Origin of the sequence: Thioalkalivibrio sp. ALgr3, from assembly GCF_000377325.1 — a bacterium.
GTDB lineage: Bacteria > Pseudomonadota > Gammaproteobacteria > Ectothiorhodospirales > Ectothiorhodospiraceae > Thioalkalivibrio.
Genome location: NZ_KB897983.1, coordinates 40,001 through 84,951 on the forward strand (window position 1 = coordinate 40,001; position 44,951 = coordinate 84,951).

Genomic DNA, 44,951 nt, shown 5'->3' on the forward strand with positions numbered 1-44,951 from the left:
CGCGGTGACCGCGGGCACCCTGGATGCGCGGGTCGGCGAGCAGTTCGCGCGCGCGGCCACGGAGCTGCTCCGGGCGGAGGGCCTGACCCCGGGCGATGTCCGCGGGATCGGCAGCCATGGCCAGACGCTCCATCACGCCCCCGATGCAGAACCGGCGTTTTCGTGGCAGATCGGCGACCCGTTCCGGATCGCCGAGCGAACCGGCGTGGATACGGTGGCTATGTTCCGTCAGCGGGACATCGCCGCCGGCGGAGAAGGCGCACCGCTGGCCTGCGGGTTCCACGCGGCCCGCTTCGCGCAGCCGGGTCATGACCGGGCGGTGGTGAACATCGGTGGCATCAGCAACGTGACCCGGCTGCCACCTGACGGCGAGGTCAGCGGCCACGACTGCGGCCCCGGCAACACCCTGCTGGATCACTGGGTGCGGCACCACCGGGGCTGCCAATATGACGCGGACGGGGCATGGGCGCGCACCGGGCAGGTGCACCCGGAACTGCTGCAGGCCCTGCTGGCGGACCCCTACTTCCAGCGTCCGCCGCCCAAGAGCACCGGGCCCGAACATTTTTCGCCCGCGTGGCTCGTGGCTCGAGGCGGGCAAACGCTGTCCACCGCGAAGCCGGCGGACGTGCAGGCAACCCTGGCCGAGCTGACGGCACACGCGATCGCCCGGGAACTCGTGCGACCGGGCAACGCACCGGAAGACGTACTGATCTGCGGAGGGGGCGCGCGTAACGGCTTTCTGCTGGAACGGCTCGCGGCCGCCCTGCCGCAGACCCGGATCGAACTCACCGATGCCTGCGGCATTCCGGCGGAACAGGTCGAAGGCGCCGCTTTTGCATGGCTGGCGTTCCGGACCCTGCATCATCAGAGCGGAAACCTGCCGGCGGTCACCGGGGCCCGCGGCCCCCGCATCCTCGGGTGCGTGATCCCCGGGGGATAAATGGCATGAAAAAGGCCCGGTCCGTTGCCGGACCGGGCCTGTAGTGCGCGGATCTGGCCGCCGGGTCAGACCGAGAAGCTGGAACCGCAGCCGCAGGTGGTGGTCGCGTTCGGGTTGCGGATCACGAACTGGGCGCCTTCGAGGCCTTCGGTGTAGTCAATCTCGGCGCCGGCCAGGTACTGGAAGCTCATCGGATCGATCAGCAGGGTCACCCCGCCGTTCTCGACCACGGTGTCGCCATCGCCGACGGTCTCGTCAAAGGTGAAGCCGTACTGGAAACCGGAGCAGCCGCCACCGCTGACGAAGACGCGGAGCTTGAGGTTGTCGTTGTTCTCCTCCTCGATCAGCCCCTTCACCTTGCTTGCGGCGGCATCGGTAAACACCAGCGGGCTGGGGATGTCCATGTCATCCGTCTCGGCCTGCGCGTTGGACGTCATCGTTTCGGACATGCGGTGTCTCCTGTGATCATTTCGTTGCCAAGCTATGAAGTCTGACCGCCGGAGTCAAGAATCGTTACGCGTCGTAAGCGTGTCATCGGCCAGGGCAGTCAATGGTGCCTCGCCTTCCAGCGCGGCGTCCGCATCCCGGCGCCGCAGCTGTCCGTCCACCGAGGCGCCTTCCGCCATCTGCAGCACGCTGTAATAGAGATTCCCCTCCAGCCGCGCCTTCTCGCCCAGCTCCACGTGCTCTCCGGCATGGACATCGCCGCGCACGCTGCCGTTCAATACCAGATGCGGCACCGCGACCTGCCCTTCGATCTGCCCCTTCTCGTCGACCACCAGCACCGCGGAGCCGTCGGTCGAAGCCCGCACGTCTCCGACGATCCGGCCTTCAAGATGCAGCCCGCCGCTGAATTCCAGGTCGCCGTGGATCGCGGTGTTCTCGCCGATCAGGGTGTCGACCCGGCGGGCCCGTTGCCTGCGCTTGCGTCCCATCATTCACTCGCCCTCCGGGCCGCGGCCCATCCTCTTGTCTCTTCGATCCGGTCCGGCCCGTCCTCTTCGGGATCCACTCTAATGGACAGCCGTTGCGGGCCGAAACCCTCCGGCAGCACCAGGCGCACCCTGACCGTGCGCAGGAATCGCAGATCAAAGCTGCGCCCGGACTGCAGGTCCGGCCCCAGGTCATCGGTCCCCTGACTCACGCGCTCCCCGTCGCGTTCGCCTTCCAGCTCCAGGTCCCAGCTCACCGGGACCTCTCCGCGCAGACCGGCGCGGTGCACCTGGAAAATCAGTTCGTATTCACCCTCGATGCCGGTCTCGTGCACCGCGATATTGCGCAGCCCGATGCGGTCGCCTCCGGCATCGTCCGCCAGCCGCTGGTAGAACGCCAGCTCTTCGCGCAGCACCAGCAGTTCGGCTTCGCGGGCTTCGGCATCGCGCCGGCAGGCCGCGAGTTCCGCCTCGGCCACCTCACGGTGCCGCTCGCTGCACAGCCGCTCGCGCACGGCCGCATCACGCTCCTGCGCAAGTTCCTGCAAGGCCGATTGCAGTTCGACCAGACGCGCGTCCCGCTCACGGGTCACCTCCGTCGACTGCGGATCTCCGGCGTTCAACCACCACCATACGCCCGCCGCACCCACCATCATCAGCGCGAGAACGGGTACCACCGCACGGCGCAGGGGGTGCCCCCGCAACCGTCGCGGAGCGGGAACCCGCGGACGCCGTCGCCATCGCATGGATCAGGGGAAGGCCGGAACCAGTTCCAGCCCCTCCGTTTCCGGGCGTCCCAGCATCAGATTCATGTTCTGCACGGCCTGCCCTGCCGCGCCCTTGACCAGGTTGTCGATGGCCGAAATCACCATGCGGCGGCCACTGTGCGGCGGCGCGGCCAGGGCCAGACGACACTGGTTGGTCCCCCGCACCGACGCAGTCTCCGGATGCGACCCCGACGGCATGACATCAACGAAAGGTTCGCCGGCGTAGCGTTCCCGGAACAGCGCCTCCCAGTCGCCGTCATCCAGCGGACGCAGATAGAGGGTGGCCAGGATCCCGCGCGTCATCGGCACCAGATGCGGCTGGAAGATCAGCCCAACATCCGTGCCGGCCACTTCCGCCAGCGTCTGATGGATCTCCGGCCAGTGCCGGTGTCCACCGCTGGCGTAGGCGCGGAAGTTCTCCTGCACCTCGGCGAACAGCCCGCCGATACGCGCCTGCCGGCCCGCTCCGCTGACCCCGCTCTTGGCATCCGCGATGATGTCCGACACATCCACCCGCTTGTTCTCGAGCAAGGGCAGAAGGGCCAGCGTCACCGCGGTGGGGTAGCAACCCGGCACGGCGATCAGACGCGCCTCGGAGATGCGTCCGCGGTGCAGTTCGGGCAGGCCGTACACCGCCTCGCCCAGGTATTCCGGCGCCCCGTGCGGCTGGCCGTACCACCGGCTCCACAGCTCGGGATCGCGGATGCGGAAATCCGCCGACAGGTCGATCACGCGCACGCCGCGCGCGAGCAGATCGCCGGCCATCGCATGGGCCACGCCGTGCGGCGTGGCGAAGAACACCACATCGCACTCCGCCAGCAGCTCCGGCTCCGGGGCCCGGAAGACCGCATCCAGAACCCCGCGCAGACTGGGGAACAGATCGGCGACCGCAGTGCCGTCCTCGCTGCGCGAGGTCACCGCGTGAAGCTCCACCGCCGAATGTCCGGCGAGGATGCGCAACAGTTCGACGCCGGCGTAGCCGGTGGCCCCGACCACCCCGACCCGGGTGGGCTTGTTGTTGGTTACGGAAGTCATGCTGCGGCATGATACCGGCTCGCGCCCCGCGGCGGAACGCGGTACGCATTTCGAGGTCAGTAACAACGCCTCCTTGACGAGTCACGGGAACCGGAAACATGAGCAAGCTCAAACTGGACCGCAAGGCCGCGATCGGCGGCGTCTTCATCATCCTTGTGCTGATCGCGGTCGGCGCGGCATGGATCACCACCGGCGATGGCGTGCGCGAAGCCCCCGGCTTCGCCGCCACCAACTTGGAAGGCGAGGCGGTGTCACTCGACGACTATGACGGCCGCCCGGTCCTGATCTCCTTCTGGGCCACCGACTGCCCGGAATGCATCCGCGAAATCCCCACCCTCAATGAACTGCACGCCGATTTCCGTGACCGCGGATTCGATATCGTGGCCATCGCCATGGCGCACGACCGCGAAAGCCGGGTACGCTCGATGAGCGAGGATCGCGAGATCGCCTACACCGTCATCCACGACGAGGCCGGCGACCTGGCGAGCACCTGGGGCGGGGTTCGCCTGACACCGACCACGTTCCTGGTGTCGCCCCGCGGACGGATCGTTTACCAGAAGCTCGGCGAACCCGATTTCGACCAGATCCGCGACCACCTGGAGCGCTGGCTCTCCTGAGCCGGCGCCCGCGTCGGACACCCGGCCCGTAACGCCGCTGCGGGCGCAACAAGGACGCCACCATGCACGACGCCTACTCCTGGTTCCTCAGCCTTCATCTGATCTTCATGGTCACCTGGTTCGCGGGGCTGTTCTATCTGCCGCGGCTTTTCGTGTACCACGCAATGACCGAGGACGCGCCCGGCAACGAGCGCTTCAAGGTCATGGAACGCAAGCTGTTCTACGGGATCATGACACCGGGGGGGATCATCACGGTGATCTTCGGCGGCATCATGCTGGCTCTGGTGCCGGTGCACCTGGAACAGCCCTGGATGCACTTCAAGCTCACCCTGATCGCCCTGCTGATCGCCTATCACCTGTGGTGCGGCAAGCTGGTGGCGGATTTCGCCGCGGACCGCAACACCCGCGGCCACACCTGGTATCGCTGGTTCAATGAACTGCCGGTCCCGGCACTGGTGGGCATCGTGATCCTGGCCGTCAACCGCTCGATCACCGATGCCCTGATCGGCATCGGCGCCATCCTGCTGCTGTTCGTGATCTCGGCCGCGGTGGCCGCCTGGCGCCGCGCGCGGAACTGACGCAGCCGCGTCGGCGGGTCAGGTCTTGCCGGCGCGCACCAGCCCGCCCAGCCCGGCCTGCACCAGCGCATTGTTGAGCAGGGAGCGGATCTGTTCCGGGTTTTCCAGCAGCCGGCACTGCGCCAGCAGGGCCTCGGCACGATCGGTGGAGAACGAACGGATCACCCACTTCACCCGCGGGATCGCCGAGACGCTCACGCTCAGGCTGTCGATCCCCATCCCCACCAGCAGGATCACCGCCGCCGGATCCGCCGCCATCTCGCCGCACACCGACACCGGCTTGCCCGCGCGGTGCGCCCCCTCGGCGACCGCTTCCAGCGCGCGGATGCAGGCCGGATGCAGGGTGTCGTAGAGGTTGGCGACGCGGGCGTTGTTGCGGTCCACCGCCAGCAGGTACTGCACCAGGTCATTGGTGCCCACCGACAGGAAGTCCACCCGCCGCGCGAGGGTCTCCGCCAGGTACACCGCCGCGGGGACCTCCACCATCACCCCGACCTTCGGCATCGGGATGCGGTAGCCCTCGTCCAGCAGTTCCTCGCGTGCCCGGTTGAGCAGGGCCATCGCCCCCTTGAGCTCGTCCAGCGCCGAGATCATCGGGAACAGGATCTGCAGGTTGTCGTGCTCGCGGCTCGCCCGCAGCATCGCCCGCAGCTGGGTCAGGAAGATCTCCGGGTGGTCCAGCGAGATACGGATGCCGCGCCAGCCGAGGAAGGGGTTGTCTTCCTGCACCGGGAAGTACGGCAGCGCCTTGTCCCCGCCGATGTCCAGGGTCCGCAGGGTCACCGGCATCGGGTCGAAGGAGGCGACGATCTGTTCGTACAGCCGGACCTGCTCCTCCTCGCCGGGAAAACGGTCGCGGATCATGAACGGGACCTCGGTGCGGTACAGCCCGACGCCCTCGGCACCCGATTCCAGTGAAGGCTTGATGTCCGCCAGCAAGCCGGAGTTGGCCAGCACCGGCACCGGGTGGCCGTCACGGGTCGCCGCGGGATCCCTGGCCAGCGCGCGCAGATCCTCGGCCAGCTCGCGCTCCTCGCGCACCAGGCGTTCGAACTCCGCGCGCAGCTCGGCATTCGGGTTCACGAACAGCCGGCCGCGATAGCCGTCCACCAGGATCTCGCGATCCTCCAGCCGCCCCACCGGCAGATCCGACACCCCCATCACCGCGGGCACGTTCAGCGCCCGCGCCAGGATGGCGATGTGCGAGGAGCCGGTGCCCTGCGCGGACACGATCGCGCCCAGACGCTCGATCGGCACCTCGGCCAGATGCGATGCGGTCAGGTCATCCCCCACCAGGATCCCGCCGTCGGGGAACTCGTCCTGGCTGCGATCCGCCGGCAGCAGATGCGACAGCACGCGGCGTCCGAGGTCACGCACATCCGCCGCGCGTTCGCGCAGGTAGGGGTCCTCCATGTCCTCGAACACGCGCACGCTCTCGCGCACCGTGTCCCGCAGCGCCGCCGGGGCCCACTGGCCCGCGGAGATCCGGCCCTCGGTCTTGTGCACCAGGGAATCCGAGCCCAGCAGCATCAGGTAGGCGTCGAACAGCACCTGCTCGTCCGGCCCCAGAGCCTCGCCCATGCGCTGCTTGAGGTCCTGGATCTCGTCGCGGGTATCGCTGACCGCCTGGCGGAAGCGTTCCAGCTCGGCCTCCGGGCCGGCCCCCTCGCGATCGGGGATGGAATCCAGGTCCGCCAGCCGATAGGCCACCACGGCATGCCCGATGGCCACGCCCGGCGACCCCGGGATCCCCGTGGCCTCCACGTTCTGGTGACCGATCAGCGGGGTCTCGCTGGAGATCTCGTCGTTGAATTCGGCATAGGCGATCGCCCCGGCCAGCTGCGCGGCCAGGGTGATGAGGAAGGACACGTGCTCGTCGTCGAACCGGCGGGCCTCGCGCTGCTGCACCACCAGCACCCCCAGCATGCTGCGCTGGTGGATGATCGGCACGCCCAGGAAGGCGAGAAAGCGCTCTTCGCCGGTCTCCGGGAAATAGCGAAACCGCGGATGGTCCTGGGCGCTGTCGAGGTTGACCGGCTCCGCGCGTGACGCGACCAGCCCGACCAGACCCTCCGACGGGTCCATCTCCACCTGCCCCACCGATTCGGCATGCAGGCCTTCCGAGGCCATCAGCACCAGGCGCCCGGAGCTCGGCGACTTCAGGTAGATCGAGCAGACATCGATATCCAGCGCCGCCTTCACCCGGGTCACGATGATGTGCAGGGCCTCGAAGAAATCGGCCGCACCATTGACCTCCTGCACCACGCGGCGCAGGACCTGCAGCATGGAGGGCGGGTTCACGGGGGCGTTCAACGCGGCACCGCGGGCGGATTGCAGGATGGCGGTGCCGCATCGCCGTCGCGCTGCAGCTCGGGGAACATCAGTGGCACCAGTTCGCACAGCGCCCGGCGGTAGACATTGCGCTTGAAGTGCACCACTTCGCGCGCCGGCCGCCAGTAGTCAATCCAGCACCATGAATCGAACTCCGGCGTATCCATCGCATCCAGCATTACATTGCTCTCCTCGCCCGTCATGCGCAGCAGGAACCAGCGCTGTTTCTGCCCCACGCACACCGGGTTGCGATGCCGCCGGATCATGCGTTCCGGCAGCCTGTAGCGCAGCCACCGTCGGGTGCTGCCCAGCAGTTCCACATGCTCCGGCAGCAGCCCGGTCTCCTCGCGCAGTTCACGGAACAGGGCCTCTTCCGGCGTCTCGTCGGTGCGGATGCCGCCCTGCGGAAACTGCCAGGCGTCCTGACCCGCGCGCTTGCCCCAGAACAACTGCCGCTCCCGGTTGCACAGGATGATGCCTACATTGGGACGAAATCCATCGCAATCAATCACTTGCCGCAACCAGACGCTTCTCGTTTACCCGCATTGTTCCACACCCCCTGCAATGCGGCAAAGACCCGCGGAAGGCATGCGGGTGCACATTGTTTTAGACTCGCGGCATGAGGCTGCTCCTGCTGATCATTGCCATCGTTGCCATCTTTCTCGCCGTACGCACCCTCGTGCGCTCCAGCGGCGAGCGCCGCCGCGTGCGCCGCGACGAACCTCCGGAAAGCCTGCGCGAAAGTGGCGCCATGGTCCGCTGTGCCCACTGCGGGGTACACGTGCCAGAGGACCAGGCGGTTTGCGACGGCGACCTCTGCTACTGCTCGCGGCAACATGCCGACGCCGGACCTTCCGGCCGCAGCTGACCACCGTCACGGGGAACCCCTGATCGATGGTCATCGACAGCGACACCCAGCGCTCCAGTCGTCTGTACGCCCTGTACCGGGTGTTCGTCGCGCTGGTTCTGCTCCTGATGGGCCTGTTCCCGGGCCTGCCGGTGGGCGTGGCCCCCGCGGTCCCCGAAGTCTATCCGGCACTGGCCGGTGGCTACCTGGTGTTCTCGGTGTTCATGGCGACGTTTGCCGAACACTGCAACCGCGAACCCGAGCGCGTCGTACAGTTCCGCCGCATGATCCTGCTGGGCGGCACCGGGGATGCCGCGGGCCTGCTCGCCCTGATGGTGGTTGCCGGGGGCGTCCACACCGGCATCGGCCTGCTGCTGATCCCCGCGGTGATGGCCACCGCCCTGCTGTCGGCGGGTCGCCTGGGGCTCCCGCTGGCCGCTGGCGTGACCGCCGGCCTGCTGGGTGCGGAAGGCCTCGCCATCCTGATCACGCTGGGCGACCTCGACAGCCTGACCCAGGCCGGGCTGCTGGGGGCCGCGCTGCTGGCCGGGACCCTGCTGGCCCACCATTTCAGCCGGCGGGCCGACGAAAGCCGCGCCCAGGTCGAACAGCAGGAGGTCGATCTCGCCAGCCTGGCGGAACTCAACGCCCAGATCATCGCGCGCATGAGCGCCGGGGTGGTGGCGATCGATCCCCGAGGCTACATCCGCTCCATCAACGAGGCGGCGCGCCAGCTCCTCCCGCCCCGCCCGGGGCGCCACCTGTCGTCCATCTCGCCGCGCCTGGCCCGGGCCGTGCGCGAATGGCAGGAAGAAACCGGGCCGGCCAGCCGCACCCGCCACCTGCCCGGCGACCAGGAACAGCCGGCCCTGCAGGTCCGCCTGGCCCCGCTGGGCAACCAGGGCGATCAGGGTACTCTGCTGATCCTGGAAGACGCCGCCGAACTGCGCCGCCAGGCCCAGGCAAGCAAGCTGCAGGCCCTCGGCCGCCTGACCGCCAGTATCGCGCACGAGATCCGCAACCCGCTGGGCGCGATCTCCCACAGCGCCCAGCTGCTGCGCGAATCGCCCGACCTTTCGGCACCCGACCAGCGCCTGCTGGCGATCATCGACAAGCAGAGCGACCGCGTGAACAGTCTGATCGCCAACGTCCTCAGCCTCTCGCGTCGCGAATCGGGCGAACGCCAGCGGCTCAACCTGCGCGACGAGCTCGAACGCTTCGCCGAGGAATTCTGCAGTGCGCTGCAGATACCGCGGGAATCACTGCACGTGAACGTGGAACCCGCCGACTCCATGGTGCTGTTCGACCCGTCGCAGCTCAACCAGGTGCTGTGGAACCTGTGCGGCAATGCCCGGGTGCACGGCGGGCACGACCGGCCCGACAGCCCGCCCATCATCCTGCGTGGTGGTTCCGGCCAGGTGGCCCGCGTGGTCAGCCTCGACGTGCTGGACGCCGGCCCCGGCATCGATCCGGAAACCGAGAAGGAGCTGTTCGAGCCCTTCGTCTCCGGCCATTCCGGCGGCTCCGGCCTGGGCCTGTACATCTCGCGCATGCTGTGCGAAAACAACGGGGCCTCGCTGGAATACGCGCATGCACCCTCCGGGGGCTGCTTCCGCATCCTGTTTGCCCCCGACGAACAACACCAGGGATCGGCGTCATGAGCATCAAGCACGTGCTGGTTGTCGACGATGAACCCGACATCTGCGAACTGCTGGAGATCACCCTCGCGCGCATGGGCCTGGAGGCCGAAACGGCCGGCGCGCTGGACCCGGCACGGCAGCTGCTGGCGCAGCGGGACTTCGACCTCTGCCTGACCGACATGCGCCTGCCGGACGGGGACGGGCTGGACCTGGTGCGTCACATCCAGACCACCCGCCCGGAGCTGCCGGTGGCGGTCATCACCGCGCACGGCAGTGTCGATACGGCGGTGCAGGCCCTCAAGCTGGGCGCCTTCGACTTCGTCAGCAAGCCGGTCGACCTCAAGCAGCTGCGCGAACTGATCGACAGCGCCCTGCGCATGGAATCCGCGCCGGCCACGGAGGCGGCGTGCGGCTCGACGCCGACCCGCTGCAGCGCGACCGAAGACCCCGACAGCCCGCTGCTGGGCGACTCCGAACCCATGCAGAAACTGCGCGCCACCATCCGCAAGCTGGCGCGCTCCCAGGCGCCGGTGTTCATCGCCGGAGAATCCGGTTCCGGCAAGGAACTGGTGGCGCGCGAGATCCATCGGCTGGGGCCGCGCGCCGACCGCCCCTTCGTGCCGGTGAACTGCGGCGCGATCCCGGCGGAACTGATGGAGAGCGAGTTCTTCGGCCACCGCAAGGGCGCCTTCACCGGCGCCACCCAGGACCACCCCGGGCTGTTCCAGGCGGCCGAGGGCGGCACCCTGTTCCTGGACGAGGTCGCCGACCTGCCGCTGGCGATGCAGGTCAAGCTGCTGCGCGCGATCCAGGAGCGCGCGATCAAGCCGGTCGGCGGCTCGCGGGAGATCCCGGTGGACGTGCGTATCCTGTCGGCGACCCATCACGACCTCGAGCGCGCCGTGCGCGAAGGCCGTTTCCGCCAGGACCTCTATTACCGTCTCAACGTGATCGAACTGCGGGTCCCGCCGCTGCGCGAACGCAACGGCGACATCCCCGGCCTGGCCACCGTGATGCTGCAGCGAATCGCCGAACAATGGGGCCTGGAGGCCCGCGAACTCGCGCCGGACGCGCAGGAGCTGCTGGAGCGCCACCCCTTCCCGGGCAACGTGCGGGAGCTGGAGAACATCCTGGAGCGCGCCGCCACCCTCGCGGAGGGCGCGGCGATTCACGCCGACAACATCGATCTCCCGGCCACCGCCCCGACCCCGGGGGACAACGGCGAGGACCGCCGCGCCGGCCCCGGCGCAAACAACCCGGGCACCCCGCCTCCCGGGGTGCAGGAGCGCCGCACCCCGCCGTCGATCCGCTACGAGGATGTGGGCCTGGACGATCACCTCGCCGACCAGGAGCGCCAGGCGATCGAGACCGCCCTGCACCAGACCGGCGGCAACCGCACCGCGGCCGCGCGGCTGCTGGGGCTCAGTTTCCGCCAGCTGCGCTACCGGCTGAAGAAACTCGGAATCGAATAGTCAGGCTCGGGCGGGCGGGTCCTCCAGGTCATTCAGCCACTGCTCCAGCTCGAACAGGGGCAGGCCGATCACGTTGCTGCAGGAACCGTCGATGCGTTCGACAAAGGCCGCGCCCCGCCCCTGCAGGGCATACCCCCCCGCCTTGTCGCGCGGCTCGCCACTGGCCCAGTAGGCCGCGATGTCGCGGGTGTCCAGCGGGCGCATCCATACCCGCGTCTCGCCGCGCCCGGTGCGCACCGGGCCGTCATCGCGCAGCAGTGCCATGCCGGTGATCACCCGGTGTTCGCGGCCGGACAGCCGCTGCAGCATGGCGGCGGCCGAAGCCTCGTCCGCGGGCTTGCCCAGCGCCTCCCCGTCGATCGTCACGACCGTATCGGCCGCCAGCACCCACTGCCCCCGGCGGGCGTGGCCACGCGCGGCTTCCGCCTTGACCGCCGCGAGGCGCTCGACCAGTGCCCCGGGCTCCTCGTCGGGCGCGGCGGTCTCGTCCACGTCCATGGCCGCCACCTCGTGCACCACGCCGATCTGCGTCAGCAGTTCACGCCGGCGGGGAGACGCCGAGGCCAGCAGCAGGGGCAGGGCGTCGGGGCGGTTTCCGGGAGCGGCAAAGGACATGGCGGACGCCGCGCGACTCAGGCGCGGTGATAGGGATGATTGTTGAGCAACGACCAGGCGCGGTAGAGCTGCTCCGCCACCAGCACCCGCACCAGCATGTGCGGGAAGGTCAGCGGCGACAGCGACCAGGCCCACTCGGCCCGCTCGCGCACGGTGGTATCCAGGCCGTCGGCGCCGCCGATCAGCAGCGCGACGTCGCGCCCGTCGTCCTGCCAGCCTGCCAGACGCTGCGCCAGTCCGCGGGTGTCCACCTCACGGCCGCGTTCATCCAGGGTGATGATCCGGGCACCCTCGGGCACCGCCTTGAGCAGGGCCTCGCCCTCGCGCCGCAGGCGGGTCGTGGCGTCCATGGATTTCGAACCCGCCGGGGTCGCCAGTGCGTGCAGCTGGAAACCCCATTCGCGGGGCAGCCGGTCCCGGTATTCGGCAAAGCCGGAGGCGACCCAGTCGGGCATGCGGCGGCCGATGGCGATCAGATGCAGACGCATCGCCGGCGCTCCGCTTCAGCCGCGCAGCCGGCGGACCCGCTGCAGGCCGGGATCATCCTCCATGCCGCCATCGGCCCCGTCCCCCTCCGCGGCCTCTTCCTCGGCCAGCCACAGCTTTTCCAGGTTGTAGAAATCGCGGGTCTCGGGGAGCATCACGTGGACGATCACGTCGTTGAGATCGACCAGGACCCATTCCTGGCCCTCCTGGCCCTCCACGCCCAGCGGCTGGATGCCACGGTGCTTGGCCTCGGTCGCCACGTTCTCGGCGGTGGACTGCACGTGGCGCCCGGAGGTCCCCGAGGCGATCACGATGAAATCGGCCAGGGTGGTCTTGCCGCGCACGTCGATGCTGCGGATGTTGCGGGCCTTCATGTCCTCGAGCGCCTCGATGGTCAGCTCCAGCAACTGTTCGCTGTTCATGGTCTCGGATGTCATATCGATGCGTTTCCTGCGGCGGACCGGTAAAGCCCGCGCTCCTGTATGTAGCGTTCGACCGCCCCGGGCAGCAGGAAGCGGGGGCTGGTCCCCTCGCGCAGCTGGGCCCGGATGGCGGTAGCGGAGATATCCAGCTGGGTCACCGGCTGGAAGTACACCCGGCCGGCCGGACTCGCCCGCAACACGGCGGGATCGTCAGTGACCGCGCCTCCCGGGCCGTCGCCCAGGTCCTGCGAGGCGGGGCTTCCGGGGCGATGCGACACCGCCACGTGCGCCAGCTCGAACAGGGTCTCCCAGCGGTGCCAGGACGACAGGCCGGCGAAGGCATCCATGCCCATGATCAGCACCAGCGGCACATCGTCACCCAGCTCCCGGCGGAAGGTCAGCAGGGTGTCCACGGTGTAGGACGGCCCGGTGCGGTCCAGCTCGCGCCGGTCGGCGACGAACCCCTCCACACCGGCCACCGCGCGCTCCACCATGGCCAGACGGTCCTCGCCCGAAGTCCCGGGGCTGGCCCGATGAGGCGGCACGTGGCAGGGCACGAAGTGCACCCGTTCCAGCCCCAGGTGCTGCTGCACCTCCAGCGCCGGGCGCAGATGACCGAAATGGATCGGGTCGAAGGTCCCGCCGAGGATCCCGATCAAGCCGCCACCTTCCCGCCGCGCTCAGTCACGCACATGGCCGTCGCCAAACACGATGTATTTCAGGGTGGTCAGGCCGTGCAGCCCCACCGGCCCGCGCGCGTGCAGCTTGTCGGTGGAGATCCCGATCTCCGCGCCCAGCCCGTACTCGAAGCCGTCGGCGAAGCGGGTGGAAGCATTCACCATCACCGAACTGGAATCCACCGCGCGCAGGAAGCGCCGCGCATGCCCCCAGTTTTCGGTCACGATGCTGTCGGTGTGGTGCGATCCCCAGGTGTTGATGTGCTGGATCGCCGCGTCCAGATCATCGACCACGCGGATCGCCAGGATCGGCCCCAGGTATTCGGCCGCCCAGTCCTCCTCGCCAGCCTCGGCGACCTCCGGCCCGCCGTCGGCCAGCACCGCGCAGGTGCGGGCGCAGCCGCGCAGGCTGACCCCCAGCCCGTCCAGTTCGGCCGCCACCGCCGGCAGGAAACCCTCGGCACGGTCGGCGTGCACCAGCAGGGTCTCCATGGTGTTGCAGGTCCCGTAGCGCTGGGTCTTGGCGTTCACCGCCACCGCCTGCGCCTTGTCCGGGTCCGCCGCGGCGTCCACGTACACGTGGCACACCCCGTCGAGGTGCTTGATCACCGGGATCCGCGACTCCTGGCTGATACGTTCGATCAGGCCCTTGCCGCCGCGTGGCACGATCACATCCACGTACTCGGGCATGCGCAGCAGCGCGCCCACCGCGGCACGGTCGGTGGTGTCGACGATCTGCACCGCCTCGCGCGGCAGCCCCGCCGCCGCCAGCCCGGACTGGATAATGCCGGCCAGCGCGCGATTGGAATGCGCCGCCTCGGAGCCACCGCGCAGGATGGCCGCATTGCCCGACTTCAGGCACAGCGCCGCCGCGTCGATGGTCACATTGGGACGTGATTCATAGATGATGCCGATCACCCCCAGCGGCACCCGCATCTGACCCACCTGGATCCCGCTGGGCTGATAGGCCATGTCGGTGATCGTACCCACCGGGTCCGGCAGACCCGCGACCTGGCGGCAGCCCTCGATCATGGTGTCGATGCGCGCATCGGTCAGCGCCAGACGGTCCAGCATCGCCGCGTCCAGCCCGCGGGCACGCCCCGCCTCCAGGTCGCGCTCGTTGGCCTCGGCCAGCTCCGCGCGACGTTCGGCGATCCCCTCGGCGATGGCCTGCAGCGCCGCGTTCTTGGCACCCGGTTCGGCCTCGGCCATGTGGCGCGAGGCGGCGCGGGCGGCGCGGCCCAGGGCCTGCATGCGCTCGAACAGGTCGGCGTCGATGGCGTTGTCTTCGTCGGTCACGGCATTCATGGTTCAGACGGTCTCGAGTTCGGGCACGGAAAGGGTGAGCGGTTGCCCGGCGATCCGGGCCACCAAGTCTAGCAACAGCCGCCGCGGGCTGCCGGATTCCTGCCCCTTGATCACCCGGTCCACGCGGGCGGCCAGGCACAGGATGTCACGCGCCCGCGCCACGTCCAGGCGTCCCGCCGCCAGGCGCAGGGCCTTTTGCTGGTCGCCGAAGCTGCCCTGGAAGGCGTCGCGGTCGTTCGCCCCGGCGGCCCGGCGTTCCAGGGCCTGCACCAGCAGCCGTGCATCGCGCGCCAGCGCCCACAGGATCAGCGGCTCGGGCTGACCTTCGTCCAGCAGACCCTCCAGCATGCGCAGGGCGCGGCCGGTCTCGCCGCGCAGGGCGGCCGCCGACAGGCCGAACAGATCGAAACGCGCGGCATCCGCGGTGGCCTCGGTCAGGATCTCCAGATCGATCTCCCGCACGCCCGCCAGCGACAGCTTTTCGATCTCCTGGCGCGCGGCCAGCAGATTCCCCTCCACCCGGGCGGCCAGCAGCTGCAGGGCCTCGTCGGTAATCCGCAACCCGTGGCGGGCCAGACGTTCGCGGATCCAGCCGCCCAGGCGATCCGGCGGTACCGGCCGTGCATGCACCACCACCGCGGCCGACTCCATGGCCTTGAACCAGGCGGCCCGGCGCATGTCGCGATCCGGGCGCGGCAGCTGCAGCAGCAGCACGATGTCGGGTTCCAGCGCCGCCGCGTACGCCTTCAGCCGTTCGCCGCCCTCACGCCCGGGCTTGCCGGTGGGCAGGCGCAGGTCGACCAGCGAGCGGCTGGCGAACAGCGAGCGGTCGCGCACCGCCGCGTCCAGCGCCGACCAGTCCGACTGCGCGGACAGATCCAGCACCGTGCGCTCGTCGAAGCCCTGCTCGCGCGCGGCGGCGCGGATCGCATCGGCGGCCTCGATGGTCTGCAGCGGTTCCTCGCCCAGCAGCATGTACAGCGGGGCCACGCCCTTCTGCAGCAGCGGGCCGAGGCGGGCCGGATCCACGGCAGCCATCTCAGTCACCGTCCTCGCGGGTCAGCGCCCGCACCCGACGCTGCAGCAGGGCGACCAGATCGCGGTTCATGGTGGCCCGCAGGTCCTCCTCGCGCTCCGAGCGGCTGAGCACGGCGGTCTCGTCATAGACGTAAGTGCGGGACGCACGCAGCGGTTCGAGATCCATCGCTTCACCATCGGCCGGGCGCAGGCGCACGCGCAGGCTGCGGGTCAGTTCGTACTCGCTGACCCGCGCCTGATCGGACACCGACAGCGCGCGCCGCGAATCATCCACCGAGCGGATCTCCAGGGTCGCGCCCCGCTCTTCCGGGCGCTCGTCCACGATCTCGATCCCGGAGGCACGCAGGCCCCGGGCCAGTTCCTGGTACAGGGAGTCGCGCGGCTGCAGGCCGCGGATCTCCACCGGGTCCAGTTCCGCCGGCCAGCCCCCGGTACCGCGCAGCTGGAACCCGCAGGCGGCCAGCGAGGCCGTCAGCACGAGCACCGCCAGCAGACGCGGCAGGAACCGGGTCATTGCGGCTTGACCACGAAATTCACCAGGCGTCCGGGGACCACGATCACCTTCACGATGCCCTGCCCCTCGAGATGGCGCTGGACGTTTTCGTCCTCCCGCGCGATGCGCTCCACGCTCTCGCGGTCCGCGCCGGCCGGTACCGCGATCTCCGCGCGGCGCTTGCCGTTGACCTGCACCGCCAGGGTCTCGCGGGCGGCCTGACGGGCGGCTTCGTCGACCTGCGGCCAGCGGGTATCGGCCACCAGCCCGTCATGGCCCAGCGCCTCCCACAGCACCTGGGTCACGTGCGGAATGATCGGGGCCAGCATGCGCACGATGCCTTCGAGCACCTCCTGGCGGACCGCGATGGCCCCCTCGGCATCCTCCGGCAGGCGTCCGAGTTCGTTCAGCAGCTCCATGTTCGCCGCCACCGCGGTATTGAAGGTCTGGCGCCGACCGATGTCGTCGGTGACCTTGGCGATGGTGTCGTGCAGCTTGCGCCGCAGCTCGGCCGCCGGTTCGGACAGGTTTTCGGGATCCAGCGGCGACGCCGCCGGGCCCCCGACATGTTCGCGCACCGCGCGCCACAGGCGGCGGATGAAGCGCTGCGCGCCCTCCACGCCCGAGTCCGACCATTCCAGCGACAGGTCCGGCGGGGCGGCGAACATGGTGAACAGCCGCGCGGTGTCGGCCCCGAAGCGCTCGATCAGCGCCTGCGGGTCCACGCCGTTGTTCTTCGACTTGGACATCTTCTCCATGCCGCCGATCGCCACCGGCTGCCCGTCTTCGCGATGGCGTGCGGCCTTCACCGAACCATCCTCGGCGCGCTCCAGTTCCACGTCGGCGGGGTTGATCCAGTCCTTCCCGCCATCGCCGCGCTCGCGGTAGAAGGTGGGCGCCACCACCATGCCCTGAGTCAGCAGCCGGGTGAACGGCTCGTCCGAGGCCACCAGCCCCTCGTCGCGCAGCAGCTTGTGGAAGAAGCGCGCATACAGCAGGTGCAGCACCGCATGCTCGATGCCGCCGACGTACTGATCCACCGGCAGCCAGTGGTCGGCGCGCTCGTCCAGCATCGCCGTGTCGTTGTCGGCGCAGGCATAGCGTGCGAAGTACCAGCTGGATTCGAAGAAGGTGTCGAAGGTGTCGGTCTCGCGCCGCGCCGGCTTGCCGCATTCCGGGCAGGTCGCCTCGAAGAACTCCGGCATGCGCGCCAGCGGCGAGCCCGCACCGTCCGGGATCACGTCCTCCGGCAGGCGCACCGGCAGGTCGGCTTCCGGCACCGGCACCGCCCCGCAGTCGTCGCAGTGGATCACCGGGATCGGGCAGCCCCAGTAGCGCTGGCGAGAGATGCCCCAGTCGCGCAGGCGGTAGTTGCGCCGGCGCCGGCCGAGCCCGGCCTGCTCCAGATGATCGGCGATCGCGGCCTTCGCGGCCTCCGAGTCCTGCCCGGTGAAATCGCCCGAGTTCACCAGCACGCCGGGCTCGGTGAAGGCCGCGGCCTGCACGTCGTACTCTGCGCCGTCGGCCGGGGCGATCACCTGGCGGATCGGCAGGCCGTATTTTGTGGCGAACTCGTGGTCGCGCTCGTCGTGTGCCGGCACCGCCATCACCGCGCCGGTGCCGTATTCCATCAGCACGAAGTTGGCGACCCACACCGGTATGTCTTCGCCGGTCAGCGGGTGGCGGGCGGTGAAGCCCAGCGGGCGGCCCTTCTTCTCCATCGTGGCCAGGTCCGCCTCGGCCACCCCGCCCTGGCCGCACTCGTCCACGAACCCAGCCAGTTCCGGATCGTTCTGCGCCAGCGCCTGCACCGTGGGATGCTCCGGCGCGAGCGCCATGTAGCTGACGCCGAACAGGGTGTCCGGGCGCGTGGTGAACACGTTCAGCGGCTCGCCGCCTTCCACCGCGAACTCCAGCTCCACGCCCTCGGAACGCCCGATCCAGTTCCGCTGCATGGTGCGCACCTGGTCCGGCCAGCCGTCGAGGTCGTCCAGCGCCTCCAGCAGCTCGTCGGCGTAGTCGGTGATGCGCAGGAACCACTGCGGCATCTCGCGACGCTCCACCGGCGCGCCGGAGCGCCAGCCGCGCCCCTCGATCACCTGCTCGTTGGCAAGCACGGTCTGATCCACCGGGTCCCAGTTCACGGTCGCCTTCTTGCGATAGACCAGTCCCTTTTTCAGCAGACGGACGAACAGCCACTGCTCCCAGCGGTAATAATCGGCATCGCAGGTCGCGAACTCGCGCGACCAGTCATAGGCAAAGCCCAGGCGCTGGAGCTGGGTGCGCATCTGCTCGATGTTCTGGCGCGTCCATGTCGCCGGCGGCACATTGTTCTGCATCGCCGCGTTCTCCGCCGGCAGGCCGAAGGCGTCCCAGCCCATCGGCTGCAGCACGCTCCTGCCCTGCATGCGCTGGAACCGCGCGATCACGTCGCCGATGGTGTAGTTGCGCACATGCCCCATGTGCAGCTTGCCCGACGGGTACGGGAACATCGACAGGCAGTAGAAGGGTTCTCCCGCGGCATCTTCCCGCGCCCGGAAACAGCCGGTCTCGTCCCAGCGACGCTGGACCTCGGTCTCCACCTGTTCCGGGGAATAATGCTCCTGCATGGGCCTCACCTGTGCTGTTTGCCGCCGCGAACGAAGAACCGCGCAGAATACCAGTCACCCCGCCCCCCTTCCAGACAGTCCCGGATCTGCCGAATGGTTCCGTCGCGCGCAACCGCAACGCCGCGCACGGCCATCTAGACTTCAGGATACATACCCTTGACGCATCGACCGATGCGAAGGAGGTGCAGCATGATCTCCCTGATCCAGCGCCGTTATCCGGACGACCTTTCCGAAATCCGCCCCCGCCACGGGTACGAGGAGGCGACGCCCGGCGTACGCCGGATCGAGGCCGGCCGCCCGCTGCGCTGGCTGAGTGCCGGCTGGAACGACCTGCGGCATGCCCCGGCCGGACTGCTGCACGGCCTGATGGTGACCGCGATCGGAGCCGTCATCATGGGTGTGCTCTGGTCCTGGCCGTGGGCCGGGGTCGCCGCCCTCACGGGCTTCCTTCTGGTCGGACCTGTCCTCGCCACCGGCCTCAACGGCCTGGCCCGGAGCATCGAACGGGGCGAGACCGTCGGCCTGCGCTCGGGCTTCGGCGCGCTGGAGGCAACCGGCGGTGCCATCTGGGCCTTCGCCGCCCTGCTGGCCTCGATCTTCCTGGCCTGGACCGCCTTCGTGTGGCTGTGGATGGGGGTCCTCAACGTCGGCCACGCCGGACTCCTGGGCCCGCTGCACGAGGCCCTTCCGGTCCTGCTGGGCAGCACCAGCGGACTGATCTCGCTGGCCGGCCTGGTCGTCGCCGGTGCCGCTCTCGCGGTCGTGGTTCTGGCGCTCTCGGTGGTCACGATCCCGACCCTGCTGGACCGCCGGACCGGACTCATGACGGCGATGGGCACCAGCCTGAAGGCCCTGCGCACCAGCCCGGCCGCCACCCTGATCTGGGCCGCGCTGATCACCGTTCTGTTCGCAGTCTCGGTGGCCACCGCTCTGCTGGCCCTGATCGTCGTGTTCCCCTGGCTGGGCTACGCCATGTGGCACGCCTACCGCGACCTGGTCGAACCCCCGGAGGAGGCGGCTCCGACGACCTGACGCAGGCCCCGTTACCGGCGCTCGCGGAGGCGTCGGCGGGTAACGGGGTATCACTCCACGGGGCGCACGCCCGGGCGGGGGCTGCGCCCCGTTCTGCATACGGGCGACAGGAAGACCCGGCCGCGCGCCCGTTTCGGGGCATGCTCGTGCTAACGTACCTCCGAGCACCGATCAATCCGGAGTGATGCCGATGAGCGACAAGAACAGGAATCCCGAGGGCGGGCAGGAAGAGGACCAGCATGAACGCGAATCGCGCCTGAGCGATGCCTACCACCGCATGCTGCACGAGGTCACCGAAGACCTCGAGAAACTGGAGGAACGCACCGGCAAGGCCATCAGCCAGGCGCTCGAGGGCGCACGCGACCGGGTACATAATGCCACCGACCTGACGCGCGAAGAGGCCCACGAGGTGATGGAGTACCTGCAGCGCGACCTGCAGGACCTGGGTGCCTACATCGATGCGCGCAGCGAGGACTGGCGCAGCTGGCTGCGCATCGACATCGGCCTGATCGAGGCCAGCATCAAGAACGCCCTCGAGCGCATCGCCGATCGCACCCGGGTGGAGATCACCGAGCTGACGGCCCGCGCGCAGGTGATGGGCGAGTGGCACACCGGCGAGATCACCGGCCCGGGCGAACTGGTCTGCAAGCACTGCGGCCACCCGCTGCACATGGAAAGGGTCGGCCGCATTCCGCCCTGCGCGCAGTGTCACCACACGGCGTTTCGCCGCGGACCGCCGCCGGAGGCCGACGCCGGCTGAGATCCGCGGTGCCGGGGCAGCCCGGGTCGAGTGAACCCGAGTCGAGCAGACCCGGGGCGGCGGTCAGTCCCGGTCTTCGGCGCCGGCCCGCCGCCGACCGACCGCCGCGCCCAGCACCACCAGCACCAGTGCGGCCAGCACCGCGGGTCCCTCGCCCATCGCCGCCGCCGGGGTGATGCCGCTGCGTGGCCGGATCTCGCCGTGCACGGTAGCCGGTTCGAACAGGGGCGAAGCGTCGATCAGCCGGCCGTCGAAGTCGATCAGCGCGGACACCCCGGTATTGGTCGCGCGCAGCATCGGACGTCCGGTCTCCACCGCCCGCACCCGCGCGATCTGCAGATGCTGGGCCGGGGCCAGGCTGTCGCCGAACCACGCATCGTTGGACACGTTGACCAGGAAGCCCGCCTCGGGCAGGGCAGCGCGGATGTGCCGGGCATAGGCCGACTCGTAGCAGATGCTCGCCCCGGCGGTGCGCCCCGCCAGCGTGATCCGACCGTCATCCTCCCCCCGGGCCAGATCGGACATCGGGATCATCAGCAGCCGGTCGAGCCAGGCCAGCTGCTCGCGCAGCGGGATGTACTCGCCGAACGGCACCAGCTGACGCTTGTGATAGGCCTCGCCGCCGGGATAGGTCAGGATCGCGTTATGGATATCCCCGTCGCGGTGACCGTCGAACAGCCCGGTCACCAGCTGCGCGTCCTCGCCCGGCAGCTCCGCGGCCACCTGTTCCAGCGCCCCGGCCACCTCGCCAGTCAGCGCGGGGATCGCGGTTTCCGGCCACACCACCAGATCCGCCGGCTCGGCCTGCGCGGTCAGCTCGCGGTACACCTCCAGCGAGTGCCGGATGCCGTCCGGGGCCCATTTGCGCTCCTGCTCGATGTTGCCCTGCACCAGCGTCGCGCTGACCGGCTCGCCGTCGGGCTCGGTCCACTGCAACGGCAGCAGGGCCGCGGAGACCACCACCACGCCCGCCACCAGACCCACGCCGATGCCGCGCGAACGCCGCCCGGCCGCCAGCACCAGTCCGGCGGCGATCAGTGCCACCATCAGGCTGGCCGCCAGCTCGCCACCCAGCGGCAGCCAGGACGCCAGCGGCGTCTCCAGCGTGGCATGGCCGAACAGCAGCCAGGGGAATCCGGAGAACAGCCAGGAACGTGCCAGTTCCAGCAGCACCAGCCCGCCGGCCACGGCCAGCAGGCCCTCCATTCGGTGCAGCGGCAGAAAGCGCGCGGCCAGCGCACTCAACAATGCCGGGTACAGCGCCATCACCAGCACGAAGGCCACCGTGATCACGCTGGCGACCACCAGCGGGGCCTGGCCGAACACCAGCAGACTGTTGAAGATCCAGGACGTGCCGGCGCCGAAGAATCCCAGGCCGAACAGCCAGCCGAACCACGCGGCACGCCGTGGCCGCCCCTGCACCCGCACCAGCAGCCCGAACCACACCGCCAGCGCCAGCGGCGCGGCGGTGAACAGCCCCACCGGCGCGAACGCCAGCACCGCGAACGCGCCGGCCAGCAAGGCCAACAGGCCACCGACCCGGCGGCCGGTCAGGTCGGGCAGTGGCAGGCCGCGCATCACGGGACCTCCGTGCCGGATTCGCCGGGGCCGGACGACGCCGCCGGCCCTGCGGCGGGCTCGGCCAGACGCATCTCCACCAGGTGCAGCCGGCGATTGTCCGCACGCAGCACGCGAAACTGCATGCCATCCAGCTGCAGGGTCTCGCCGCGGTGCGGCACATGGGCAAAATGCGACAGCAGCAGCCCGCCCACGGTGTCGAAGGCATCCTCGTCGTAGGCCGTCTGGAAATAGGCGTTGAATTCGTCCAGCGGGGTCAGCGCCTTGATGGTGTAGCGACCGCCGGGGTGCTGCATGATCTGGGTCAGATAGTCCTCGACATCGTGCTCGTCCTCGATCTCGCCGACGATCTGCTCCAGCACGTCCTCGATGGTCACCAGCCCGGCCACCCCGCCGTACTCATCGACCACGATGGCCATGTGATTGCGGCTCAGGCGGAATTCCTTCAGCAGTACGTTCAGGCGCTTGCTCTCGGGCACGAACACCGCCGGGCGCAGGATCTCCTGCATGTCGAAGGCCGCGTCGTCCGGATCCCCGAAGAACCGCAGCAGGTCCTTGGCCAGCAGGATCCCGACCACCTCGTCGCGATGGTCGCCAACCACCGGCAGGCGCGAATGGGCCGACGCCACCACGTCGGGCAGGAATTCCGACAGCGGGGCATCGCGCCGCACTACTTCCATCTGCGCACGCGGGATCATGATGTCGCGCACCTGCATGTCGGCGACATTGAGCACGCCCTCCAGCATGGTCAGCGCCTCGGGATCCAGCAGCTCGCGTTCCTGCGCCCCGCGCAGGGTCTCGACCAGCTCCCGCCGGCTGCGCGGTTCGCGCCGCAGACGGCGCAGCAGCGGCTCCAGCAGGCGCCGCCACAGCGACAACCCGCCAGTGGCGGCCCCGGGCTCAGGCGCCATGAACACTCCGTGCGCCGGCCGCGCACCGGGTCTCCGGCACGCGGTACGGGTCCGCAAGTCCGAGGCCGGCCAGGATCGCGGTTTCCAGGGCCTCCATCTCGGCCGCCTCGTCAGCGTCCTGATGATCGAAGCCCTGCAGATGCAGCATCCCGTGCACCACCATGTGGGTGTAATGGTCGGCCACCGGCTTGCCCTGCTCGCGCGCTTCGCGCTGCAGCACCGGATCGCACAGCACGATATCGCCGAGACCGCCCGGGCCGGCCTCCGGCGGGAGCGGCATGTCCTCCGGCACCGGGAACGACAGCACGTTGGTGGCCCGGTCACGACCACGAAAGGCCCGGTTCAGCTCGCGCCCCTCGTCGGCATCCACGATCCGCAGGGTCACGCCGGTCGCGGCCTCGCCGCGCCAGGCCGCGCGGGCGGCGGCATGCAGACGCCGCGCCGCGGGCACTCCGGCCCGCGGGACGGCATACTGCACCGCGACCTCAAGCGTCATCGCCACGCTCCTCTTCGTGGGCATCGTAGGCCTGCACGATGCGCTGCACCAGCGGATGGCGGACCACGTCCTCGCCGCGGAAGTGGTGGATGCCGACGCCCTCCACGCCCTCGAGGATGCGGATCGCATGCCACAACCCGGATTTCTGCCCGCGCGGCAGGTCCACCTGGGTCACATCGCCGTTGACCACGGCGGTCGAGCCGAAGCCAATGCGGGTCAGGAACATCTTCATCTGCTCGACGGTGGTGTTCTGCGCCTCGTCGAGGATGATGAAGGCCTCGTTCAGGGTGCGTCCGCGCATGTAGGCCAGCGGCGCGACCTCGATCACCTGGCGTTCCATCAGACGCGCGGTCTGGTCGAATCCCATCAGCTCGTACAGGGCGTCGTACATCGGCCGCAGGTAGGGATCGATCTTCTGCGCCAGGTCGCCGGGCAGGAATCCCAGGCGCTCGCCGGCCTCCACCGCGGGGCGCACCAGTACCAGGCGCTGGACGCGGTCCTGCTCCAGCGCGGCCACCGCCGCGGCCACCGCGAGGAAGGTCTTGCCAGTGCCTGCCGGGCCGATGCCGAAGGTCAGGTCGTTGCGACCGATCCCGGCGATATACCGCGACTGGCGCGGACCGCGCCCGCGGATCGCGGCACGTTTCAGCCGCAGCACCGGATCGGGTGTGTCGGATGAGCTGTCGGCCAGGGCCTCGACATTGGCTTCCTGCAGGGCGGTGTGGACCTGCTCCAGGGAGACCGGCTCCTCCTGCGCCATGCGATGCAGATCGTGGATCAGCGCACCGGCGGCATCCACCGCGGCGCTGGGCCCGGTGAGGTTGAAGCGCGGCCCCCGGTTGTGGACGGCGACGCCCAGGCGGTTCTCGATCAGACGCAGGTGGGCATCCAGCGGACCGGACAGGCGTGCCAGGGTCTCCTGGTCGCCCGGTTCCAGGGTGAAATCCAGTCGGTTTGCCATGCCGGGTTCAGGCGGTCGCGGCGGCGGCAACGGGTTCGACCACCCGGCGCCCGCGCAGGGAGTGGGCAAGGGCCTCGGTGATCTCCACCGGCACCATCTGCCCGATCAGGGACGGGTCGGCGGGGAAATTCACGATGCGGTTGTTGGCGGTGCGCCCGGCCAGCTCGTCCGGATTGCGCTTCGCCGGGCCCTCCACCAGTACCGGCTCGATCCCCCCCACCATGGACTCGTTGCGCTCGCGGCCGTGGCGTTCGATGACGGCCTGCAGCTCCGCCAGCCGTGCCTTCTTCACCGCCATGGGGACGTCGTCGGGCAGCGAAGCCGCCGGCGTGCCCGGACGCGCACTGTAGATAAAGCTGAAGGAAAAATCGAAGTGCAGTTCCTCGATCAGGTCCATGGTCGCCCGGTGATCGGCGTCGGTCTCGCCGGGGAAACCGACGATGAAATCCGACGACAGATCCAGGTCCGGGCGCGCCTCGCGCAGGCGACGGATCTTCGCCTTGTACTCGAGGATGGTGTGCCCGCGCTTCATCTGCGCCAGGATCCGGTCGGAGCCGCTCTGCACCGGCAGATGCAGGTGGCTGACCAGCTTGGGTTCGTCGGCGAAGGCCTGGATCAGAGAGTCGGAGAACTCTACCGGATGCGAGGTGGTGAAGCGGATGCGCTCGATCCCGTCCACCGCCGCCACGTAGTGGATCAGCAGCGCAAGATCGGCCGTGTCGCCGTCCTCCATCGGACCGCGATAGGCATTGACGTTCTGCCCCAGCAGGTTGATCTCCTTCACCCCCTGCTCGGCCAGCGCCACCACCTCGGCGATCACGTCGTCGAAGGGGCGCGAGATCTCGTCACCGCGGGTATAGGGCACCACGCAGAACGAACAGTACTTGGAACAGCCCTCCATCACCGAGACGAAGGCCGTGGGGCCCTCGGCCTGCGGTTCGGGCAGGCGGTCGAACTTCTCGATCTCGGGGAACGAGATGTCCACCACCGGGGCCCGCGCCCGCTGCGCCTCGCGGATCATCTCCGGCAGGCGGTGCAGGGTCTGCGGCCCGAACACCAGATCCACGTACGGCGCGCGCTGACGCAGGGCCTCGCCCTCCTGACTCGCCACACAGCCGCCGACCCCGATCACCATCCCCGGCCGGCGCTCCTTGATCGCGCGCCAGCGGCCCAGCAGCGAGAAGACCTTCTCCTGGGCCTTCTCGCGGATCGAACAGGTGTTCAGCAGCAGGACATCGGCCTGTTCGGGATCCTCGGTACGCTCCGCGCCGCCGTCCGCCTTCAGGGCGTCCAGCATGCGGTCGGAGTCGTACTCGTTCATCTGACAGCCGTGGGTCTGGATGTAGATCTTGCGGGTCATTGCGTGTCGGCCACCTCAGCTGATGTGCCTTTTAGAACGGGACGTCATCGTCATCGAAGGAGCCGCCCGGACCGGACGACGGGGAGGACGAACCGCCCCCGAAGCCGTCGCCACCGCCACCGGGGCCCGGGTCGTAACCGCCGCCGTAGCCACCACCGGCAGCAGCGGCACCGCCGGCGCCACCGCCTCCGCCGCGTCCACCGACCAGCTGCATGTCACTGGCGACGATCTCGGTGGTATAGCGATCCTGACCGTCCTGCCCCTGCCACTTGCGGGTCTGGATCCGGCCCTCGATGTACACCTGGGAGCCCTTGGACAGATACTGCGCGGCGATGTCGGCCAGACGGCCGAACATCACGACCCGGTGCCATTCGGTGTTTTCGCGCCGCTCCCCGCTCTGCTTGTCGGTCCACTGCTCCGTGGTGGCCACGCGGAAGTTGGTGACGGTCGCCCCGCCGGGCGTTTCGCGCTTTTCGGGGTCGGCACCGAGGTTGCCGAGAATGATCGCCTTGTTGACTCCGCGGGCCATGGGAACTCCTTGTGTCGGGCACGGGTTAATCGAGTCGATAGTGTAGCAGGCGCTGACGGGCGCAACAGAACCCGCCCGCGTGACGCGGGTCGCCGCGCGGCGCGAGCGCGGGCTTCACCCGGCCGGACCGCGCTCCAGGCGTTCCCGCAGCGATCCGTCCGCCTGCACATCGGGATGCAGACGCACATAAACCGAGCCTGCATCCGGCGACAGCGCGACCTCGGCCACGCCGGGACAGCCGCGCAGTTCACTCAGCAGCCTCCCCGGCTGCCCCTCCCAGACCGTCGGCACCGCGAGCGTCCGGGTCACGTAATGCTCCGGGCTGCCCCCGCGAGCCAGCAAGAGCCAGATCACCAGCGCCGGCACACTGGCCAGCAGGACCGTCACGGGCCCGCCCAGACCCAGCAGCACCCCGCCCAGCGCGCCACCGGCAAAGATCCCGAGGAACTGGGCGGTCGCGAACCCGCCCATCGCGGTGCCCTTGTGGGCCAGCGGGGCCGCGCGCGACACCATCGCGGGCAACCCCGCCTCCAGCAGGTTGAAGGCCGCGAAAAAGCCGACCATCAACAGCGCCAGCCACCAAACGCCGCCGTCAAGATGGAAAGCCAGGGCCAGGCCGGTCTGCACGAGCACCAGCAGGGCAATCGCCAGCAGCAGCACGCCGTGCATGCGCCTGCGCCGCTCGCCGAGGATGACCCCCGGCAGCATCAACGCAAAGCCGGCCAGCAACACCGGCAGGTAGAAGGCCCAGTGTTCGGCCGCCGGCAGGCCGGCCCCCGCCACCAGGTACGTCGGCAGCACCAGAAAATTGGCCGCCAGCACCAGATGCAGGATGAAGATCCCGGCATTGAGCCGCGCGAGCTCCGGGTCCGCCAGCACCCGCGGCAGCATGCCCCATTGCGGGACCATGTCCGGATGCTGGCGCGTTCGACCCGGCGACGGGACCCACAACAGGAGGATCAGCAGTGCCAGCACCCCCAGCCCCGCCGCAACCAGGAAAATGCCGGAAAGACCGACGCCGCGATCGAGCAGCGGCCCCAGTGCCATCGAGACGGTGAACGTGAGCCCGATGGTCAGGCCGATCACCGCCAGCGCCCGGGTCCGGCGTTCCTCGGCGATCAGGTCGGCGGTCAGCGCCAGCACCACCGCGGCAACCGCACCCGCTCCCTGCAGGGCCCGGCCAAGGATGATCCCGTGGATGTCCTCCGCCAGTCCCGCCACCAGGCTGCCGAGCACGAACAGGCCCAGGCCGGCCGCGATGAGCGGCTTGCGGCCGAGGCGATCGGAGAGCAGACCGAACGGAATCTGCAGGGCCGCCTGGGTCAGGCCGTAGATCCCCAGCGCCAGCCCGGCGAGCAGCGGCGTGGCACCCGGGATATCGTCGGCGTGCAGCATGAACACCGGCAGGATCAGGAACAGGCCGGCCATGCGCACGCCGTAGATGGCCGCCAGTCCGGAGGTGGCTCGCAACTCGCGGGCATTCATGTGGTCAGGACTCCTGAATGGCACGCCGGTGAACGAACGCGGACGGGAGTCTACCAGAGCCCCGGGCCTCCGGCGGGCCGTGACCGGGTGTTACCATGGCCGGCTGGCAGCCGCCGGCTGCCCTTCCCAACGACTCCGGAGTATCCGTCGTCCCATGATGCAGAACATCCAGATCCGCGGCGCCCGCACCCACAACCTCAAGGACCTGCATATCGAACTGCCGCGCGAGCGGCTGATCGTGATCACCGGGGTCTCGGGGTCGGGCAAGTCGTCGCTGGCCTTCGACACCCTGTTCGCCGAAGGCCAGCGACGCTACGTCGAGAGCCTGTCGACCTACGCGCGGCAGTTCCTGTCGATGATGGAAAAACCCGATGTCGACCAGATCGACGGTCTGTCCCCGGCGATCTCGATCGAGCAGAAAAGCACCTCCCACAACCCCCGCTCGACCGTCGGCACCATCACCGAGATCTATGACTACCTGCGCCTGCTGTTCGCCCGCGCCGGCGAGCCGCGCTGTCCGGATCACGGCGAGACCCTGGCCGCACAGACCATCTCGCAGATGGTCGACCAGGTACTGGAGATGCCCGAAGGCGAAAAGCTGATGCTGCTGGCGCCGGTGGTGCGCGACCGCAAGGGCGAACACCACAAGCTGCTGGAATCCATGCGTGCCCACGGGTATCTGCGTGCGCGCATCAACGGCGAGATCCACGAACTGGACGCCCTGCCCGAGCTGGACCCCAAACGCAAGCACAACATCGAGATCGTCATCGACCGCTTCAAGGTCCGCGAGGACCTGCGGCAGCGCCTGGCCGAATCCTTCGAGACCGCGACCGAGCTAGCCGACGGCCTGGCGCTGGTCGCCTGGATGGACGAGCCGGAACGCGAACCGATGACCTTCTCGGCCCGCTTCGCCTGCCCGGTGTGCGGCTATGCGCTGCGCGAACTGGAACCGCGCCTGTTCTCCTTCAACAATCCCGCCGGTGCCTGCCCCACCTGTGACGGCCTGGGCGTGCATCAGTACTTCGACCCCGAGCGTGTGGTCGCCCAGCCCGAGGTCAGCCTGGCCGGTGGCGCGGTTCGCGGCTGGGATCGCCGCAACGCCTGGTACTTCAGCCTCCTGAACAGCCTGGCCCGCCACTACGGCTTCGATGTGGAGACGCCGTGGAAGGACCTGCCGGCGGAGGTCCGGGCCGTGATCCTGCACGGCTCCGGTGCCGAGGAGATCCCCCTGAGCACCCCGGCCGCGAACGGGCGCCTGCGCACCGACCACCGGGTCTTCGAGGGCATCATCCCCAACCTCGAACGGCGTTATCGCGAGACCGATTCGGCGGCCGTGCGCGAGGAACTGGGGCGCTATCTCAACGAGCAGCCCTGCCCCTCGTGCCATGGCACGCGTCTCAATGCCGCCGCTCGCAACGTGTTCGTCAAGGGCCACACCCTGCCGGAGATCACGCACATGAGCGTCGCCGGCGCCCAGGCCTTCTTCGACGACCTCGAGCTGCCGGGGCGTTTCGCACGCATCGCGGAAAAAATCGTCCGCGAGATCGCCGCCCGGCTCGGTTTCCTGGTGGATGTCGGTCTGGACTACCTGACGCTGGATCGTTCCGCCGAAACCCTCTCCGGTGGCGAGGCCCAGCGCATCCGCCTGGCGTCGCAGATCGGCTCGGCACTGGTCGGCGTGATGTACATCCTCGACGAACCCTCCATCGGCCTGCACCAGCGGGACAACGCGCGCCTGCTCAACACCCTGGCCAGCCTGCGCGACCTCGGCAACACGGTCATCGTGGTGGAGCATGACGAGGACGCCATCCGCGAAGCCGATCATGTCCTCGACATCGGGCCCGGGGCCGGCCGCCATGGCGGCGAAGTCGTGGCCGCGGGCACGCCGGCCGAGATCGCCGCCAGCGAAGATTCCCTGACCGGCGCCTACCTCTCCGGGCGGCGCAGTATCGCGATCCCCGAACAGCGCCACGCCGCCGACCCGGACCATACGCTTCGGGTTCGCGGCGCGCGCGGCAACAATCTGCGCGGCGGCGACTTTGAATTCCCGCTGGGGCTGTTCACCTGCGTGACCGGGGTCTCCGGCTCCGGAAAGTCCACCCTTGTCAATGCCACCCTGTATCCCGCCGCCGCCAACACCCTGCACAACGCGCGGCATCCGGTCGCCGAACACGACCGCATCGAAGGGCTCGAACGGATCGACAAGGTGGTCGACATCGACCAGAGCCCGATCGGCCGCACGCCACGATCCAACCCCGCGACCTACACCGGCCTGTTCACCCCCATCCGGGAGCTGTTCGCCGCCACCGCCGAGGCCCGTTCACGCGGTTACAAGCCCGGCCGGTTTTCCTTCAACGTGCGCGGGGGCCGCTGCGAGGCCTGCCAGGGTGATGGCGTCATCAAGGTCGAGATGCATTTCCTCCCCGACGTCTACGTGCCCTGCGACGTATGCCGCGGCCAGCGCTACAACCGCGAGACCCTCGAGGTTCGTTACAAGGGGAAGAACATCCACGAAGTCCTGGAGATGACCGTCGAAGAAGCGCTGGACTTCTTCCAGCCGGTCCCCGTCATCCATCGCAAGCTCGAAATGCTGATGGAGGTCGGGCTTTCCTACATCCAGCTCGGGCAGAACGCCACCACCCTCTCCGGCGGCGAAGCCCAGCGCATCAAGCTCGCCCGCGAACTGTCCAAACGCGACACCGGCAAGACGCTCTACATCCTCGACGAACCCACCACGGGTCTCCACTTCGAGGATATCGCCCAGCTGCTTCGCGTCCTGCATCGCCTGCGTGACCACGGCAACACCATCGTGGTCATCGAACACAACCTGGACGTCATCAAGACGGCCGACTGGCTGGTCGACATCGGACCCGAGGGCGGCAGCGGGGGCGGGCAGCTGATCGTCGCCGGAACACCCGAAACCGTCGCGGCCACGCCCGCCAGCCATACCGGCCACTTCCTCGGCCCGATGCTCGCCCCGTGGCCCGCTACCGAGGATGCCCCTGCCTGACGCGGACGGCGCAGACTCGAGCCGCGGACCAGACTACCCCCGGAAACGAAAAAGGCCGCCCCGAAGGGCGGCCTCTTCTCACAGCGACGGCCGACGTGGCGTCAGGCTGCCTCTTCCTCGTCCGGCATCGGACGGTCCACCAGCTCCACGTAGGCCATCGGCGCATTGTCTCCTGCGCGGAAGCCGCACTTGAGTATACGCAGATACCCCCCCGGACGTTCCTGGTACCGCGGGCCCAGCTGGGTAAACAGCTTGCCCACGGTTTCCTTGTCCCGCAGGCGGGAGAAGGCCTCGCGCCGCGCATGCACGCTGTCATTCTTCGACAGGGTGATCAACGGCTCGGCTACCCGGCGAAGCTCCTTCGCCTTGGGCAGCGTGGTCTTGATCAGTTCGTGCCGAAACAGCGCATTCGTCAGCGCCTGCATGGTGGCCTTGCGGTGCGAACTGTTGCGGCCGAGCTGCCGGCCGGAATGACGATGACGCATTGGACTATCCTCTGAATGCTATTGGCGTGTGACGCCCACTGATTACTCGTTCTCGTCCCGCAGACCCGGCGGCGGCCAGTTTTCCAGCCGCATGCCCAGGGACAGCCCGTGGGTCGCCAGCGTATCCTTGATCTCGGTCAGCGACTTCTTGCCGAGATTCGGGGCACGCAGCAGTTCCACTTCCGTACGCTGGACCAGATCACCGATGTAGTACAGGTTCTCGGCCTTCAGGCAGTTCGCCGAGCGCACCGTCAGCTCCAGCTCGTCCACCGGGCGCAGCAGCACCGGATCCACCGCGCTGGCACCACCGGTCGCGGTTTCGGCGGCCTCTTCCTGCAGATCGACGAACGGCGCAAGTTGCCCCTGAAGGATCGTCGCTGCCTGCCGAACGGCATCGTCCGGAGCGATGGCCCCGTTCGTTTCCAGCTCCAGCACCAGCCGATCCATGTCCGTACGCTGGGCCAGGCGGGCGCTTTCCACCCGATACGCCACACGCCGAATCGGACTGAACGTCGCGTCCAGCTGCAGACGACCAATCCCGGTCTCGTCCGTCTCCCCGCCACTCTGGCGCGCGGTGACCGGCTCGTAGCCTTCCCCCGTCCGCGCCGTCAGCGTCATGTCCAGCTCAACGTCCTTGTTGATGGTGGCGATTACGTGCTCCGGATTGACCACTTCCACGTCATGGTCCACCTGGATGTCCGCGGCGGTCACGGTACACGGCCCTTTTTTCTTCAGCGTGAGCGTCGACTCATCCCGCGCATGCATGCGCAGCGCCACACCCTTCAGGTTAAGCAGGATGTCCACGACGTCTTCCTGCACACCCTCAATGGTCGTGTACTCGTGCAGCACGCCCTCGATGCGGGCTTCGACGATCGCCGCACCCGGGATCGAAGACAGCAGCACCCGCCGCAGCGCATTGCCGAGCGTGTGCCCGAATCCCCGCTCCAGCGGCTCGAGCGCCACGCGCGACTGATTCCGCGCCTCGGACTCGACCTCGATCTGCTGCTTGTTGACCAGTTCGTTGGCTTGCATTGATGCTCCCGGCGAAATGCCCGCTGGCGGTTACTTCGAATAAAGCTCGACGACGAGCGACTCGTTGATGTCGGCCGGCAGATCCGCACGATCCGGCACCGCCTTGAAGGTGCCCTCGAACTTGCTGCTGTCGACCTCCACCCACTCGGGCAGACCGCTTTGCTCGGCCAGGGTCATCGAATCCTGGATCCGAACCTGCTTGCGGGCCTTCTCGCGAACACTGACGACATCCGCCGGCTGAACCTGATAGGCCGCCACGTTCACAACCCGGCCATTGACCAGAATCGCGCGATGCGCCACCAGCTGGCGCGCTTCGGAGCGCGTCGAGCCGAAGCCCATGCGATAGACCACGTTATCCAGACGGCCTTCGAGGAGCTTCAGGAGATTCTCGCCGGTCGAACCCTTTCGTTGCGCAGCCTTGTGGTAGTAGTTACGAAACTGCTTTTCCTGCACACCGTACGTCCGGCGCAGCTTCTGCTTCTCCCGCAGCTGGACCGCATAATCCGAAAGCCGCGTGCGGCGTTCGCCATGCTGCCCCGGCGGCTGATCCAGCTTGCACTTCGTCTCGAGTGCGCGCGCCCGGCTCTTCAGACCGAGATCGGCACCCTCGCGACGACTCAGTTTGCACTTCGGTCCAATATAACGACCCATAATTCGACTCCAGCCTCAGACGCGCCGCTTCTTGGGCGGCCGGCAACCATTGTGCGGGATCGGTGTCACGTCACTGATGTTCGTGATCTTGAAACCCGCGTTATTCAGCGCACGCACCGCCGACTCGCGCCCCGGCCCCGGGCCGCGGACCTCGACGTCCAGGTTCTTCACCCCGTGCTCCGCCGCCGCATTGCCGGCGCGCTCGGCCGCCACCTGCGCGGCAAAGGGCGTCGACTTGCGTGAACCGCGAAAGCCGGACCCCCCGGACGTCGCCCAGCTGATCGCATTGCCCTGGCGATCGGTGATGGTGATGATCGTGTTGTTGAACGTCGCATAGACATGCGCGACGCCCTCGGCGATGTTCTTGCGGACCTTTTTCTTGGTCCGGGTCTGCGCTTGTGCCATTAACCTGTATTCCCAGTCGTGTTACTTGCGAATCGGACGCCGCGGGCCCTTGCGGGTGCGCGCGTTGGTCTGCGTCTGCTGCCCGCGCAGCGGAAGGCCGCGACGATGGCGCACGCCCCGGTAGCAACCGAGATCCATCAGCCGCTTGATGTTCATGCTGATCTCGCGCCGCAGGTCCCCTTCAACCGGGAACTTGTCGACCTCGGCCCGCAGCGCATCCACCTCGGCATCGGTGAGATCCCTCACCTTCATCTCCGGACGCACCCCGGCGGAATCGCAGATATGCCGGGCACGCGTGGGACCAATGCCATAGATCGACGTCAGTGCGATCACCGTATGCTTCTGATCAGGAATATTGATTCCAGCGACGCGAGCCATCCAACTTCTCCATCAAGATTCGGCAAAGCCGACTATAGTATCAGCGTTTCGGTCAGCGGCCAAGCTCAGCCCTGGCGCTGCTTGTGACGGGCTTCCGTACAGATCACACGGACGGTCCCGTTGCGACGCACCACCTTGCAGTTGCGGCAAATCGGCTTAACGGATGCGCGTACCTTCATTTTCCTTCTCCTGTGCTAGCGGATCCCGGTCCCGCCGAAACCCTTGAGATTCGCCTTCTTCATCAGGCCTTCATACTGATGCGATACCAGGTGCGACTGCAGCTGCGCCATGAAGTCCATGACCACGATCACGATGATCAGCAGCGACGTACCGCCGAAGTAGAACGGCACGTTCCAGTACAGGATGAGGAACTCGGGCAGCAGACACACTGCGGTGATGTACACCGCGCCCACCGCGGTCAGCCGGGTCATCACCCCGTCAATGTAGCGTTCCGTCTGCACACCGGGACGGATCCCGGGGATGAACGCACCCTGTTTTTTCAGGTTCTCCGCCGTATCCCGCGAATTGAATACCAGCGCGGTATAGAAGAAACAGAAAAATATGATCGCCGCGGCATAAAAGCCCACGTACAACGGCTGTCCGGGCGCCAGCGTGGTCGAGATCTCCCGCAGCCAGTCCATCCCTTCGGCCTGTCCGAACCACTGACCCAGCGTCGACGGGAAGAGGATGATACTCGACGCGAAGATCGGCGGGATCACCCCCGCCATGTTCAGCTTCAACGGAAGGTGGGACGACTGTCCACCCACCATCTTGCGACCCACCTGCCGTTTGGCATAGTTGATCGTGATTCGCCGCTGGCCGCGCTCCACGAAGACCACGAACGCGGTCACCGCCAGGGCCAGGATCAGCAGGATCACCACGAAGGCAGCAGCCAGTTCGCCCGTCCGCGCCAGTTCCAGGGTTCCGCCAATCGCGCCCGGCAGCCCCGCCACGATCCCGGCGAAGATAATGATCGAAATGCCGTTGCCAATGCCCCGTTCCGTGATCTGTTCACCCAGCCACATGAGGAACAGCGTTCCCGTAACGAGCGACACAACCACCGTAAAGATGAAGATCGGACCCGGATTCAGCGCCATGGGCATGCCCTGTATGGTCTGCCCGTTCAGCGCGATACCGATCCCGATACTCTGAAACAGAGCCAGCACCACGGTGCCATACCGGGTGTACTGGGTGATCTTTCGGCGGCCGGCTTCCCCTTCCTTTTTCAGCTGCTGCAGAGACGGCACCACCGCGGCCAGAAGCTGCATGATGATGGCCGCCGAGATATACGGCATCACGCCAAGCGCGAAGACCGACAGTCGCTCCAGCGCACCACCGGAGAACATGTTGAACATGTCCAGGATGGTGCCGCTTTGCTGTTCAAAGAACTGCTGAACCGCGACCGGATTGATGCCCGGCACCGGAATGAACGTCCCGATCCGATAAACCACCAGCGCGCCCAGCACGAACAGCAGGCGTTTGCGCAACTCGGTGAAGCCGGTCAGTCCGCCTCCACCACCCGCTCGGGCTGCCGGTCCGCGCGCCATTATCAGACCTCGACGCTGCCGCCCGCGGCCTCGATCGCCGCGCGCGCACCCCTGGAGACCCGGACACCACGGACAGTGACCGCGCCGGACACCTCGCCCGAGGCAAAGATCTTCGCCGCACGCGCCTCAGCCGGGATCACACCCGCCTGCTTCAGCGTCTCCAGACTGACCTCGCCGCCAACGCGGTTCAGTTCGTTCAGGCGCACTTCGGCCGTTTCGGCCTGGCGACGCGAGCGGAAGCCGACCTTGGGCAGCCGACGCTGCAGGGGCATCTGGCCACCCTCAAAGCCGGTCTTGGTGAACCCGCCGGAGCGAGACTTCTGCCCTTTATGGCCACGTCCGCCGGTCTTTCCCAGGCCGGAGCCGATACCGCGACCGACCCGTTTCCCGGCCTTACGGGCACCCTGCGGACTCGCAATCTCATTCAGTCGCATTTCAGACTTCCTCTACGTCCAGGAGATAGCGCACCTTGCGCACCATCCCCAGATTCTCGGGCGTCGCCTCGATCACCGAGGTACTGTGCATCCTGCGCAGGCCGAGCCCCCGAACCGTCGCCTTGTGGCTGCGGATCCGATTCGCCGGACTGCGCACGAGTTTGACTTTGAGTTTGCTCATGATCAGCTCTTCACGTCTTCGACCGACTTGCCGCGTTTCGCCGCGATCAGTTCGGGCGAGTTCACCATGGCCAGTCCGTTGATTGTCGCCTGCACCACGTTGATGGGGTTGCGGGATCCGACACATTTCGCCAGCACGTTTTTGACGCCCGCGACCTCCAGGACCGCGCGCATCGCGCCACCGGCGATGATACCGGTACCCTCGGATGCCGGCTGCATGTAGACCTTCGCCGCCCCGTGGCGTCCGTTCACGGCGTAGTGCAGGGTGCCCTCCTGCAACGCCACATCCCGCATCTCGAGGCGCGCCTGTTGCATCGCCTTCTGAATCGCCTGCGGGACCTCGCGCGCCTTGCCATAACCGAAGCCGACACGGCCTTCGCCATCGCCCACCACGGTCAGCGCGGCGAACCGGAACTGCCGGCCGCCCTTGACGACCTTGGCGACTCGGTTGACGCCGATCAGCTTTTCCTGGAGCCCATCGGTGGCTTCACTTACATCATTACGTGCCATTGTTATCTCCGCTGGGTCCGTCTGCTAGAACTGGAGCCCGCCCTCGCGGGCAGCATCGGCCAGGGCTTTCACCCGACCATGGAAGCGGAAGCCGGAACGGTCGAATGCGACTTCCTGGATACCCGCCTGGCGCGCACGCTCGGCAATCTTCTGACCCACGCGCGCGGCAGCATCCGCATTCCCGGTGTAGGTACCCGCATCACGCAGGTCCTTCTCGACCGTGGAGGCCGCGGCCACCACATTGTCGCCATTGGGGGCGATGAGCTGTGCATACATGTGCCGCGGCGTGCGATGAATACAGAGACGGTGAACGCCCTGCTCGCGAATCTTGTACCGCGCCCGACGTGCCCGCTTGATTCTGGCCTGTTTCTTGTCCACTGGTGCCTACCTACTTCTTCTTGGCTTCTTTGCGCTGGATACGCTCGTCCTTGTACTTCACGCCCTTGCCCTTGTAGGGCTCCGGGGGACGCAGCGCGCGGATATCGGCGGCCACCTGGCCGACGCTCTGACGATCATGCCCCTGCACCGCGATTTCGGTGGGCGAACGCGCCTCGACGGTCACGCCCTCCGGAATCGAGAAGTCGATCGGATGTGAAAATCCGAGGGTCAGATTCAGGTTCTTGCCCTGAACCTGTGCCCGGTATCCGACCCCGACCAGCTCCAGCACGATTTCGAAGCCCTGGCTGACGCCATGGACATGATTGCCGAGCAGCGACCGAATGGTTCCGGCCATCGCGTAGGTCTTCGCCTTCTCGCTGGGCTGAACGGTCACGGTATTGTCCTCGACGGAGACCAGCACGGTCTCGGGGACGGAGAGGGAAATCTCCCCCTTGGGCCCCTTGACCGTGATGCGGTCGCCCTGCTGATCGAGGGACACCCCGTTGGGCAGCTCCAGCGGCAGATTTGCAATGCGAGACATCGAATCGTCCTCAGTAGATCTTGCAGAGCACTTCGCCGCCCTGACCGATCTCGCGTGCGGCGCGATCGCTCATCACGCCGCGCGGCGTGGAGATCACGGCCACACCCAGACCGGCATTGATGCGGGGCAGCTCGTTTTTGCCGCGGTAAATCCGCAGCCCCGGCCGCGAGATGCGCTGTACGGTTTCGATCACCGGCTGGCCCTGGAAATATTTCAGGGTGGCGATCAACACCTTGCGAGCACCTTCGCCTTCCGAGCGGTAATCGGCGATGAAGCCTTCGTCCGCGAACACACGCAGAATCGCTTCCTTGTTCTTGCTATACGGGATCGACACCTGCTCCTTGTCGGCACGCTGTGCATTGCGCAGCCGGGTGAGCATGTCGGCGATCGGATCGGTCATCATGGCGGTTTCTCCTTACCAGCTCGCCTTGCGCAGCCCCGGAATCTCGCCCTTCATGGCGTACTCGCGAAGCTTGTTTCGGCCCAGGCCAAACCGGCGATAGTAACCCTTCGGCCGACCGGTCACGGCACAGCGATTCTTCTGCCGCACGGGACTGGAGTCACGCGGCAGCTTCTGCAGCTTGTTCATCGCCTCCAGACGTTCCTCGCCAGACCGGTTCTCGTCGACGAGAATCGCCTTGAGTTCCTGCCGTTTCTCGGCGTGCTTCTTCGCCAGGCGTTCACGCTTACGCTCACGCTGGACCATCGATACCTTGGCCATTCCTCTTACCTCTTTACTGCCGGAAGGGGAAGTTGAAGGCCTCCAGGAGAGCCCGGGCTTCCGCGTCCGTCTTGGCGCTGGTCGTAATCGTAATGTCCATCCCCCGGAGGCGATCGACGCGGTCGTAATCGATCTCCGGAAAGATGATCTGTTCCTTCACCCCGAGGGTGTAATTACCGCGGCCGTCAAACGCCTTCGGGCTGAAGCCGCGGAAATCGCGCACACGAGGCAGCGCGATGTTGACCAGACGATCCAGAAACTCGTACATCTGGCGGCGCCGCAACGTCACCTTGCAGCCGATCGGATACCCGTCGCGGATCTTGAATCCGGCAATGGACTTGCGCGCCCGGGTCACGACCGGCTTCTGCCCCGCGATGGCGGTCATGTCACCCATCGCGTGCTCGATGATCTTCTTGTCAGCAACCGCGTCTCCAAGACCCATGTTCAGGGTGACCTTGGTGACCTGCGGGATCTCCATGACGTTGCCGTAACCGAACTGCTCCTGCAGGGCCGGCTTGATCCTGGACTCGTAATCTTCTTTCAAGCGTTCCATAAACCGATATTCCTGCAGTTAAGCGTCCACGACCTCGTCGTTCGAGCGATAAACCCGAACCTTTCGGCCATCTTCCAGCGTGCGAATCCCGACCCGGTCGCCCTTGGCGGTCGCCGGGTTGTACAGCATGACGTTCGAAATATGCATGGGCATCTCCTTCTCAATGATGCCGCCGCTGACGCCCTGCTGGGGATTCGGTTTCTGATGTTTCTTCGCCATGTTGATGTTCTGCACCAGGACCTTGTCGTCCTGCACCTTGATCACCGTGCCGCGCCGGCCCTTGTCCTTACCGGCGATCACGACGACATCGTCACCCTTGCGAATCTTTTTCATGACGTCCTCAAAGCACTTCCGGCGCGAGAGAAATGATCTTCATGTAATTCTCTCCACGCAGTTCACGGGTCACCGGGCCAAAGATACGGGTCCCGACCGGCTGGTACTGGCTGTTCAGCAGCACCGCCGCATTACGGTCGAACCGGATCACCGAACCATCGGAACGACGAACACCGGATGCGGTACGCACGACCACGGCATTGTACACGTCGCCCTTCTTGACCTTGCCCCGGGGAATGGCGTCCTTGACGGACACCTTGATGACGTCCCCGATCCGCGCATAACGCCGATGGGATCCGCCCAGGACCTTGATGCACTGCATGCGGCGCGCGCCGGAATTGTCGGCGGCTTCAAGGACGGTCTGCATCTGAATCATGGATGTTCTCCCGGGATCCGGTTCACAGCGCGTCGCGCCCGACCACTTCGATCAGGGCAAAGCGCTTCTGTTTCGACATGGGCCGGCACTCCCGAACCCGTACGCGATCGCCTTCCTTCGACACGTTCTCTTCGTCATGGACGCGGAGCTTCGTCGACCGGCGAATGAACTTGCCATACAGCGGGTGCCGAACGCGCCGTTCAACCACGACCGTGCGGGTCTTGTCCATCTTGTCGCTGACCACGCGACCCACAACGGAGCGCTGGGTTTTCGTCGTTTCCTGGTTCATCTTCGTTAACCCGCCGTTCTGCGTTCGTTCATCAGCGTCTTGATCCGGGCGATATCGCGCCGCACGGTTTTCATGCGGTCGGGACGCGAAAGCTGCCCGACGGCCTGCTGCATGCGCAGACCGAACTGTTCCTTGTACAGGGCCTCGAGCTCGCTGCCGAGTTCCTGATCGGACTTGTTCCTGAGTTCGGACGTTTTCATCACATCACCTGCCGACGCGTAAACACGGTCTTGACGGGGAGCTTCGCAGCGGCGAGTCGAAACGCCTCGCGCGCGACATCCTCGTTGACCCCTTCCATCTCGTAAAGCATGCGGCCCGGCTGGACCTTGCATACCCAGTACTCGACGCCGCCCTTGCCTTTGCCCATGCGGACTTCCAGGGGCTTGCTGGTTACCGGAACGTCGGGGAACACCCGAATCCAGATCTTGCCGCCGCGCTTGATGTGACGGACCATCGCCCGCCGCGCGGCTTCGATCTGCCGGGCGTTCACCCGACCGCGCTCGACCGCCTGGAGCCCGTACTCGCCGAAGCTCACCTTGGCGCCCACGGACGCCATACCGCGGTTGCGCCCCTTGAACTGCTTCCTGAACTTGGTTCTTTTTGGCTGCAACATGGCTTATGTCCTAGCTCGCGTTGGCCGCGGCGCGGCGGCCTTCGGTGGGCTCCAGGCTGAAGACCTCACCCTTGAAGATCCAGACCTTCACGCCGATGATTCCGTAAGTCGTTCGCGCCTCGGCGAATCCGTAGTCGATATCCGCCCGGAGCGTATGCAGCGGAACACGACCCTCCCGATACCACTCGGACCGGGCGATTTCGGCGCCATTCAGGCGACCGGAAACATGCACCTTGATGCCTTCCGCCCCCAGGCGCACCGCGTTGCCCACCGCCCGCTTCATCGCCCGACGGAACATGATGCGGCGCTCCAGCTGCTGGGCGATACCTTCGGCCACCAGCTGGGCCTCGATTTCGGGCTTGCGGACCTCCTCGATGTTGATCTTGACCGAACCCTGGTCCAGACCCGTCTCGCGCGCCACTTCGCGGCGCAGCTTCTCGATGTCCTCGCCCTTCTTGCCAATCACGATACCCGGACGTGCCGTCTGAATCGTGATGTGCGCCGCTTTCGCGGGGCGCTCGATGATGACACGGCTCACGGACGCATGGCTCAGCCGCTTCAGGAGGAACTCCCGCAGCTGGATGTCGTTGTTCAGCGTATCACCGAAATCCTCGCCGTCCGCATACCAGGTGGCGGACCACGGGCGCGAGATGCCGAGGCGAATGCCGGTCGGATGTACCTTGTTACCCATGCTTACTTCGCCCCCTTCTCGCTGACACCCACGATCACGTGGCTCGTGCGCTTAAGAATACGGTTGCCGCGGCCCTTCGCGCGGGCCTGCATGCGCTTCAGCACCGGCCCTTCGTCGACCTGGATCCGCGACACGCGCAGTTCGTCAATGTCGGCGCCGTCGTTGTTTTCGGCGTTCGCGATGGCCGATTCCAGCACCTTCTTGACGATGGCCGCCGGTTTCTTGCGGCTGAACGTGAGTTCGTTCAGCGCCTTTTCCACCGGCATGCCGCGAACCTGGTCAGCAATCAGCCGCGCCTTTTGCGGCGACATCCGCGCGAACCGGAGTTTTGCGATCGTTTCCATCAAACCGTCCTCAGCGCGATTTCTTGTTGGCGATGTGACCCTTGAAGGTCCGGGTCGCGGCGAATTCGCCCAACTTGTGGCCAACCATGTTCTCGTTGATGAGCACCGGGACATGCTGCCGCCCGTTATGCACCGCGATGGTGAGACCCACCATCTGCGGAATGATCATCGAACGCCGGGACCAGGTCTTGATCGGACGACGGTCGTTCTTTTCCGCCGCCACTTCCACCTTCTGGCGCAGGTGATGGTCAACGAACGGGCCTTTCTTCAGTGAACGCGGCATGCTCGTGCTCCGTTACTTCTTGCGCCGACGCACAATCATGCGGTCGGTACGTTTGTTGTTACGGGTCTTGAAGCCCTTGGTCGGGCGCCCCCACGGGGTTACCGGATGGCGACCGAAGTTGCGGCCTTCACCGCCCCCATGCGGATGGTCGACCGGGTTCATCGCCGTACCGCGGACCGTCGGGCGCTTGCCCTGCCAGCGACGTGCGCCGGCCTTGCCAAATTTGCGCAGGGAATGCTCGGAGTGTCCGACTTCGCCGACCACGGCCCGGCACTCGGACTGAATGCGGCGCATCTCTCCGGACGCGAGCCGGACCGTTGCCAGCTGCCCTTCTCGGGCCACCACCTGCGCGCTGCCACCGGCCGAGCGCACCAGCTGCGCGCCCTTGCCAGGCTTCAGCTCAATGCCGTGCACTGTGGTGCCCACCGGAATGGACCGCAGCGCCATGGCGTTGCCGGGCCGGATCGGTGCCTGCGAGCCGCTCGAAACGGTATCCCCGACCTTCAGCCCGCGCGGCGCAATGATATACCGACGTTCGCCATCGCGATACAGCAGAAGCGCCAGGTGAGCACTGCGGTTCGGATCGTATTCCAGCCGCTCAACGCGAGCCGGGATATTGTCCTTCGTCCGCTTGAAGTCGACCGTACGGTAGCGCTGCTTGTGCCCGCCGCCGATATGCCGCGAGGTGATGCGGCCGGTGTTGTTGCGCCCGCCGGTCCGCTGCTTCTTTTGGACCAGGCCCGGATATGGTTCGCCTCGATGCAGACCGTCTCCGCGAATCTGCACCGTGTGCCGCCGACCGGCCGACGTGGGGTTGGTCTTGATAATAGCCATGATCAGAGCTGCTCCCCTTCACCCATGTCAATGCTTTCGCCCGGGGCCAGCGACACATAGGCCTTTTTCCAGTGATTCCGCCGTCCGAACTGACGACCGAACCGCTTGGTCTTGCCCTGCTGCCGCAGCGTGCGCACGCCTTCCACGCGCACCTCGAAGAGCTGCTCGACGGCAGCCTTCACCTCGGCCTTGCTTGCATCGGGCAGCACCTTGAACACGTATTGCCCGACCTCCCCGGCCATCGTCGCTTTTTCCGACACCACCGGGCCCTGGATTACCTGCATCAGACGGCCATTCATGCCAACCACTCCTCGATCCGGCGCACGGTCGCTTCGGTCATCACCACGGTTTCGGCTCCGACGAGATTGGCCGGACCGATCTCGCCCAGGGTCGCCACATCCACGCGCGGCACGTTCCTCAATGCCCGGTCGGTCCGCTCATCCTCGGCATCGAGCACGACGAGACCGGACTCCATCCCGAGCTGACGCAGCGCGGCGACGCCATCACGCGTCTTGCCGCTATCCACGCTGAAGCTGGAAACGACCTTCAGCCGCTCCTGCCGCACCAGCTCGGAAAGGATCGACGCCAGCGCAGCGCGATACATCTTCCGATTCAGCTTCTGCGAGAAATCCCGCGTGCGGGCCGCAAACACCTTGCCGCCACCAATCCAAAGCGGACTGCGGATCGTACCCGCACGGGCACGGCCGGTCCCCTTCTGGCGGAACGGCTTGATGCCACCGCCGGAAACCTGCGAACGAGTTTTCTGCGCACGGGTACCGCGGCGGGCGGCCGCCAATTGCGCCACCACGGCCTGGTGAACCAGCGAGTCATTGAACTCGCGTTCGAAGCAGGCGGACGAAAGCTCCACACTGGCCCCGGTATCGGCTGTTGTCATCTGCATCGTTATCAACCCTTCGCCTTGACTGCCGGCCGGATCATCACGTCCGCGCTGGACGGTCCGGGAACGGCACCCTTGACCAGCAGCAGTCCGCGATCCGCATCGACCCGGACCACACTGAGATTCTGAATGGTCTTTCGCTCGGCGCCCATCTGGCCCGCCATCTTCTTGCCTTTGAACACGCGACCCGGGCTCTGGTTCTGCCCGATCGATCCCGGCGCCCGATGGGCCAGCGAGTTACCATGGGTAGCGTCCTGGGTACGGAAGTTGTGCCGCTTCACCGTCCCCTGGAAACCCTTGCCCTTGCTCTGCGCGGTCACGTCGACCATCTGGCCCTCTTCGAACCGATCGACGGTCATCGCGTCGCCCGGGCTCAGGCCCTCGGCGTCTTCACCATCGAGGCGGAACTCCCAGAGCCCCCGCCCGGGTTCGACTTCGGCCCTGGCGAAGTGCCCGCTCGCCGCGCGGTTCACCCGCTGCGGCTTGCGCGAGCCGGCCGTGACCTGCACCGCGTCGTAGCCATCGCTGTCGGCACGCTTCACCTGGACCACGCGATTATTGTCCACCTCGAGCACCGTGACCGGCACCGACGCGCCCTCTTCGGTGAACACGCGCGTCATTCCAAGCTTGCGACCAATGAGTCCAAGAGCCATTTTCCAACCCCTTCGTAATCGCTGGCGCGGCCCTGCGCCCCAAAGTCGTGGCCCGGCGCCGAACGCCGGGCCACGGAAAGCCCAATATTATGACAGAAAGTTTCCGCTTAGTTAAGTCGAATCTGAACATTGACCCCAGCGGCCAGGTCCAGCTTCATCAACGCGTCCACCGTCTTGTCCGTGGGATCCATAATGTCCATCAGGCGCTTGTGGGTACGCAGCTCGTACTGATCCCGCGCGTCCTTGTTGACATGCGGGGAGGTCAGCACCGTGTACGACTCCCGCTTGGTCGGCAGCGGAATGGGGCCCTTGACCCGCGCCCCGGTCCGCTTCGCTGTTTCCACGATTTCGGCCGCTGACCGGTCAATGAGACGGTGGTCAAAGGCCTTGAGCCGAATTCGAATACGCTGATTAGCCATGGATCTTTACTCGATAATCTTGGAGACGACGCCGGCGCCCACGGTGCGGCCGCCTTCGCGAATCGCGAAACGCAGACCGTCTTCCATGGCGATCGGGCTGATCAGCGACACCGTCATCTTCACGTTGTCGCCCGGCATCACCATCTCGGTGCCTTCCGGCAGCTCGACCGATCCCGTCACGTCCGTCGTGCGGAAATAGAACTGCGGCCGATACCCGTTGAAGAACGGCGTGTGACGACCACCCTCTTCCTTGTTCAGGATGTAGACTTCCGCCTCGAACTGGGTGTGCGGCGTGATCGAACCCGGCTTGCACAGCACCTGACCGCGCTGCACGTCGTCACGCTTGGTGCCGCGCAGCAGCACGCCCACGTTGTCGCCGGCCTCGCCCTGGTCCAGCAGCTTGCGGAACATCTCCACGCCGGTCACCGTGGTCTTCTGCGTGTCGTGCAGACCCACGATCTCCACTTCCTCGCC

The 44,951-nt window shown here is 67.3% G+C and carries 59 protein-coding genes (1 of these 59 cut by a window edge); 9 read left to right on the forward strand and 50 right to left on the reverse strand.

Annotation, left to right across the window (positions count from 1 at the left end):
- On the forward strand, nucleotides 1–940 hold the 3' portion of the coding sequence (locus C998_RS0109500; protein ID WP_081617425.1) for an anhydro-N-acetylmuramic acid kinase. It extends 173 nt beyond the left edge of the window; only the last 940 of its 1,113 coding nucleotides appear in the window; the start codon falls outside the window, past its left edge; its stop codon occupies nucleotides 938–940.
- A 65-nt stretch (nucleotides 941–1,005) separates the two neighbouring features.
- On the opposite strand, the gene erpA is transcribed toward C998_RS0109500, so the two are convergent.
- From erpA to argC, 4 genes are all read right to left on the reverse strand, one after another.
- The gene (gene erpA, locus C998_RS0109505; RefSeq protein ID WP_018870629.1) at nucleotides 1,006–1,389 is read right to left on the reverse strand and encodes an iron-sulfur cluster insertion protein ErpA; all 384 of its coding nucleotides are present in this window, start codon (nucleotides 1,387–1,389) and stop codon (nucleotides 1,006–1,008) included.
- A 54-nt stretch (nucleotides 1,390–1,443) separates the two neighbouring features.
- The gene (locus C998_RS0109510; RefSeq protein ID WP_018870630.1) at nucleotides 1,444–1,878 is read right to left on the reverse strand and encodes a polymer-forming cytoskeletal protein; all 435 of its coding nucleotides are present in this window, start codon (nucleotides 1,876–1,878) and stop codon (nucleotides 1,444–1,446) included.
- The gene (locus C998_RS0109515) at nucleotides 1,875–2,549 is read right to left on the reverse strand and encodes a DUF6776 family protein (protein ID WP_231364977.1); all 675 of its coding nucleotides are present in this window, start codon (nucleotides 2,547–2,549) and stop codon (nucleotides 1,875–1,877) included. The genes C998_RS0109510 and C998_RS0109515 overlap by 4 nt, the downstream gene beginning before the upstream one ends.
- A 72-nt stretch (nucleotides 2,550–2,621) precedes the next feature.
- A complete protein-coding gene (gene argC / locus C998_RS0109520) occupies nucleotides 2,622–3,674 on the reverse strand; it encodes an N-acetyl-gamma-glutamyl-phosphate reductase (RefSeq protein WP_018870632.1) in 1,053 nt (350 codons plus the stop codon).
- A 98-nt stretch (nucleotides 3,675–3,772) separates the two neighbouring features.
- Here argC and C998_RS0109525 point away from each other — a divergent pair, with 98 nt between their 5' ends.
- Nucleotides 3,773–4,291, forward strand: coding sequence for a peroxiredoxin (locus C998_RS0109525; protein ID WP_018870633.1), 519 nt, complete (start codon nucleotides 3,773–3,775; stop codon nucleotides 4,289–4,291).
- 62 nt (nucleotides 4,292–4,353) lie between these two features.
- Entirely contained in the window at nucleotides 4,354–4,869 is a 516-nt protein-coding gene (locus C998_RS0109530) for a CopD family protein (protein WP_018870634.1), read from the forward strand.
- 18 nt (nucleotides 4,870–4,887) lie between these two features.
- On the opposite strand, the gene ptsP is transcribed toward C998_RS0109530, so the two are convergent.
- Nucleotides 4,888–7,155 (reverse strand): phosphoenolpyruvate--protein phosphotransferase, encoded by a 2,268-nt coding sequence (gene ptsP, locus C998_RS0109535; protein ID WP_018870635.1) that lies wholly within the window; start codon nucleotides 7,153–7,155, stop codon nucleotides 4,888–4,890.
- Between the two features lie 23 nt (nucleotides 7,156–7,178).
- Nucleotides 7,179–7,712, reverse strand: coding sequence for an RNA pyrophosphohydrolase (locus tag C998_RS0109540; RefSeq protein ID WP_196799382.1), 534 nt, complete (start codon nucleotides 7,710–7,712; stop codon nucleotides 7,179–7,181).
- A gap of 107 nt (nucleotides 7,713–7,819) precedes the next feature.
- Between C998_RS0109540 and C998_RS0109545 the strand changes: the two genes are divergently transcribed.
- From C998_RS0109545 to C998_RS0109555, 3 genes are read left to right on the forward strand one after another with little or no spacing between them, the layout of a single operon-like run.
- A complete protein-coding gene (locus tag C998_RS0109545) occupies nucleotides 7,820–8,068 on the forward strand; it encodes a PP0621 family protein (protein WP_018870637.1) in 249 nt (82 codons plus the stop codon).
- 26 nt (nucleotides 8,069–8,094) lie between these two features.
- Nucleotides 8,095–9,708, forward strand: coding sequence for a PAS domain-containing sensor histidine kinase (locus C998_RS0109550; protein WP_018870638.1), 1,614 nt, complete (start codon nucleotides 8,095–8,097; stop codon nucleotides 9,706–9,708).
- On the forward strand, nucleotides 9,705–11,159 hold the full coding sequence (locus C998_RS0109555; RefSeq protein ID WP_018870639.1) for a sigma-54 dependent transcriptional regulator: 1,455 nt from the start codon (nucleotides 9,705–9,707) through the stop codon (nucleotides 11,157–11,159). The genes C998_RS0109550 and C998_RS0109555 overlap by 4 nt, the downstream gene beginning before the upstream one ends.
- Here the strand turns inward: C998_RS0109555 and C998_RS0109560 are convergent, their stop codons facing one another.
- From C998_RS0109560 to leuS, 8 genes are read right to left on the reverse strand one after another with little or no spacing between them, the layout of a single operon-like run.
- Nucleotides 11,160–11,774 (reverse strand): nucleoside triphosphate pyrophosphatase, encoded by a 615-nt coding sequence (locus tag C998_RS0109560; RefSeq protein WP_018870640.1) that lies wholly within the window; start codon nucleotides 11,772–11,774, stop codon nucleotides 11,160–11,162.
- Nucleotides 11,775–11,791: 17 nt separating this feature from the next.
- The gene (gene rlmH / locus C998_RS0109565) at nucleotides 11,792–12,262 is read right to left on the reverse strand and encodes a 23S rRNA (pseudouridine(1915)-N(3))-methyltransferase RlmH (RefSeq protein WP_018870641.1); all 471 of its coding nucleotides are present in this window, start codon (nucleotides 12,260–12,262) and stop codon (nucleotides 11,792–11,794) included.
- A 15-nt stretch (nucleotides 12,263–12,277) separates the two neighbouring features.
- A complete protein-coding gene (gene rsfS, locus C998_RS0109570; RefSeq protein WP_026279561.1) occupies nucleotides 12,278–12,682 on the reverse strand; it encodes a ribosome silencing factor in 405 nt (134 codons plus the stop codon).
- 11 nt (nucleotides 12,683–12,693) lie between these two features.
- Complete coding sequence (gene nadD / locus C998_RS0109575; protein ID WP_018870643.1) at nucleotides 12,694–13,341, reverse strand: nicotinate-nucleotide adenylyltransferase; 648 nt, start codon at nucleotides 13,339–13,341, stop codon at nucleotides 12,694–12,696.
- Between the two features lie 21 nt (nucleotides 13,342–13,362).
- Nucleotides 13,363–14,667, reverse strand: coding sequence for a glutamate-5-semialdehyde dehydrogenase (locus C998_RS0109580; RefSeq protein ID WP_018870644.1), 1,305 nt, complete (start codon nucleotides 14,665–14,667; stop codon nucleotides 13,363–13,365).
- Nucleotides 14,668–14,670: 3 nt separating this feature from the next.
- Complete coding sequence (gene holA / locus C998_RS0109585; protein ID WP_018870645.1) at nucleotides 14,671–15,705, reverse strand: DNA polymerase III subunit delta; 1,035 nt, start codon at nucleotides 15,703–15,705, stop codon at nucleotides 14,671–14,673.
- A gap of 1 nt (nucleotide 15,706) precedes the next feature.
- On the reverse strand, nucleotides 15,707–16,219 hold the full coding sequence (lptE, locus tag C998_RS0109590; protein WP_018870646.1) for an LPS assembly lipoprotein LptE: 513 nt from the start codon (nucleotides 16,217–16,219) through the stop codon (nucleotides 15,707–15,709).
- Nucleotides 16,216–18,807 carry a leucine--tRNA ligase gene (leuS, locus tag C998_RS0109595; protein WP_018870647.1) on the reverse strand — a complete coding sequence of 864 codons (2,592 nt, stop codon included), beginning with the start codon at nucleotides 18,805–18,807 and terminating at the stop codon, nucleotides 16,216–16,218. Before leuS ends, lptE begins: the two co-directional genes overlap by 4 nt.
- 189 nt (nucleotides 18,808–18,996) lie before the next feature.
- Here leuS and C998_RS0109600 point away from each other — a divergent pair, with 189 nt between their 5' ends.
- Both C998_RS0109600 and C998_RS0109605 read left to right on the forward strand, forming a co-directional pair.
- Nucleotides 18,997–19,839, forward strand: a complete 843-nt coding sequence (locus tag C998_RS0109600) for a DUF2189 domain-containing protein (RefSeq protein ID WP_018870648.1) — start codon at nucleotides 18,997–18,999, stop codon at nucleotides 19,837–19,839.
- 190 nt (nucleotides 19,840–20,029) lie between these two features.
- Nucleotides 20,030–20,599 (forward strand): zinc ribbon-containing protein, encoded by a 570-nt coding sequence (locus C998_RS0109605; protein WP_018870649.1) that lies wholly within the window; start codon nucleotides 20,030–20,032, stop codon nucleotides 20,597–20,599.
- Between the two features lie 63 nt (nucleotides 20,600–20,662).
- Here the strand turns inward: C998_RS0109605 and lnt are convergent, their stop codons facing one another.
- The 7 genes from lnt to C998_RS0109640 all read right to left on the reverse strand — a co-directional run bounded on the left by lnt (nucleotide 20,663) and on the right by C998_RS0109640 (nucleotide 27,919).
- On the reverse strand, nucleotides 20,663–22,177 hold the full coding sequence (lnt, locus tag C998_RS0109610) for an apolipoprotein N-acyltransferase (RefSeq protein ID WP_018870650.1): 1,515 nt from the start codon (nucleotides 22,175–22,177) through the stop codon (nucleotides 20,663–20,665).
- The gene (locus C998_RS0109615) at nucleotides 22,177–23,088 is read right to left on the reverse strand and encodes an HlyC/CorC family transporter (protein ID WP_018870651.1); all 912 of its coding nucleotides are present in this window, start codon (nucleotides 23,086–23,088) and stop codon (nucleotides 22,177–22,179) included. The genes lnt and C998_RS0109615 overlap by 1 nt, the downstream gene beginning before the upstream one ends.
- Nucleotides 23,078–23,584: an rRNA maturation RNase YbeY gene (gene ybeY / locus C998_RS0109620; protein ID WP_018870652.1), complete on the reverse strand. Its 507-nt coding sequence runs from the start codon at nucleotides 23,582–23,584 to the stop codon at nucleotides 23,078–23,080. Before ybeY ends, C998_RS0109615 begins: the two co-directional genes overlap by 11 nt.
- On the reverse strand, nucleotides 23,574–24,545 hold the full coding sequence (locus C998_RS0109625) for a PhoH family protein (protein WP_018870653.1): 972 nt from the start codon (nucleotides 24,543–24,545) through the stop codon (nucleotides 23,574–23,576). Before C998_RS0109625 ends, ybeY begins: the two co-directional genes overlap by 11 nt.
- A 7-nt stretch (nucleotides 24,546–24,552) precedes the next feature.
- Nucleotides 24,553–25,905: a tRNA (N6-isopentenyl adenosine(37)-C2)-methylthiotransferase MiaB gene (miaB, locus tag C998_RS0109630; protein WP_018870654.1), complete on the reverse strand. Its 1,353-nt coding sequence runs from the start codon at nucleotides 25,903–25,905 to the stop codon at nucleotides 24,553–24,555.
- Nucleotides 25,906–25,936: 31 nt separating this feature from the next.
- On the reverse strand, nucleotides 25,937–26,434 hold the full coding sequence (gene ssb / locus C998_RS0109635; protein ID WP_018870655.1) for a single-stranded DNA-binding protein: 498 nt from the start codon (nucleotides 26,432–26,434) through the stop codon (nucleotides 25,937–25,939).
- Between the two features lie 114 nt (nucleotides 26,435–26,548).
- The gene (locus C998_RS0109640) at nucleotides 26,549–27,919 is read right to left on the reverse strand and encodes an MFS transporter (protein WP_018870656.1); all 1,371 of its coding nucleotides are present in this window, start codon (nucleotides 27,917–27,919) and stop codon (nucleotides 26,549–26,551) included.
- Between the two features lie 157 nt (nucleotides 27,920–28,076).
- Between C998_RS0109640 and uvrA the strand changes: the two genes are divergently transcribed.
- Nucleotides 28,077–30,929: an excinuclease ABC subunit UvrA gene (gene uvrA, locus C998_RS0109645; RefSeq protein WP_026279563.1), complete on the forward strand. Its 2,853-nt coding sequence runs from the start codon at nucleotides 28,077–28,079 to the stop codon at nucleotides 30,927–30,929.
- 101 nt (nucleotides 30,930–31,030) lie between these two features.
- Here the strand turns inward: uvrA and rplQ are convergent, their stop codons facing one another.
- From rplQ to C998_RS0109785, 29 genes are all read right to left on the reverse strand, one after another.
- Nucleotides 31,031–31,414, reverse strand: coding sequence for a 50S ribosomal protein L17 (gene rplQ, locus C998_RS0109650; protein ID WP_018870658.1), 384 nt, complete (start codon nucleotides 31,412–31,414; stop codon nucleotides 31,031–31,033).
- Between the two features lie 42 nt (nucleotides 31,415–31,456).
- Complete coding sequence (gene rpoA / locus C998_RS0109655) at nucleotides 31,457–32,446, reverse strand: DNA-directed RNA polymerase subunit alpha (protein WP_018870659.1); 990 nt, start codon at nucleotides 32,444–32,446, stop codon at nucleotides 31,457–31,459.
- Nucleotides 32,447–32,476: 30 nt separating this feature from the next.
- On the reverse strand, nucleotides 32,477–33,097 hold the full coding sequence (gene rpsD, locus C998_RS0109660; protein ID WP_018870660.1) for a 30S ribosomal protein S4: 621 nt from the start codon (nucleotides 33,095–33,097) through the stop codon (nucleotides 32,477–32,479).
- Nucleotides 33,098–33,112: 15 nt separating this feature from the next.
- Complete coding sequence (gene rpsK, locus C998_RS0109665; protein WP_018870661.1) at nucleotides 33,113–33,502, reverse strand: 30S ribosomal protein S11; 390 nt, start codon at nucleotides 33,500–33,502, stop codon at nucleotides 33,113–33,115.
- A 21-nt stretch (nucleotides 33,503–33,523) separates the two neighbouring features.
- Nucleotides 33,524–33,880: a 30S ribosomal protein S13 gene (gene rpsM / locus C998_RS0109670; RefSeq protein ID WP_018870662.1), complete on the reverse strand. Its 357-nt coding sequence runs from the start codon at nucleotides 33,878–33,880 to the stop codon at nucleotides 33,524–33,526.
- Between the two features lie 65 nt (nucleotides 33,881–33,945).
- Complete coding sequence (gene rpmJ / locus C998_RS14500; protein WP_018935185.1) at nucleotides 33,946–34,059, reverse strand: 50S ribosomal protein L36; 114 nt, start codon at nucleotides 34,057–34,059, stop codon at nucleotides 33,946–33,948.
- 15 nt (nucleotides 34,060–34,074) lie between these two features.
- Nucleotides 34,075–35,427: a preprotein translocase subunit SecY gene (gene secY / locus C998_RS0109675; protein WP_019590827.1), complete on the reverse strand. Its 1,353-nt coding sequence runs from the start codon at nucleotides 35,425–35,427 to the stop codon at nucleotides 34,075–34,077.
- Nucleotides 35,428–35,429: 2 nt separating this feature from the next.
- The gene (gene rplO, locus C998_RS0109680) at nucleotides 35,430–35,861 is read right to left on the reverse strand and encodes a 50S ribosomal protein L15 (protein ID WP_018870664.1); all 432 of its coding nucleotides are present in this window, start codon (nucleotides 35,859–35,861) and stop codon (nucleotides 35,430–35,432) included.
- 1 nt (nucleotide 35,862) lies between these two features.
- Nucleotides 35,863–36,042: a 50S ribosomal protein L30 gene (rpmD, locus tag C998_RS0109685; RefSeq protein WP_018870665.1), complete on the reverse strand. Its 180-nt coding sequence runs from the start codon at nucleotides 36,040–36,042 to the stop codon at nucleotides 35,863–35,865.
- Between the two features lie 2 nt (nucleotides 36,043–36,044).
- The gene (rpsE, locus tag C998_RS0109690; protein ID WP_018870666.1) at nucleotides 36,045–36,551 is read right to left on the reverse strand and encodes a 30S ribosomal protein S5; all 507 of its coding nucleotides are present in this window, start codon (nucleotides 36,549–36,551) and stop codon (nucleotides 36,045–36,047) included.
- Nucleotides 36,552–36,575: 24 nt separating this feature from the next.
- Complete coding sequence (gene rplR, locus C998_RS0109695; protein ID WP_018870667.1) at nucleotides 36,576–36,929, reverse strand: 50S ribosomal protein L18; 354 nt, start codon at nucleotides 36,927–36,929, stop codon at nucleotides 36,576–36,578.
- A gap of 10 nt (nucleotides 36,930–36,939) precedes the next feature.
- Nucleotides 36,940–37,470, reverse strand: a complete 531-nt coding sequence (gene rplF / locus C998_RS0109700) for a 50S ribosomal protein L6 (RefSeq protein ID WP_018870668.1) — start codon at nucleotides 37,468–37,470, stop codon at nucleotides 36,940–36,942.
- Between the two features lie 10 nt (nucleotides 37,471–37,480).
- Nucleotides 37,481–37,873: a 30S ribosomal protein S8 gene (rpsH, locus tag C998_RS0109705; RefSeq protein ID WP_018870669.1), complete on the reverse strand. Its 393-nt coding sequence runs from the start codon at nucleotides 37,871–37,873 to the stop codon at nucleotides 37,481–37,483.
- Nucleotides 37,874–37,885: 12 nt separating this feature from the next.
- The gene (gene rpsN, locus C998_RS0109710; protein ID WP_018870670.1) at nucleotides 37,886–38,191 is read right to left on the reverse strand and encodes a 30S ribosomal protein S14; all 306 of its coding nucleotides are present in this window, start codon (nucleotides 38,189–38,191) and stop codon (nucleotides 37,886–37,888) included.
- Between the two features lie 13 nt (nucleotides 38,192–38,204).
- Nucleotides 38,205–38,744, reverse strand: a complete 540-nt coding sequence (gene rplE, locus C998_RS0109715) for a 50S ribosomal protein L5 (protein WP_018870671.1) — start codon at nucleotides 38,742–38,744, stop codon at nucleotides 38,205–38,207.
- A gap of 18 nt (nucleotides 38,745–38,762) precedes the next feature.
- Nucleotides 38,763–39,077 carry a 50S ribosomal protein L24 gene (rplX, locus tag C998_RS0109720; RefSeq protein ID WP_018870672.1) on the reverse strand — a complete coding sequence of 105 codons (315 nt, stop codon included), beginning with the start codon at nucleotides 39,075–39,077 and terminating at the stop codon, nucleotides 38,763–38,765.
- Nucleotides 39,078–39,084: 7 nt separating this feature from the next.
- Nucleotides 39,085–39,453: a 50S ribosomal protein L14 gene (gene rplN / locus C998_RS0109725; protein ID WP_018870673.1), complete on the reverse strand. Its 369-nt coding sequence runs from the start codon at nucleotides 39,451–39,453 to the stop codon at nucleotides 39,085–39,087.
- A 22-nt stretch (nucleotides 39,454–39,475) separates the two neighbouring features.
- Nucleotides 39,476–39,742 carry a 30S ribosomal protein S17 gene (gene rpsQ, locus C998_RS0109730; protein WP_018870674.1) on the reverse strand — a complete coding sequence of 89 codons (267 nt, stop codon included), beginning with the start codon at nucleotides 39,740–39,742 and terminating at the stop codon, nucleotides 39,476–39,478.
- A 5-nt stretch (nucleotides 39,743–39,747) separates the two neighbouring features.
- Entirely contained in the window at nucleotides 39,748–39,942 is a 195-nt protein-coding gene (gene rpmC / locus C998_RS0109735) for a 50S ribosomal protein L29 (protein WP_018870675.1), read from the reverse strand.
- On the reverse strand, nucleotides 39,942–40,355 hold the full coding sequence (gene rplP, locus C998_RS0109740; protein ID WP_018870676.1) for a 50S ribosomal protein L16: 414 nt from the start codon (nucleotides 40,353–40,355) through the stop codon (nucleotides 39,942–39,944). Before rplP ends, rpmC begins: the two co-directional genes overlap by 1 nt.
- Before the next feature lie 10 nt (nucleotides 40,356–40,365).
- Nucleotides 40,366–41,046 (reverse strand): 30S ribosomal protein S3, encoded by a 681-nt coding sequence (gene rpsC, locus C998_RS0109745; RefSeq protein WP_018870677.1) that lies wholly within the window; start codon nucleotides 41,044–41,046, stop codon nucleotides 40,366–40,368.
- Between the two features lie 2 nt (nucleotides 41,047–41,048).
- Complete coding sequence (gene rplV, locus C998_RS0109750) at nucleotides 41,049–41,390, reverse strand: 50S ribosomal protein L22 (protein ID WP_018870678.1); 342 nt, start codon at nucleotides 41,388–41,390, stop codon at nucleotides 41,049–41,051.
- 10 nt (nucleotides 41,391–41,400) lie between these two features.
- Complete coding sequence (rpsS, locus tag C998_RS0109755; RefSeq protein ID WP_018870679.1) at nucleotides 41,401–41,673, reverse strand: 30S ribosomal protein S19; 273 nt, start codon at nucleotides 41,671–41,673, stop codon at nucleotides 41,401–41,403.
- Between the two features lie 12 nt (nucleotides 41,674–41,685).
- Complete coding sequence (gene rplB / locus C998_RS0109760) at nucleotides 41,686–42,507, reverse strand: 50S ribosomal protein L2 (RefSeq protein ID WP_018870680.1); 822 nt, start codon at nucleotides 42,505–42,507, stop codon at nucleotides 41,686–41,688.
- Nucleotides 42,508–42,509: 2 nt separating this feature from the next.
- Nucleotides 42,510–42,806, reverse strand: coding sequence for a 50S ribosomal protein L23 (gene rplW / locus C998_RS0109765; protein WP_018870681.1), 297 nt, complete (start codon nucleotides 42,804–42,806; stop codon nucleotides 42,510–42,512).
- Entirely contained in the window at nucleotides 42,803–43,408 is a 606-nt protein-coding gene (gene rplD, locus C998_RS0109770) for a 50S ribosomal protein L4 (RefSeq protein WP_018870682.1), read from the reverse strand. Before rplD ends, rplW begins: the two co-directional genes overlap by 4 nt.
- 5 nt (nucleotides 43,409–43,413) lie before the next feature.
- Nucleotides 43,414–44,058, reverse strand: a complete 645-nt coding sequence (gene rplC, locus C998_RS0109775; RefSeq protein ID WP_026279564.1) for a 50S ribosomal protein L3 — start codon at nucleotides 44,056–44,058, stop codon at nucleotides 43,414–43,416.
- Between the two features lie 107 nt (nucleotides 44,059–44,165).
- Nucleotides 44,166–44,477, reverse strand: a complete 312-nt coding sequence (gene rpsJ, locus C998_RS0109780) for a 30S ribosomal protein S10 (protein ID WP_018870684.1) — start codon at nucleotides 44,475–44,477, stop codon at nucleotides 44,166–44,168.
- 6 nt (nucleotides 44,478–44,483) lie between these two features.
- Nucleotides 44,484–44,951: EF-Tu/IF-2/RF-3 family GTPase (locus tag C998_RS0109785; RefSeq protein ID WP_018870685.1), on the reverse strand; the 468-nt coding region annotated here is incomplete at its 5' end.

What these genes read in the sequence shown, in the direction of transcription:
- rplO (WP_018870664.1), bottom strand. Translation starts at nt 35,861, where the DNA reads ATGCGACTGAATGAGATTGCGAGTCCGCAGGGTGCCCGTAAGGCCGGG.
- C998_RS0109525 (WP_018870633.1), top strand. Translation starts at nt 3,773, where the DNA reads ATGAGCAAGCTCAAACTGGACCGCAAGGCCGCGATCGGCGGCGTCTTC.
- rpmD (WP_018870665.1), bottom strand. Translation starts at nt 36,042, where the DNA reads ATGAGCAAACTCAAAGTCAAACTCGTGCGCAGTCCGGCGAATCGGATC.
- rplQ (WP_018870658.1), bottom strand. Translation starts at nt 31,414, where the DNA reads ATGCGTCATCGTCATTCCGGCCGGCAGCTCGGCCGCAACAGTTCGCAC.
- C998_RS0109640 (WP_018870656.1), bottom strand. Translation starts at nt 27,919, where the DNA reads ATGAATGCCCGCGAGTTGCGAGCCACCTCCGGACTGGCGGCCATCTAC.
- rplN (WP_018870673.1), bottom strand. Translation starts at nt 39,453, where the DNA reads ATGATTCAGATGCAGACCGTCCTTGAAGCCGCCGACAATTCCGGCGCG.
- C998_RS0109605 (WP_018870649.1), top strand. Translation starts at nt 20,030, where the DNA reads ATGAGCGACAAGAACAGGAATCCCGAGGGCGGGCAGGAAGAGGACCAG.
- C998_RS0109555 (WP_018870639.1), top strand. Translation starts at nt 9,705, where the DNA reads ATGAGCATCAAGCACGTGCTGGTTGTCGACGATGAACCCGACATCTGC.
- rpsM (WP_018870662.1), bottom strand. Translation starts at nt 33,880, where the DNA reads ATGGCTCGCGTCGCTGGAATCAATATTCCTGATCAGAAGCATACGGTG.
- argC (WP_018870632.1), bottom strand. Translation starts at nt 3,674, where the DNA reads ATGACTTCCGTAACCAACAACAAGCCCACCCGGGTCGGGGTGGTCGGG.
- rpsH (WP_018870669.1), bottom strand. Translation starts at nt 37,873, where the DNA reads ATGATGACCGATCCGATCGCCGACATGCTCACCCGGCTGCGCAATGCA.
- rpsE (WP_018870666.1), bottom strand. Translation starts at nt 36,551, where the DNA reads ATGGCACGTAATGATGTAAGTGAAGCCACCGATGGGCTCCAGGAAAAG.
- rplW (WP_018870681.1), bottom strand. Translation starts at nt 42,806, where the DNA reads ATGAATGGCCGTCTGATGCAGGTAATCCAGGGCCCGGTGGTGTCGGAA.
- rplB (WP_018870680.1), bottom strand. Translation starts at nt 42,507, where the DNA reads ATGGCTATTATCAAGACCAACCCCACGTCGGCCGGTCGGCGGCACACG.
- miaB (WP_018870654.1), bottom strand. Translation starts at nt 25,905, where the DNA reads ATGACCCGCAAGATCTACATCCAGACCCACGGCTGTCAGATGAACGAG.
- rplE (WP_018870671.1), bottom strand. Translation starts at nt 38,744, where the DNA reads ATGGAACGCTTGAAAGAAGATTACGAGTCCAGGATCAAGCCGGCCCTG.
- rplD (WP_018870682.1), bottom strand. Translation starts at nt 43,408, where the DNA reads ATGCAGATGACAACAGCCGATACCGGGGCCAGTGTGGAGCTTTCGTCC.
- rpsJ (WP_018870684.1), bottom strand. Translation starts at nt 44,477, where the DNA reads ATGGCTAATCAGCGTATTCGAATTCGGCTCAAGGCCTTTGACCACCGT.
- rplF (WP_018870668.1), bottom strand. Translation starts at nt 37,470, where the DNA reads ATGTCTCGCATTGCAAATCTGCCGCTGGAGCTGCCCAACGGGGTGTCC.
- ssb (WP_018870655.1), bottom strand. Translation starts at nt 26,434, where the DNA reads ATGGCCCGCGGAGTCAACAAGGCGATCATTCTCGGCAACCTCGGTGCC.
- C998_RS0109550 (WP_018870638.1), top strand. Translation starts at nt 8,095, where the DNA reads ATGGTCATCGACAGCGACACCCAGCGCTCCAGTCGTCTGTACGCCCTG.
- lptE (WP_018870646.1), bottom strand. Translation starts at nt 16,219, where the DNA reads ATGACCCGGTTCCTGCCGCGTCTGCTGGCGGTGCTCGTGCTGACGGCC.
- C998_RS0109625 (WP_018870653.1), bottom strand. Translation starts at nt 24,545, where the DNA reads ATGGCAAACCGACTGGATTTCACCCTGGAACCGGGCGACCAGGAGACC.
- rplV (WP_018870678.1), bottom strand. Translation starts at nt 41,390, where the DNA reads ATGGAAACGATCGCAAAACTCCGGTTCGCGCGGATGTCGCCGCAAAAG.
- rpsS (WP_018870679.1), bottom strand. Translation starts at nt 41,673, where the DNA reads ATGCCGCGTTCACTGAAGAAAGGCCCGTTCGTTGACCATCACCTGCGC.
- rpsD (WP_018870660.1), bottom strand. Translation starts at nt 33,097, where the DNA reads ATGGGTCGTTATATTGGACCGAAGTGCAAACTGAGTCGTCGCGAGGGT.
- rplC (WP_026279564.1), bottom strand. Translation starts at nt 44,058, where the DNA reads ATGGCTCTTGGACTCATTGGTCGCAAGCTTGGAATGACGCGCGTGTTC.
- rplP (WP_018870676.1), bottom strand. Translation starts at nt 40,355, where the DNA reads ATGTTGCAGCCAAAAAGAACCAAGTTCAGGAAGCAGTTCAAGGGGCGC.
- C998_RS0109510 (WP_018870630.1), bottom strand. Translation starts at nt 1,878, where the DNA reads ATGATGGGACGCAAGCGCAGGCAACGGGCCCGCCGGGTCGACACCCTG.
- rpsC (WP_018870677.1), bottom strand. Translation starts at nt 41,046, where the DNA reads ATGGGTAACAAGGTACATCCGACCGGCATTCGCCTCGGCATCTCGCGC.
- C998_RS0109530 (WP_018870634.1), top strand. Translation starts at nt 4,354, where the DNA reads ATGCACGACGCCTACTCCTGGTTCCTCAGCCTTCATCTGATCTTCATG.
- C998_RS0109560 (WP_018870640.1), bottom strand. Translation starts at nt 11,774, where the DNA reads ATGTCCTTTGCCGCTCCCGGAAACCGCCCCGACGCCCTGCCCCTGCTG.
- rpsN (WP_018870670.1), bottom strand. Translation starts at nt 38,191, where the DNA reads ATGGCCAAGGTATCGATGGTCCAGCGTGAGCGTAAGCGTGAACGCCTG.
- rpmC (WP_018870675.1), bottom strand. Translation starts at nt 39,942, where the DNA reads ATGAAAACGTCCGAACTCAGGAACAAGTCCGATCAGGAACTCGGCAGC.
- rpsQ (WP_018870674.1), bottom strand. Translation starts at nt 39,742, where the DNA reads ATGAACCAGGAAACGACGAAAACCCAGCGCTCCGTTGTGGGTCGCGTG.
- rplX (WP_018870672.1), bottom strand. Translation starts at nt 39,077, where the DNA reads ATGAAAAAGATTCGCAAGGGTGACGATGTCGTCGTGATCGCCGGTAAG.
- secY (WP_019590827.1), bottom strand. Translation starts at nt 35,427, where the DNA reads ATGGCGCGCGGACCGGCAGCCCGAGCGGGTGGTGGAGGCGGACTGACC.
- leuS (WP_018870647.1), bottom strand. Translation starts at nt 18,807, where the DNA reads ATGCAGGAGCATTATTCCCCGGAACAGGTGGAGACCGAGGTCCAGCGT.
- rpsK (WP_018870661.1), bottom strand. Translation starts at nt 33,502, where the DNA reads ATGGCACAAGCGCAGACCCGGACCAAGAAAAAGGTCCGCAAGAACATC.
- erpA (WP_018870629.1), bottom strand. Translation starts at nt 1,389, where the DNA reads ATGTCCGAAACGATGACGTCCAACGCGCAGGCCGAGACGGATGACATG.
- C998_RS0109545 (WP_018870637.1), top strand. Translation starts at nt 7,820, where the DNA reads ATGAGGCTGCTCCTGCTGATCATTGCCATCGTTGCCATCTTTCTCGCC.
- ptsP (WP_018870635.1), bottom strand. Translation starts at nt 7,155, where the DNA reads ATGCTGCAGGTCCTGCGCCGCGTGGTGCAGGAGGTCAATGGTGCGGCC.
- ybeY (WP_018870652.1), bottom strand. Translation starts at nt 23,584, where the DNA reads ATGACGCTTGAGGTCGCGGTGCAGTATGCCGTCCCGCGGGCCGGAGTG.
- holA (WP_018870645.1), bottom strand. Translation starts at nt 15,705, where the DNA reads ATGGCTGCCGTGGATCCGGCCCGCCTCGGCCCGCTGCTGCAGAAGGGC.
- C998_RS0109580 (WP_018870644.1), bottom strand. Translation starts at nt 14,667, where the DNA reads ATGAATGCCGTGACCGACGAAGACAACGCCATCGACGCCGACCTGTTC.
- uvrA (WP_026279563.1), top strand. Translation starts at nt 28,077, where the DNA reads ATGCAGAACATCCAGATCCGCGGCGCCCGCACCCACAACCTCAAGGAC.
- rpoA (WP_018870659.1), bottom strand. Translation starts at nt 32,446, where the DNA reads ATGCAAGCCAACGAACTGGTCAACAAGCAGCAGATCGAGGTCGAGTCC.
- rlmH (WP_018870641.1), bottom strand. Translation starts at nt 12,262, where the DNA reads ATGCGTCTGCATCTGATCGCCATCGGCCGCCGCATGCCCGACTGGGTC.
- C998_RS0109600 (WP_018870648.1), top strand. Translation starts at nt 18,997, where the DNA reads ATGATCTCCCTGATCCAGCGCCGTTATCCGGACGACCTTTCCGAAATC.
- C998_RS0109615 (WP_018870651.1), bottom strand. Translation starts at nt 23,088, where the DNA reads ATGGCGCCTGAGCCCGGGGCCGCCACTGGCGGGTTGTCGCTGTGGCGG.
- lnt (WP_018870650.1), bottom strand. Translation starts at nt 22,177, where the DNA reads ATGCGCGGCCTGCCACTGCCCGACCTGACCGGCCGCCGGGTCGGTGGC.
- rsfS (WP_026279561.1), bottom strand. Translation starts at nt 12,682, where the DNA reads ATGAACAGCGAACAGTTGCTGGAGCTGACCATCGAGGCGCTCGAGGAC.
- rpmJ (WP_018935185.1), bottom strand. Translation starts at nt 34,059, where the DNA reads ATGAAGGTACGCGCATCCGTTAAGCCGATTTGCCGCAACTGCAAGGTG.